The organism is Luteolibacter sp. SL250, assembly GCF_026625605.1.
In the GTDB taxonomy this organism is placed as follows: domain Bacteria; phylum Verrucomicrobiota; class Verrucomicrobiia; order Verrucomicrobiales; family Akkermansiaceae; genus Luteolibacter.
The window spans coordinates 1-56,705 of the sequence record NZ_CP113054.1 but is presented as its reverse complement, the minus strand read 5'-3'; the positions used below and the strand labels follow the sequence as shown (position 1 = coordinate 56,705).

The window sequence follows — 56,705 nt, the reverse complement described above, 5'->3', positions numbered from 1 at the left end:
AGCGGGGCACGGGCCGCCTCCCTGATCCCAGGTTCGGTCCAGCGTTCCATGGCCTCCGCCCAAGCATGGGTCGTCCGCGGGACTGGGATGACCTCACCGGAGCCATCGTGATCCCTGAGTACCTCCGCGAAGCCGTTCGCATCGGTCGTCAGCACCGGAAGGCCGAAGGCAGCGGCCTCCAGACAGGCGTTGGAAAACGGATCGTAAAGGGTGGGCAGTACGAAAACATCGGCGGCCAGATAGAGATCGGTGGGGTCCGGGACGGGGCCGGTCAGATGGATTCCAGGTTGCGCGGTGCGGCGTGCCCGTCCCTTGCCCGCGATGACCAGATGGCAGCCGGGCTTCGCCAATGACAGGAAGGCGTCGATGGCGGTCTGGGCGCCTTTCCTTTTCCAGCCGGAACCGACGAAGAGAAAGACGACATCATCCTCAGGGATTCCCAGCCCGGCCCGCTTCGCCGAACGGCGGACCGCCCGTTCTCCGGCAGGGATGTCAGGAGCGTCGTAGCCGTTGGGAATCACGGCGATCTGTTCCCGGCGGATGTGATGGTAACGGACCAGTTCGTCCGCAACCATGCCGCTGTTCGCCACGATCTTCAGGCCAGGGCCGCCGAACATGGCGGCCTCCCGCGCGAGGATTCCACGGTGCAACGGACGGCTTCTGCGGAAGATGCCGCGGACGGTTCCTTCCTCCCGGTCGAGCCGTTCCAGCCATGCGGCGTGGACGCCGTCACCCGCCCGGAAGACATCCGCCCCCGGAATCCTCTCCATGGAGAACAACACCGCCCCGGGATGACGGGAGCGGATGCCATCCAGGCAGCCGGAGGGGTCCGGTGCTCCATCGATCCTTTCGATGGGGTGGCCATTCCATGCTTCCGCGGGCCAGGTCTGGTCAGCGAGGATAACGACCCCGATGTTCTCCGACTCCAGTCCATCGGCGAATCTCCGGAGATACCTCTCCGCGCCGCCGGTGGCGGACCAGCCGCGGCGGTAGATCAACAGCTTCGGGGGTGCGGAGCAACTTCTCACGGTCTGGCGGGAAGGTGGAGCGGATCCGTGCGGCCGTGGAGCGGCGGCTGGTGCCGGTTTCTTCACACGCCGTCCGCCGGATGCCGTGGAAGGAAAAGGGAGGGGAGGGATTTCCGCGCGTGCCAACAGCAGGGAACCGCGCTTTATTCACTTCATGAGGGAAGATCTTCTCAAGAATCCGGTGTTCGCCATGGCGGCGGAGCAGTTCGACCAGGTGGCCGATTTCCTGAACCTGACCGATGACATCCGGGAACGCTGCAAGTGGCCGAAACGCCTCATCACCGTGACCGTGCCGATCAAACGGGATGATGGACGGACGGAGATGTTCTTCGGCCACCGGGTGCAGCACCACCTGACCCGCGGCCCGGTGAAGGGCGGACTGCGCTACCATCCGGCGGTCGATCTCGGGGAGGTCGCCGCGCTGGCCATGTGGATGAACTGGAAGTGCGCGCTGATGGATCTGCCGTATGGCGGCGGAAAGGGCGGCATCACCTGTGATCCTCGGACCATGTCGGAGGGGGAGCTGGAGCGGCTCACGCGGCGCTACACCATGGAGATGATCCCGTTCATCGGCCCGGAGGTGGATGTGATGGCTCCGGACATGGGGACGAATGAGAAGACCATGGGCTGGATGACGGACACCTATTCCACCCACGTCGGCCACCTGGTTCCCTCGATCGTGACCGGAAAGCCGCTGACCCTCCAGGGATCGGCGGGACGCACGCAGGCGACGGGCCATGGTGTGGCCTTCCTCGCTTCCGGCGCGCTCAACAAGCTGGGCATGGCGGTGGAGGGTGCGACGGCGGTCGTCCAGGGGTTCGGCAACGTCGGTTCGCACGCGGTTTTCACGCTCGCCTCCTACGGGGTGAAGATCCTCGGTATCTCCGACGTGAACGGCGGGATCTGGAATCCGGGGGGCATCGATGTGAAAGCTCTCCGCGCTCACTACGATGAACATCGTACGTTGTCCGGATTTGCAGGGGCGGATGCCATCGGTGGGGCGGAGATGCTGGAGCAGCCGTGCGATGTGCTGGCGCCGTGCGCGCTCGACCGCGTGATCACCGGGGAGAATGCGGCCAGGCTGAAGTGCCGCATCCTCGCGGAAGGCGCCAACGGCCCGACGACCCCGGACGCGGACCGCGTCATCGACGCGAGGAATGACATCTTCGTGATCCCGGACATCCTGTGCAACGCGGGCGGCGTGACCGTGTCCTACTTCGAGTGGGTCCAGAACCTCCAGCGGTTCCAGTGGACGGAGCGCGAGGTGATCACGAAGCTGGAGACCCTGCTGCATGCCAGCTTCGAGAAAGTGACCGGATTTGCCCGGCGGAACGGCATCTCCCACCGCATGGCCGCGCAGGCCATCGCCATCAAGACGGTGGCGGACGCGAAGGCGGCGCGTGGTCTTTTTCCGTGAGATGAAAATAATTTCCGGAGTTGGTGAATATCCGTGCGGGCGCTCCGTCAGAGATTCCGTAACCGAGATACCAACTCATGAAAACCATCGCCTCCGCCATCGCCGCCATCGCCATGATCGCGGGTTCCGCTTCCAAGTCCGAAGCCCGCGAGCATTGCCGTGAATCCTACCACGGCAGCAGTGTCTACATCAGCGGCCGTGCCTCCTGTGGCACGCCGATCTACACCGAGCGCTACGTGGTCCACATCGACCGCTACGGCCACGCCGTCTGGGGCACCCGGATCCTTCCCGTCAGCTACCACCACAGCCGCGGTGGCTACGGTGGCTACCGTACCGGTTACGGCCGCGACCGCTGCGATGACCGGGGATACCACGGCCGCGGACCTTCGCCCCGTGATTTCCATGACGCGCGCCGCGATCATGTGCGCCGGGTGATCGGCGGCATCTTCCGCTGATCCTCAGCGGTCCACCAATCCCGATATCCTGATGTCTCCTCCGAGTTGCCGGAAGGAGACATCTTTCATTTTGAGGGACGGTTCCAATCCCGCTCCTGCCAGCCCGGGTGACGGGCCACCGCAGAGCATCGGCGCGTAGTAGATGACGGCCTCGTCGATGAGGCCCTCTCCGATCATCGCGGCGGAAAACACGCCGCCGGCCTCGATCATCACGCTCAGCACGCCTTGGTCACGCACCAGGGCACGCAGGGATTCCGCGATGCCGGAACGGGGGCGGATGAGGGTGCGGTGCCGCCATTCATCGGACAGCAGCGGGGCATCCACGGGCAGGGAAGATGGGTGGTCGGTGAAGATCACGCGCCATGGCTGGGTCCGGCCTTCCAGCAGTTCCGGAACACGGATGGTGAGTGCGGGGTGGTCGCGGCGGACGGTTTCCCCGGTGGTGAGGATGGCGTCCACGGTGGAGCGGAGTTTCTGGACATCCAGCCGGGCGTCCGGACCAGTGAGCCACTGACCTTCACCCGGAGGGCGGGTGATGCGGCCGTCCAGGCTCATCGCGGTCTTCCAGATGATCCAGGGCAGGCCGGTTTCCTTCACCTTGAAAAACGGCAGCAGGATCCTGTCCGCCTTTTCCTTCAAGATGCCGGAGGCGATTTCGATTCCCGCGTCCCGCAGGATGCTGTCCGCGCGTCCGGCATGGGACGGGTTGCGGTCCACGGTGGCATAGACCACGCGGGAGATGCCGGCTTCGATGAGGCCGTCCGTGCAGGGCGGGGTGCGGCCATGGGTCGAGCAAGGCTCCAGCGTCACGTAGGCCGTGGCACCGCGTGCTCCGGCATTGCCATGGCGTATGAAAACATCCGCCAGCGCCTCGCGCTCCGCGTGCGGTCGGCCCGCCGCATGGTGGTAACCACTGCCGAGCAACACATCGTCCTTCACGATCACGGAGCCGACGGGTGGATTCGGAGCCGTCCGGCCGATGCCCTTTCGGGCTTCCGCCAGAGCTAGCTCCATCCATTCCGCGTCGGACTTCATGGGAGCGGGGCTTTCTTTGGCGGAGGAGGTTGTTCGCCGGGAGAACGGACCACATTGACGTGCAGTGGGACGTCCGACTTCAGGTGAAGATCCCTCTGCGGGAACGGAAAGTCGATGTCGCTCTCCTCGAAGCGCTTCTGGACCATGATGCGGACATCGCTCTCCACCTGCTCCGGATTGGTTTTACCGTCGAAGGCCGTCCAGAAATACAGTCTGAACAAGATCGCATTGTCCGCGAAGTCCTGGAGGATGACCATCGGAGCCGGGTCCTTGAGGATCAGGCCGTGTCTTTCCGCGCACTCCGTGAGAATCGTGATCACCTGGGAAACAGGACTTCCATAGGCGACTCCGATCATCACGGCCCGTCGGCTGGAGCGGTTTGAGAGGGTGAGATTGGTCACCGAGTTCTCCAGGAAGACCGAGTTCGGGACCAGCGTTTCCCGACCGTCCGGTCCCCGCAGTACGGATGATCTGGTATTGATCTCCGAGATCGAACCGGCAAGACCGCCGATATCGACGATATCCCCGACCCGGATCTTCCGCTCGAACAGCACGATGATGCCGCTGATGAAATTCTTGATCAGGGTCTGCGTGCCGAAACCGAGGCCGATGGCGAGGGCACCACCGAAGAACGCGAACACCGTGAGCGGGATCCGCAGGAAATGGAGCGTGGTGAGGGCCAACACCACTCCGACCACGATCATCATCCAGTTCCGAAGCGTGTTCGCCTGGGCTTCGGCGATGTGGCCGCGTCCGACGATGACCCGCTGCACCCGCCGGCTGATCCTGGAGGAAATCATGTATGCGACGACGAAGAACGCCAGTGCGCTGAGGATCACGCCCAGTGATACGGCTTGTGTTTCCTTGATCGGAACACCGGCCACATCGCGGACGTTCTCGAACTTCATCACCTCGAACGACCAGAGCCGCTTCGCCAGGGTCCACAGGGAAGTCCCGGAATCCGAAAGGTTCTCCAGCACGCCTCCGGCCTTCTGCCCGTCTTCGAATCCCTCGATCCATCTGCTGACATTCTTGCGGTGGGTGATGACGGTCTGTGCCACACGCTGCAGGAACGCCTGTTTCTCCCAGAGTACCTTGCGCTGGTCCGCCAGAGCAGGCTGCCGGGGGTCATCCGGAGGGATGGCGGAGGCATTCGAGTCCTGGGCGGAGAGGTCCGCATTCAGCGCGGAAATCTCGTTCCCGCTCACCGTTTCCCACGCTTTGAGCCGCGTCAGGAATGAACCCAGTGCCTCCCGGGCGGCCTCCCGTTCGGTGCGGTCCTTTGACTGCAGCAGAACCCGGCGGTTTTCGTAGGCGGAAGGGATGGCGGCTTCCAGCGCATCGAAGGACTCCAGATTTTCAGAGATGTATTGGAGGGTGTTCAGCCGTGTCTCTGCGGCGGAGAGCCTTGCGGAGGCGACACCCAGCTCCGGGGTGGGATTTGCCTGAGCGCTTTCGGTGTTGAGCTGGTCGAAGGCGGCCTTCGTCCTGTTCTTCGCGGTGGAAGCATCCCGGATGCGGGTGCTGAGTTCGGTGATCTCCTTGCGGATGCCGGCACGCCGTTCGTCGGATGCCTTGCGGACGGTTTCGAGATCTTCATCCGTGAATCCCACGTTCGTGCGGACGGCGGAGATCTGGCGGTCCAGCAGCGCCAGCCGTGAGGTCGAAGCGGTTGCTTGTTCCGAGAGCAGATCCAGGTTGGCGCGGATGAACAAGGCGCGCACGGAAAAGAAACGGGCTTTCGCACGGGCTGCATCCAGCCGCCACTTCGCGGCTTCGTCCGCCGGTTCTTTTTCCGTCAATGCGATGGCTTTCCGCATTTCCTCCTCCGCTGCCTTCGTCTCCGCTTCCAGCCCATCCAGGGAGCGCATGAAGGTGGACGATGATGACTTGAAAGTGAGGTCCTTTTCCTTCGCCGCCTCCCGCTGGTTCACCAGATCATCCAGCTTGAGGATTGAGTAGGGTGGAGCTTCGGGGAAGCCGGTCCACGCCAACCGCGCCGCCTCCGCCTCCTTGAGCGTGGCCTTGGCTTCCGGGATCTGCTCCAACAGGCCGGTGGTCCGCGCGATGGTCCGCACCATCTGGTCCAGGTCCCGCCTGCGGTCCGCCAGTGCGGATGCGGGGATGCCTTTGGGAAGCTGGGCCTCCGCGGCGGGATCCTCAAGGCGGGCCAGGGACGCCCTGGCTTCCTTCTGCCACTCCGCCAGCCTGTCCCGGATCTGTTCGGGGGTTTCTTCCTTGGGGGCTGCGGCGGTGCCGCCGCTCTTGGTGGGAATACCCGGGATCTGCGCCACGCCGGGCGCCACAAGCAAAAGAAAGAGAAGGCAGGCAGTTCGGAGCAGCATGGATGTCAGATGTCGCCGCGTTCGTCTTTCTCCAGTTGGATGCGGTCGGCCAGGTTGCGGGCCTTCACCCGGTTGTTGCGCTTCGCCCATCGTTCCACGGCCATCTGGCGTTTCTTCGCACGCTTCCGGAGTGCGGCGATCTCGGTTTCGAGGTTCAGGAAGCTCTCGTAGCGCCCGGCATCCAGCTCACCCTTGTCCACGGCGGCACGGATGGCACAGCCGGTGTCCTTGCGGTGGGAGCAGTCGGCGAATTTGCAGTCGTGCGTGAGGGCATCCACATCCGCGAAGCTTTCGCGCAGCGTCTGCTCGTCGGTCCACATCTGGATCTCCCGCATGCCCGGGTTGTCGATGAGCATGCCGCCGGAATCCAACGGCACCAACTCGCGGGAGGTGGTGGTGTGGCGGCCCTTGCCGGTGGTCTCGTTGACCTCGCCGGTCCACTGCCACTCTTCGCCATAGAGTTGGTTGACCAGGGTCGATTTCCCGACGCCGGACGAGCCGACGACGCACATCGTCACGCCCTTCTTGAGATACTTTTTGAGAACCTTCAGGCCCTCCCCTTTGATGGCGCTGGTGATGTGAACGTCCGCCTCATCCCACAGCGCGGAGATCTCCTCCGCGGCCCGCTTGTTCTCCTCCTTGGTGAAAAGGTCGGACTTGTTCACCAGCACCAGCGCCTTCGCGCCGCTTTTGCCGATGAGCGAGAAATACCGCTCCATCCGCCGCAGGTTGAAGTCCGGGCCGGCGTCCGTCACCACCGCGACGATGTCCACGTTCGCGCCGATGACCTGCGCCTCGGAACTGTTGCCGGGCATCTTCCGGGAAAAGCAGGTCCGGCGGGGCAGCATCGCGCGGATCACATGGTCCTGGTTCTCGTTGCCGGGTTCCACCGCCACCCAGTCACCCACGGCGGGCAGGTCGGCGTCGCACTGCGCTTCATGCCAGAGGCGGCCGCAGAGGATCACATCGATCTCATCGCCGTCCTCGAGGAAGGCCCCATAGTTGATGGGGGTCTCCCGGATCAGGCGTGCGGGCACCCAGCCTTTCGCCCGGTAGGGGGCGAAGGCCGCCTTCAGTTCATCATTCCAACCGAGGTCACGCAGGGTCATCCGTCGGGACAGGCTAGCCGGGATAAAGCTCCTGTCGATTCCCGGATTGGAAACAAAGATGAAAATCACACTTTCCAGTCTCAATAAGCATCCCTTATTGTCGCGCCTATGGATAGTTCCGTCCAAGCACGACTCGATGACTTCATCCGCCGGAAAGGCCTGCGGAGGACCAACCAGCGCGACGCCATCGTCCGCGCGGTGTTCTCCAAGGACGAGCACTTCACGGCGGAGGAACTGTTCGAGCGTGTGCGCAAGGCGGACTCCGACACCTCACGCGCCACCGTCTACCGGACGCTGGGCCTCTTGGTGGAGGCGAATCTCCTGCAGCAGATCGACCTGGGCGACAACCAGACGACCTACGACCCCAACTTCCTCGACAAGCCGTCGCACAACCACCTCGTCTGCATCGACTGCGGCCGCGTGGTGGAGTTCGAGGACATGAACCTGGATCTGCTCAATGACTGCGTGACCCGCCGGCTGGGATTCAAGCCGCTGCGCCAGTCGATCAAGATCGAGGCGAACTGTGAGCAACTGCGGTTGAAAGGCCGTTGCCCGAACCTGATCGCCAGCCGCCTTTCCGGAAAGCGGCTGCGGAAAAAACGCTGACCTCCACCGGAGGCGCGGGCACGAAAAAGCCCGGCTTGCGGGCCGGGCTTTTCGTATGATCGGAAAACGGGATGATCGGGAGGCCGATCAGCGCTTGGCGACGGCACTGAGGTTCGGACGCTGGCGGACGATGTTCGCGAGCATCTGGCTGCAGTGGCTGTATTTGGTGCGCTGGGCGAGGATTTCCGCGGAACGGGTGAAGGATCCCCACTGGACGATGGTGACTTCCACATTGCGGCGGCCCCATTGGTTCATGACATCCTTCGAAGGCTTGTAGATGTCGATGGTGCCGGTGCCGGTGAGGGCGGAGCCGTAGTCATCGATGACGTAGAGATACGGAAGGCCGGTGATCCGGAATACGGTGCCCACCGGGTAGAAAGACCAGTCGGCGGCGGCGCTGCGGACGCGGTCGGTGTAACGGAGCTGGGTGCCGGTGGCATTCTTGCTGCCGTAGACGATGTGGTCGTCCTCGCTGCAGGTGTAGGCCGTGGTGCGGACCAGGCGGCTGCGTTCGCTGAAGGCGTAGACCGGCATCTTGTGGCGGTCTTTCGGCTTGGCGGCGGCTGCAGAAACCACCCCTGCGGACGGAGCGGAGACCGGGAAGCTGTCGGACTTGCCGAAGCTGAAGACCTTGGAGGAGGAAGAAGCACCGGAGCGGATGTCGGATTTCGACAGGACGTTCGGGCCGGAAGAGCAGCTCGAGAAGAGAACTGCGGTGAAAGCGATGAGGGAAAGGGAAAGAAGCTTTGGGATCATGCAGTGTTGGTTGGAGGCTGCGGCTGATGATGGGATTTTTGTCCGTGCATCTTCTAAAGCCCATTGCGTGCCGCGGCAACCCATTAAGTCCAACTGTTAGAATGCCTTAAGTAAATCGGCGGGTATATTTTTAAAAACCAGCGACTTAGCCTCCGGACTTTTTTCGGGGAAATTTCGCCCCGGACCCATCCACAGGGGATTGCGGACCCCGGTCAGGCCCCCCGGTGCGGCGAGGGCAGCCACCCCTTGGCACCGATGCTCCGCCTGCCGCTGGCCGTGAAAAAACCCTCCAGACCCTTCCTTCCCCGCAGGTCATGGATGGCTGCCGCGGCGGTCCGCCACCTCCAGCGGAAGCCCGCGTCGCGCAGCCGCACAGGTTCCGCCCAGCGGCTTTTCAATACCAGCTCCGTTTCGGTCCTCATGAACCATGCGCCGATCTCCAGCATCCACTTCGCTGCGGGCAGGCCGAAGGGCATGCCCGCCTCCCGGCGGAAGATCCGCATCCACTCCCGGTTTTCCGGAAACTCCGGGGCGGTCACATTGACGGTGCCGTGCAGAAAAGGATCCGCGATGGCGAAGTCCACGGCGCGCAGGAAGTCATCCATGTGGATCCAACTGATCCGCTGGCGGCCGTTGCCCATGGTCCCACCGAGGCCGAGAGCGGCCAGGCGGCTGAGGACCTGGTGGACGGTGCCTTCTTCGTTCGCAAGCACCATGCCGATCCGCAGTGCCAGCTTGCGCGTGGCGGCGGGGACCAGCGCGCCGAAAAATGCCTCCTCCCAGGTGCGGGCGACATCGCACGAGAATCCCGTGCCGTGTTCCCCCAGCCAGTCGTCCTGCGGCCTGTCCTCCGCGTGGCGGTACCAGGTGGCGGTGCTGGCATTGAGCCATACCTTCGGAGGCACCTTGCACCCGGCGATGGCGCGGCCGATCGCCCGCGTGCTGTCTTCCCTCGAGCGAAGGATCTTCTCCCGGTTCTCCGGTGTGTAGCGGCAGTTCACGCTGGCACCCGCCAGATTGATGACCGCCTCCGCCCCCTCCAGGGCGAGCGTCCACGGGCCGTCATGCTTTCCGTCCCACTCCAGGAACATGCCGTCGCCGCTCCAGCCGTCACGGCTGCGGGCGATGGCCACCACCTCCCTGCCCAGGAGGGTGAAATGGCGGCACAGGTAGCGGCCGAGGAAGCCGTTGGCTCCGAAGATCACGATGCTGTTCGTTGTCATGGCAGTGGGGGTGGTGGGGTGTGGAACTTGAAAGGACTGTCGATCTGGCAGGTGCCGGTCTGGCACCGGGGCTGCGGCTGCGTGCGGATGGCCTGCGCGAGCTGTTCGTCATGGCGCAGGTGCAGCAGCCGCGAAATGGTCAGGCGGTTTTCCGCCAGCAGGTGGATCGCCCGCTTCACCAACGGCCGGAGCAGGGGGCTTTTGAAGCGGTAGCTCCACGGGCGGTACTCCCGGGTGATCCACAGGCAGGTCAGCCAGGCCGTCTCGCCCTGCCACCAGCTCCCGTCATCCGCGAGCACGACCACATCCTTTCCCGCTCCCATGTCCCACAAGCCGGGAAAGAGCCGCACGGCGGCGGGCGCGTTGTAGGGGATGAAGCGGGCCTCCACATACTTCGGCTGGCGGTTCAGCCATTCCTTGAAGGCGGCGCACAACCCGCATTGCGGATCATGGAAGATGGTGAGTGTTTTCATGGTGTCGGGGGCGTTGCAGCCATGCGGCGATGGCGGTGATGAATCCGTGGCCGGCTCCGATGAGAAGGCCTTCGGTCCCGATGGTCCTGAAGATCAAAATGAAGCCGAAACCTCCGAGGATGGTCCCCGTTGTCAGGGCGACCGCAGGGTGCCAGATCATTTCGCCGGGACGCCTGTGATAGATCAGAAAGATCGGGAGGCCGGTGATGAGGTAGGTGATGAGATGGATGCCGACGACCAAGCCGAGGATGTAGGGGACATGAATGCCGGGCTTTCCCATCGAGAGGATGAAAAACAACCAGCACAGCGCCGGAACTCCCAAGGCGAGGGGCAGACTCTTCAGCCAGGCTTTCAGGGCATTCATGAAGGTGTGGGGTCAGATGGGATCAGAGCTTCCCTCCAGCGGGGAACGGAGGCGGTGCCTGGTCCCATGCGGCGCGCTTCCTCATGCGGGTGAAGACCAGCAGGTTGAAGAAGTGCATGCCGCCCAGCACCAGCAGCACCACGCCCAGCTTCGCGCTCAGTGCCTCGAAGATCCCGCGGGCGGCGACCACTTCCTCCGCCAGCTTCAGGTAGAGCGTCACGAAGCCGAAGTTGATCAGGTAGAAGCCGACCACCAGCAGGCGGTTCACGCTGTCCGCGAGGGGTTCGTTGCCATGGAAGCAATCGACCAGGAAGACCCGGCCATTGTGGAAGAGGTTCCTCGCCACCCAGACGGTGAGCGGCAGGGCGATGGCCAGGTAGAGCGCGTAGGTGAGGACGGTGGGGTTCATGATATTCGGTAATTTTGGTTGTTTCAGGAAATAATGAAAGTTATGGGCAAATTTTTTTAGCCGAGGAGCTTGGTCGCCATCTGGATGGCGAAGCCGTGCTTCATGGAGGACACGCGGTCCGCCATCTTGGACGCGAAGCCGACGAACTCCTCCAACTGCCGCATCTGGTCATGAAAGGCCTTTCCCTCCGGGGTCTTGATGCCGCGGCTTTCCTCGGCGCACTTGTGGAGGATGTTCACCGCCGGCTCGATCTCCCGGCGCTTCCGCTCGCGGGCGATGATGATGAACATCTGCCAGACATCCTTTTCCGCTTCGAAGAATTCGCGCCGTTCGCCCTTGCGCAGGACGGTGCGGATCAGTCCCCAGGCCACCAGTTCCTTCAGGTTGGTGTGGGCATTGCCACGGCTGATCTGGAGATCCTCCATCACCTCGTCGGTCGAGAGGGGGTCCGGGGCGGTGATGAGCAGCGCATGGATCTGCGCCATGGTCCGGTTGATGCCCCACTGGGTACCGAGCGCGCCCCACTGGGCGACGAATTCGTCGCGGGCTTTCTTCAGTTTGACCAGCTCGTCGTTCATCTGTTTTCAGAAATTACTGAAAATATCGGATTGTGCAAGTCGGAATTTCAGAATGGAGGAGGATGACCACTGATTTGACTGATTTACTGATTCAGAAGGCATGGAATTCTCCGCAAGTGTCGTCCCTGAGATCATATCCGCATTTCTGAAATCAGTGAAATCAGTGGTATCAGAATTCCTCTGGCCTGGTCTGCCCCGAAAGGCGGGATCTCACGCCGTCTCCGGCATGAAGGTGGGAAAGATGAAACCGGAGTGCCGCTGGCTGCCGCCGCGTGTCTGCGCGAGGTGCAGCTCACAGTTTTTCGCGCCCCAGCCGTAGCATGTATGGACCAGCTCCGTGGCATCCGCCGGGGCCAGCCATACCGGGGTGGATCCCCGGTGCGTCCGGTCGAGCTGCGACCAGAGCAGGGCGAGTGCCGTCGCCGTGTCCCGTGAGACGCCGGGACCGAGCATCCGCGAACCGGGGTGGGCGATGGAGGTGAGAAAACCATCCAGTCCGTCCGCGCCATCAATCACCAGAGTGGTCCAGACACCCTGCCCGTTTTCGATGAAGAAGCGGTGGTCCTTTTCCCGGCGGATGCCGGAGATCTCCTCCTCGAGGGCGACGATGGCAGGGAGGTCATCCATCGTGGCAGGGCGGACGGAGGAGATGAGCGCGGGTGCGGAAGCCGGGTCCATCCCGGTCTCCGGCACGCTGAGGATCATGTCCTGATAGATCCGGACCGGCACGAAGCCCGCCTTCGAGTAGAGGGAAAAGGAATCGAGATTGCACGCGCTGGAAACCAGGCGCAGCGGAAGGCCCGCGTCATCCGCGAGCCGGGTGATTTCCCTGAGGAGGGCATTCGCCGCGCCGCGGGATTCCGGGATGGCGTTCATGATACCCAGCGACCAGTGCGTCTCCCGCGGGTGGTAGAAGCAGGAGCCGACGAGCTTCCCGGTGGCATCCTCCGCCACCAGGCAGCAGCCCGGGTCGAGCGCCTCGTAGATTTCCGGGAACACCCGGCACGCGAGGGGATCCGGCCCGAAGATCTCCCGGTTCAGGTTTATCCGGTACCAGGAATTGGTGGAATGGTGGATGAGCGCAGCGACTTCATCCCATTCGTCAGGGCGCAGCGGGCGGATGTGAAAGGGGGTGGGCATGGTTTCCGGATGGGTGGGGAAATCGGAGACCTCCATCATGGATAGGTTCGCTCCCGCCGCCAGCTTTCTGACGGCGTCTGGGAAAGAGAGGCTTTCGTATTCCATGATGAAACCGATGGCGTTGCCGTGCTTACCGCAGCCGAAGCAGTGGAAGGTCTGCCGCGTCGGACTGACGGTGAACGAAGGTGTTTTCTCATGGTGGAACGGGCACTTCGCTTTGAATGCCGCGCCCATTCGCTCCAACTGGAGGTGGGCACCGATCAGTCGGACGATGTCGGTCGAGGCCAGCACCTTCTCGATCGTTTCCTGTGGGATTTGCTGCACGGTAAGCAAAGGATATGGCGGTCTTCGGCTTGCACTGAAACCGAAAACGCCGGGCCAGCGGGATTGCCTGCGCTTCGCTCCGGCCAAGCGGGGTGCGGCTGACGCCGGTGTTTTTCTGAGGATGCTGCGAGCATCCGAAGGCTTTCGAACCGGCTCCGCTGCGCTGCGCAGGGTTCTCATCCCACTAGCCCGACTCTGGCGGATGGGGTGCCACACATGGGCGGGGATGTTCGGTGAGTGACCTTCACTTGGGTGTGATGGTCGGGCTAGCGGGATTCGAACCCACGGCCTCTTGCCCCCCAGGCAAGCGCGCTACCAGACTGCGCCATAGCCCGTCACGTGAACGGACCGGCAAGGAAGCAGGCGAATTGCGGGTTGGCAAGCCCGGAAAATCATGCGATGGCGGAAGGCATGAAACGCATCAAGACGGCGATCGTGGGGGCGAGTGGTTATACGGGCATGGAATTGCTGCGTCTGCTGCTGGGCCATCCGGCTGTCGAGTTGGTGGCGGCCACATCAAGGGCGGAGGCTGGAAAGCCGATTGGCGCGGTGTTTCCGCGGTTCCGGGGCGCTCCGGGGGCGGATCTGGCGTTCATGGCACCGGATGCGGATGAAATCGCCGCGACGGGTGCGGAGGTCGCTTTCCTGGCGCTGCCCCACGGGGTGGCGGCGGAGATCGCCCGCGCGTTGCTGGAGCGGAATGTGCGGGTGATCGACCTGAGCGCGGATTTCCGCCTCAGTGATGCGGCGGTCTATCAGGAGTTCTACGACCATGAACACCCCGCTCCGGACCTGCTGGAGCAGGCGGTGTACGGCCTGCCGGAGGTTAGGGCGGACCGGATTTCCGCGGCGAAGCTGGTCGCTTCTCCCGGTTGCTACCCTACGAGCATCATCCTGCCGCTGCTGCCGCTGTTGCGGGAAGGGCTGGTCGATCACACCACCATCGTGGCGAACTCCATGAGCGGCGTGAGCGGCGCCGGAAAGAAGGCGGACCTCACCCTGCTGTTCGTGGAGTGCAACGAAAGCGTCCGCGCCTACGGCGTGCCGAAGCACCGGCACCTGTCGGAGATCGAGCAGGAGCTTTCCATCGCCGCAGGCGAAAAGGTGGTCATTTCCTTCATCCCGCACCTTATCCCGGTGACGGCGGGGATCGCCACGACCACGACGGCGAAGCTCAAGGAAGGCGTGTCACCGGAGGTGGTCGGCGCGGCCTTGGAAAAAGCCTACGCGGGCAAGCCGTTCGTGCGCCTGCTCGGGAAGGGCGGCTGCCCGGACACGAAGAATGTCACGCGGACGAACTACGTGGACATCGGCTGGAACCACGATCCACGGACGGGCCGGGTGCTGCTGCTGAGCGCGGAGGACAACCTGGGCAAGGGCGCGGGCGGCCAGGCGGTGCAGAGCTTCAACCTCATGTTCGGCCTGGAGGAGACTGCCGGATTGCAAAATTTCTAGGATCTGTCTCGATCTGTCCCCTTTCCCATTCCCTCTGTCATGGATTTCCCATTTTCCCGCATCAAGGGCGGCGTCGGCGCGGCCCAGGGCTTTCTCACCAGCGCGGTGAGCTGTGGCATCAAGAACCCGGCGGCTGACCGTCTGGATCTGGCGCTGGTTTATTCCGAGAAGCCATGCACCTCCGCGGGCACCTTCACCACCAACCGCGTGAAAGCCGCGCCGGTGAAGGTATCCCAGTCCCACCTGCGGAAGGGTGAACTGCGTGCGATCATCGCCAATTCCGGCAACGCGAACGCCTGCACCGGCGTGCAGGGCATCACCGATGCCAACGCGATGTGCGACGCGGTGGCGAAGCCGCTGGGGCTGAAGCGTGCCGAAGTCGGCGTGGCCTCCACCGGTGTGATCGGCCTGCCGATGCCAATGGTGCGCGTGGAGCCGAAATATGACGCGCTGATCAAGGGGCTGGGCGCGAAGAACGGTGCGGATGTGGCTGCGGCCATCATCACCAGTGACACCCACGCGAAGGAGGTGGCCATTTCCTTCGACCTGGGGGAACACCGCGTGCGGATCGGCGGCTGCGTGAAGGGCGCCGGCATGATTTCCCCGAGCATGGCGACCATGCTGTGCTTCATCACCACGGATGCCAACGTGAAGAGCGAGGAGCTGCGCAAGGCGGTGCTGGAATGTGTGGAGGAGAGTTTCAACCGCATCACCATTGACGGTGACATGAGTACGAATGACACGGTCATCGTGCTGGCGAACGGTGCCTCCGGTGCGCCGGCCTTCCGCCGGAATGACGCCCGCTGCAAGCAGTTCCGCGCGGCCCTGAAGTGGGTGATGCTGGAACTGGCGAAGGCCGTGGTGCGGGATGGGGAGCGTGTGACCAAGTTCGTCACCGTGAAGGTTCAGGGTGCGCGCACTTACCTGGATGCGAAGAAGGTGGCGGAAGCCGTCTGCAAGTCCGCGCTGGTGAAATCCTCTTGGAACGGCGGTGACCCGAACTGGGGACGCATCCTGCACGCGGTGGGCTATTCCCGCGCGCGGATCCGCGAGGAGCTCATCGACATCAGCATCGGCGGGAAATTGGCCTGCGTGGGTGGCCTCCAGGCGTCCACTCCCATGGAGGAACTGCGGGCCGCAGTGGCCGAGAAGGAGTTCGAGATCGTCATTTCGTTGAACCAGGGTGATGCCGAGTACGTCATGTATTCCAGTGACTTGTCTCCGGAATACATCGATTTCAACCGGTCCGAGTACGCCTACTGGAAGCAGGCGCGGAAGGACGGATTAGTGTGATTTGCAATGCAAAAGTAATGCTTTTGTAAAGTCACTGACCGGGTGTAATGTCGCTCCCGAAAACCCTCTATGAGATCATCTTTCCGAAAGAGCTATGCCTTGGCGGCAGGCGCTGCATGTCTTGGCTTTGGTGTTTACTGGCTGACGCAGCAATCGTCCGAGCCTCCGCGTGCAGGACGTCCGGATGATACCCGGCGCAAGCTTTCCACGACCCCGATCGAGCCGATGCGGGACGACCGGCCGTTGGTGCTGCGGATGGGAGATGGCCCGGGCCTGAAGGTGGCGATGGACGAGGTGTGCGTGCGTGACGGCACCGGGATGGAAACCTTCGTCAAGCTCGACCCTCCGGCGACTCCGTCATCGATCCGCTCCCGGATGATGCTGTTGTCGGCCATGGGGGAGGTCCTGCCGGTGGCCTATCCGGAACAGGGAGAGAGGAATGAGGGCACCCGCGCCATCATCACCAGCAAACTGCGGGTGAAGCTGCCGGATGCGGAGGCGGCAAAGGTCGCTGCCGGCAACCAGCTCGAGGTGTCCGAGCGTCCCGCATATGCCCCGGGATGGACCATCATGGAGGCGGCGGATCCTTTCGCCGCGCTGGCGTCCGTCGAAAGTGTGCGGGCCTCCTCTGAGGTGGCGTCGGCGGATGTGCTGGTCGCCAGACAGCGGTTCAAGCGCACCATGCCGAACGACACGCTGATCGGGCAGCAATGGTATCTCAAAAACAGCACCACCAGCCCCAGCATCACCCACATCAACGTGGAGGGGGTCTGGAAATACGGGGAGACGGAGTTGGGTCAACGGGGGGACGGGGTCAGCATCGCCATCGTGGATGACGGCGTACAACTTGACCACCCCGATCTGATTCTCAACACGGATACCATCAACGACTACGACTGGAACGCGAATGACTTCGACGCCAGCCCTTCCCTGTCAACGGACATCCACGGAACCGCATGCGCGGGTGTCGCTGCGGCGCTGGCCAACAATAGTCTGGGGGTTGCCGGTATCGCACCCGAGGCATCCATCGTGGGCATGCGGTTGATTTCCGCGAGCACCACCGACCAGCAGGAGGCGGAGGCGATGGCCTGGAGGAACGAGATCATCCATGTGAAGAGCAACAGTTGGGGGCCGCAGGATACCGGCAGATTGCTCGAGGGGCCGGGGCCTCTGACCGTCTCTGCGATGCAGAATGCCGTGGCGGGTGGCCGGGGGGGCAAAGGCACGATTTTCGTCTGGGCCGGAGGCAATGGCCGCGCCAACGGAGACAATTCAAACTACGACGGATACGCCAACCGCATTGAGACGATTGCGGTTGGAGCGATCGACAGCAATGGAGGGCAGGCGGACTACAGCGAGTCCGGCGCGAATCTTCTGCTGGTTGCCCCGTCGGACGGGGTGGGCGGCATGGGGATCGTCACCACGGACCGGACCGGAAACGCAGGTTGGAACACCACCTCCGGGGTGAACGGCAACTACACCACGCTTTCGGGGGACAGCTCCTTCGGTGGAACTTCCTCCGCCACGCCGGTGGTTGCGGGCGTGGTGGCGCTGATGTTGCAGAAGAATCCGAATCTGGGCTGGCGGGATGTGCAGGAGATCCTGATCCGCAGTGCGACCAAGGTCCAGCCATCCGACGCCGACTGGCAGACCAACGGAACGGGACTGTCCTTCAACCACAAGTTCGGGGCGGGTCTGGTGAACGCCGGTGCCGCCGTGGAGATGGCTGGAGGCTGGGTGAATCTGGCCTCCCGCTCGAAACGGACCATCTACAGTTCGAACAGCAGCGTGATACCCGAGGGAGGCTCGGTGACCCGGACGTTCGCGGTCAGCGGGGATACCCACAAGATCGAGGCGGTGACGGTCACGGTGACCGCCACCCACAGTGCGCGTGGGGATCTTGCCCTGACGTTGACCTCTCCCAGTGGGATGACCAGCCGCTTGTCGGAGGTGCACAATGATCCGAATCCGAACTACAAGGATGACAAGCAATCCGGTTCAACCTCCTGGACTTTCAGCACCGTCCGCCACTGGGGTGAGTTCACCGGCGGTGACTGGACGCTGGAGGTGAGGGATGGAGGCAGTGCGAATGGAAACGCCGTCGGCGGCACCCTCGGTGCCGTGAACCTGGAGTTCCATGGTGTCTCCACCGGGGCGATGAATCCGGCGCCAGTCGTCCAGATCACCTCACCCACCGCCGGCCAGCCGTTTTCTCCGGGATCCGCGGTACCCGTGACGGTCAGTGCCACCGACTTGACGGTGACCGGTGCTCCGGGAACGGTCACGAAGGTCGAACTGCTGATGGATGGCCTTCCCGTCGGTGAGGATACCACCGCTCCATTTGAGTTCACCGTCTCACCGGCAGACGGCCCTCACACGCTGATTGCCAGGGCGACGGATGTGGAAGGGGAGACGGGGACCTCCCCCTCTGTCCAAATTTTCCTCCAGAACCAGCCGCCGGTGGTCCATTCCGTCACCCTTTCCAGCGTTGCGTACTCCTTTCCGGATGTGAATCTGGCAGTCACCAACGTCAATGCCAGCGATCCGGAAGGCACCGCGATTTCCTACACCTATCAATGGCAGGCCAGCACGGACGACCGTACTTATACCAACCAGGCGGGCAAGACGACGGCGGTGCTGCCGGCGGATGCTGCCAACGCAGGCAAGCTCTGGCGTTGCCTCGTCACCCCTTCGGATGGCGTCAATATCGGCACACCGTTCGAATCACCGGTGGTCAATGTGGTGAACCGGCCTCCGCTTTTCGCGAAAGTGGGTGCTGCGGTGCCGCATGACAGTGGCCTGGTGATCCGCGGTGTGGAGGAACCCGTCAATCGGAGGGTGATCGTCAATGAGGTGAGCCAGGGCGACAACGGAAGGAAGGAATGGGTTGAACTGCTGGTCCTCAAGACGGGGAGCCTGGTGGGCTTGCGGTTGGGGAATGCGGAAAAGTCGATGGTGTTCAAGGATGTTGATCCGTGGAAAAATGTTCCGGCGGGACACCTCATTGTGATCTACAAGGGAACCCAGAAGGATCCGTTGATCACGCTTCCCGACAATGCCGACGTGACGAAAGGGCCGCTGGTGATCCGGCACCTGGACAGCGGTGTGGTGACATCCCAGTACTTTGAAGACCCGAATGACGGTTTGCTCGCCGCGATCGAAGATGATGCCACGGTGCTGTTGGGCGATGCAGGCGGGGACATCCACAGGATCACCTTTGGAAGTGGGACCACTTCGGGCTCCACGGTTCCCGCGGGAGCCCCCGCGTTGGGGCAACTGCTCAACTTGAAGTCCGCCTGCTATCTGGGAGGCTCCGAATCCGGGGCCAATCTCCCCGGGGAATGGGAGATACGTGCCGTCACCAGCGCCTCAGCCGGTTACCCGAATGACGACAACGGCCCGAATGCCAAGTTCATCAACCGCTTGGTCACCCAGAATCTGGTTGAGATTCCGAAATACCGGTTGGGGGCGAACACCGTTCTTCCTGCCGGGCTCATTTGGAATGGTGAAAGTGAGGTGTCCGGCCGTTGGAGCGGAACCATCTCGCCCACCGCCACGGTGGGGGACTATCCCATCGTCATCGAGCGCTATAACCAGGATGGGGAATCCGTGGCACAGGCCTTCACCCTGCGGGTCTTCGCGAACAACTACAGCCAGTGGACGGGTTCCTTCCCGGGCATTGCGTCGGGAGTGGGTGGGGATGGGGATGGAGATGGTGTACCGAACCTGGTTGAATATGCCCTCGACCGGAATCCCATCGCTGCGGAGGCGGGCGGCGGCTACACGATGACCACGGAAAATGGTATGATCTCGGTGATCTACCGGCAGTCGAAGGTGCCGGTGGATGTCACCTTGCGGGCGGAGTGGTCCACGGCGCTGGATGCCTCCGCCACCTGGCTGACGGACGGGATCCAGGACGAGACCCTCCAGGAGGATACGATGACGCGGGTGGTGAAATCCTCCCTGCCGATCATCCCGGGAGATCCCAAGCGCTTCCTCCGTCTCAGGGCGACCTTGGCCCCTCCTTGAGCCAGTCCGGCACGGTTGCCGCGGCAGGCCCAGCGCACGTTGCAGTGCGCTGCGACCCGCCGCGGACCATCCGCTAACCACGGGAGATGTAAGGGACGGTGTCTTTGTGCCCACCGTCCGGGTTGCAAAAACTCGGTCCGGAACGACTCCGGATACCTCCAGCCGCAGCGGTTGGCGTGCCAAAACCGGCAAATGAACGGTGGCCATCCACAACCCACTTGCTTGGAAAGAGAAGTTTTTCGGCTCCTTGATATTTCATGCCGCTTTCCCAAATACCTTGGCGGAAAAAGCGGGTGAAATGCATGTGGGCCGCCGTCCGGAAGGAGGAGCCGGGCGCTCTCCCCGGGTCAGCCGCGGGCCGGCCGTCTGCGGCGTGCCGACAGGCCGGCGGCACCGGCCAGCAACAGGGTTGTCAGATGCGGCTCGGGAACCTGGTCCACCACGAGATTGTCGATGCGTGTGGATACCGTCCCGCTGGCGACATAGTAGAAGCCGATGGCGGTGATGGGGGAATTCCCAAGATCCGTGACACGGGCGCTGGGACTGATGGAAAGTTCGTCACCAGGGGCGATGTTCACGTCAAACCATGAGCTGGCCAGCGTCGTGTAGGCGAAGGAACGGGTGAAAGCCCCCGCGTTGTTGACGTTGTTGAAGTCGGTCAGCATTCCGGTGGCCACGGGAGTGAAGACCTGGGTCGTCGCCACCCATTGGCTGCCCACGCGGAGGAGGAGGCGGGTTTCCGCGTTCCCGGTAACGTTGGCATGGTGCTGCCAACTGATGTTGAGCGCACCATTCGCCGGGTTGATGTTCAGGCCGCCTTCGAAGGTGGCGTAGGCTCCGTTGGACAGCGCGTTGAGCGCGAGGAAGCCGGGGACCTGCGGATTGCCATTTCCGGCTCCTCCTGGGATGTAGATGGTGCCCGTTCCTGAGCCCGTCATGGCGGTGGCGGTTGTTCCCCTGTAGGCGACCCAGCCCGCGGTGCTGATCGGGTCATCGGTCGAATCCGCATTGGTGAAGGACTCGCCGTAGACCACTGCCGCCTGGAGCGGGCTGGTGAGGGCCGCCGGGATGAGTGCCAGTGCGACGAAGGAGGACAACAGATGGGTTTTGCCGGAATGGGTCATGAACACTAATGTCGGTCCGGCCGGAGGAGTTAGCAGTGAAACTTCGGACACATGCCGGGTTTTCCGGAATGGGTCTGCTAACTAACGCCGCCGCCGGATCATTTGCCTATGGCCCACCCGATGAAGGAAGAACCCACACCGCCAACCGATCCGGCAGCCCAGTTGGAGCTGGTGCAGGTCCTGTTCGTGAAACACCAACCGCTGGTCCGGGTGGCGGCGCTCGCCATCCTGCCGGATTTCGACAAGGTGGATGATGTGGTGCAGGAGACGTTCCTCACCATGCTGCGCAAGGCGGGCGACTTCGTTCCGGGCAGCAACTTCACCGCCTGGATCTGTTCCATCGCCCGTTTCAAGGCGATGGAGATGCGGAGGAAATCCATCCTGCCCTTTGAGACGCTGTCGGACTCCGTGCTGGAGACGCTCCACGCCGTGGAGCCGGAGACGGATGATTTCGAGCACAAGGTGAGGTATTTCGAGGAATGTCTCGGCCGGCTCGCCCCCCAGGCGCGGAAGGTCATGGGGCTGCGCTACGAGCAGGCGCTGCTCCCCGCGGCGATCTCCAGGCAGATGGACTGGTCCGTGGGAGCCGTGAAGGTCGCCCTTTCCCGCGCCCGCAACCTGCTGCGGGATTGCGTCCACCTGAAACTCGCCGCGGAGGGCCATCTCCCTGACACCGAATCCGCCTGATCATGTTTGACGAAGCACGCCTCAAGCAATTGGTCGATGCCTACATCGACCAGACCCTGGAACCTGCGGAGCGGGAGGAACTGGAGCTGGTCCTGATGTCTTCGGAACAGGCCCGCCAGGATTTCTGGGAGAGGGTCCACCTCCATGCCGCCGCACGCGAATGGGCGCTCGGCCGCGTCGCCACAAGCATGGTCGATGCGACGGTCAACCGCTCCATTTCCGTGAGGAGGAGTTGGATCAGGACCTGGGGAGTGGGCATCGCCGCCGCAGCCGCTTCGGTCACCGCCGCCCTGTGGCTGGGGAACAGGCCGGATCCCGCGGTCCCCATCGGAGCCAGCCAATCTGCCCTGCCGGAAGTCGCGGACGAACCCCAATCCATGTCCCTTCCCGTCGCAGTGCTGGCCCTGTCCGCGGATGCCGGGTGGGTCGGCAGCACTCCGGCCCCGGGGGCACCGTTGTCTCCCGGCCTGTTGAGGTTGGTCAGGGGAAATGTGCGGATCGACTTTCTCAGCGGTGCCCAGATGACCATCCGCGCACCGTCCGAGGTCGAACTGGTCACGGAAATGCGCGCGAGGCTGCGTAGCGGCAACATCCACGTGTTCGCCCCGCCCGCGGCGGAAGGATTCACCGTCGAGTCCGGGGAGCTGATCGCCGTGGACCGTGGGACCGAATTCGGAATGACCGGTGCGGCTGGCCGTGCTCCCACCCTCCACGTGCTCGATGGCAAGGTGGATGTGGCGAAGAGTGATGCCCCCTCCGAGTTCAAGGAGATCCGCGGCGGCAGTGCCGTCAGCCTGAGCGGGCGTGACTGGAGTTTCTTCCCGGCGGAACCGGCGCTTTTCCAAGGAACGCGTGACTTGGCCGGTGAGTCGGATGACGAGCAGGCACGCAGGCTCAGGGAGTGGGAGGTCGCCGCACAGGAACTTTCCGCCCGGCCGGACGCCGTCATCCATTTCCCGTTCCTGAAGCCGGACCCCGGCAGGAGTACGGCGGTGGCAAACACCGCTGCCCACGCCGTTGCGGGGACGGAAGGAACCATCGTCGGGGCGGAACGGGTGGGTGGCCGCTGGGTGGGGAAAGGAGCCTGCAATTTCTCTCGCTCCACGGACCGGGTGCGGTTCGTGGCTCCGGGGGAGTACCAATCACTCACCCTCATGGCGTGGGTGAGGGTGGACCGGTTGCCGAACGGCTTCAACGTCCTGCTGCGGGCCGACCGCGTGGTGGTGGGAACCCCCCACTGGCAGTTCGACTCCCTGGGGCGCCTGAGGTTCGGCTTCAACACGGCCAGCAGCGACTTCCTCAGGCCGGACACGACGGAGAAAACCTCATGGGATGTCGCCGTGTCGCCTCCGTTGCTCGACGGCCGTCTGGGGGAGTGGATCCATGTGGCGACTGTCTATGACTCCCGGCGCGCCGTGCTGGAGCATTTCATGAACGGCGAAAAGGTGGCCAGCCATCCCTTGCTCCATCCCATTCCCATCATCATCGGCGCCGCACAGATCGGCAACTCCGTCGTGGAGTCGAACGACCCCGGGCAAGGGAGGGTGAACCTGGTGGGACGGGTCGATGAATTCGCCCTGTTGAAGGAAGCGCTGCCGGAGGAGGACATCCGGAGGTACTACGAAAAAGGCCGTCCTTGATCCAAGGACGGCCTGAAGTCGGGCTGGAAGGGCAGGGGTATCACTCCGCATCGAGGACGATGTCCTTGAACTCGACCTGCATCGGCGGGCCGGCGTGGAGCTGGAGGGCGAGGACGCCTTTTTTCGCGCCTTCGGCGGTCTCATCCGTGACATCCACGGTCAGCTTGCCGTTGATGTGGTGCTGGAGGTGGCCGCCCTTCGCGATGATCTTGTATTCGTTCCAGCCGTCCTTGTTGATCGCCGCCTGGATCTCATCACTTTTTCCGGTTTCTCCGGTCACGGTGATGGTCGGCTTCTTTGCATCCGCGCCTTGGGTGAGGGTGACTTTCTGGCCGCGCTGGGCCAGGATGCCGCGGCCCTTCTCCTCATAGAGGATGCCGCTGTATTTGTCGCCGTATTCGAAGTCCGCCTGGTAGCCCGCGACCACGAAGTTCGCCTCATCGGCGACCTTGCTACGGTACTGGATGCCGCTGTTGACGGTCTTCTTCCCGTCACCCGGGGTCATCTTGTATTTGAGAGTCAGGGTGAAGTCGGAAACCTCGCCGTCCTTCCAGATGAGGAAGGTATTTCCCTTGATGGGGGCATCCGCACTGGTTTTGCCGACGATGACACCGTCTTTCACTGACCAGAGAGCGGGATTACCGGACCAGCCGGTGAGGTCCTTGCCGTTGAAAAGTTGCTTTTCGGCGGCGGTGGCGGCGGTCGCCGCGAGGGCGAGGAGGAGGAAAGGTTTCATGGATGGGATGGTCTTGGGGAAAACGCTGGATTTTCCTGAGGTTTTTCAGAGTCCCTGTTTTTTGAGGAAGGGAACCAGCTCGTCCACTCCGAAATCGGCCAGCACCTCGCCATGCCAGTCCATTGTCGGTGCCTTGGTCTGGCCGGAGAGGTTCACCATCTCCTGCATCGCCTCGCGGTTGCCGGAGACGACGATCGTTTCGACGTCGATTTTCTTGCGGTCCAGGTAGTCCACGACTTCGTCGCACCATGGGCAGCCGGGCTTGATGTAGAGTTTAGGGAGCATGAAAGGGTCGTCGGGTAAGTTGTCTGGGTGAGTTTTGTGTCGTGATCGTGTGGAAACAAGGCGGCATTTTCCAACGATCATCCGGTTGCGCGGAGCCTGCTTGTCCCTAAAATGGGAGGCATATGAGTTCAGATGTCAATTTCCTCGCGCAAGTGGCCCCCATGGGCATTTCGATGACCTATTGGGTCATCATCGGCGCGACCTTTCTCGTGAGCCTGCTGGTGAGCAGCACGCTGAAGCGCCGTTTCAACCAGCACTCGCAGGTTCCGATCCGTTATACCGGCGCCCAGATCGCGGAAGCGATGCTCCGCCAGCATGGCATCAATGACGTGCGGGTGATCAGCACCCCCGGCCAGCTCACGGACCACTACGATCCGACGAACAAAACGGTGAACCTGAGTGAATCGGTCTACGCGCAGAACAACGTCGCCGCCGCCGCCGTCGCCGCCCACGAAGTGGGTCACGCCGTGCAGCACCAGCAGGCTTACAAGTGGCTCACTTTCCGGTCGAAGATGGTCCCCGCGGTCGGCTTCGCCTCGCAGATGCTCAACTGGCTGATGATCCTCAGTGTTTTCGGTGCCTTCGCGCTCGGTCCGACGACCATCTGGATCTGGGTGGGCTTGTTTTCCGTGACGACCCTGTTCGCCGTGGTCACCTTGCCGGTGGAGTTCGATGCCAGCCGCCGGGCCTTGGTCTGGTTGGAAAGCAGCGGCCTGGCCGCCAGCATGGAGCATGAAAAGGCGAAGAACGCGCTGTTCTGGGCCGCAATGACCTACGTCGCCGCCGCAGTGGGCTCGCTTGCCCAGCTCGCGTACTTCCTCATGATGGCCCTCGGGGGCCGTCGGGAGGAATGACCTGAAAGTCCCGTAGCCGCCAGCAGCCGGGGGGCTGCCAGGATCTCGGTTCCGGCTTGACGGCAGGGGGGCTTTCTGCTTGCCTCCGGCTGTCGGCGTCTGACCTTCAGGCGTTTCGATGTTTTTGAAACGATCCGTGATCCAGTCCCGTATGGGTTCGGCCCGTTTCCGAGACAACAGCCATCCTTCTTCCCATCCATGGACCTTTCCTCTCCGCTCTGGTATATTTCCTACATTCTGGTGCTGGTCGGCCTCGCCGGTTTCGGCTCCCACCGCCTTGCCATTGTCTTCCTTTATCTGAAGCACAACCGCAAGCGCCCGCAACCGAAGGAGATGTTCACGGAGCTGCCGCTGGTGACCATCCAGCTTCCGGTTTTCAACGAGATGCACGTGGTGGACCGTCTGCTCGACTCCGTCGCGGCGCTGGACTACCCGCAGGACAAGATGCAGATCCAGTTGCTGGATGACTCCACCGACAGCACCGTGGAGATCTGCCGGGCTGGCATCGAGCGCCTGAAGGCCAAAGGCTTCGACGCGGAGCACATCCACCGCACGGACCGCACCGGCTTCAAGGCGGGTGCTCTCGAGAACGGCACCAAATTCGCGAAAGGTGAGTATCTTTTCATCCTGGACGCGGACTTCGTGCCGAACCCGGATGTGCTGATGCGGACCATCCACTTCTTCACCGATGACAATATCGGCATGATCCAGACCCGCTGGGGCCACCTGAACCGCACCTACAACGTGTTGACCCGCATCCAGGCGATGTTCCTGGACGGCCACCTGGAGCTGGAGCAGACCGCCCGCAACCGCAGCGGCCGTTTCTTCACTTTCAACGGCACCGGCGGCATCTGGCGCAAATCCTGCATCGCGGATGCCGGCGGCTGGGAGCATGACACCCTCACCGAGGACATGGACCTCAGCTACCGTGCCCAACTGAAGGGCTGGCGCTTCATTTTCCTCAACGATGTGGAGACCCCTGCGGAGCTTCCCGTCGATATGGACGGCTTCAAGAGCCAGCAGCACCGCTGGACGAAGGGTTCCATCCAGGTTTGCAAAAAGGTCCTGCCTGCCATCTGGAAGAGCAAGGTTCCGCTGTTCATCAAGATGGAGGCGACGGCGCACCTCACCTCGAACTTCGCCTACCTGCTGCTCATCATCCTCTGCTTCCTCATCTACCCGAACCAGCACCAACCGGACTTCGGCGCCTACACGAAGTGGATCGTCAACGTCCCGATTTTCTTCTTCGCCTCCGTTTCGGTCATCGTGTTCTACATCACCGCACAACGGGCGCTCCGCCCCGGCACCTGGTGGAAGGAGCTTCCTTATCTCCCGCTGCTGCTCGCTCTGGGCATCGGCATGTCGATCAACAACGCCAAGGCCGTGATCGAGGCCTTGTTCAACCACGAGACCGCTTTCGTCCGCACGCCGAAGTACGGCATCGGCGAAACCGCCCAGCGCAAGGCGGACTGGAAGAAGAGCAGCTACAAGGCGATCAAGACCCTCACTCCGTTCGTGGAGTTCCTGTTCGGTTCCTTCTTCCTGTTCGTGGTGGTGGATGCCGTCCTCGGCCAGCGCTACGTCTCCGCGGTCCTGCTCCTGCCGTTCCCGGTCGGATTCTTCTACACCTCCTTCGCTTCCTTCGCCCGCATGCTGCCGTCCCCGTCGGCACGCTCCGCTCCTGAGGTTGTCACCCGCAAAGATCCCTGACCCACCCATGGCCCTGAGTCTTTCCCGCAAGTTCCTCCTCTCCATGGCCTGTCTTGCCGCCGCGGTTGGTTTCACCAGCTGTGGATCGGTCAAAAAGGACAACCGCAACAAGATGATCGTCAGCGTGCGCGATCAGAAGCTGCTGCTGGTGAGGGATGGAAAGCCGGTGAAGTCCTACAGGATCTCCACGTCGAAGTTCGGCATCGGTGACAAGCCGGGCAGCAACTGCACTCCGCTGGGTACCATGCGGATCGCCAAGAAGATTGGCGGCAACGCCGTGGCTGGTACAGTTTTCAAGAGCCGCCGGCCGACCGGTGAGGTGCTCCGGCCGAATGCACCGGGCCGGGATCCCATTGTCAGCCGCATCCTCTGGCTCCACGGTACGGAAATCGGGAATTTCAATGCCTACCGGCGCTACATCTACATCCACGGCACTCCGGAGGAAAGCCGCTTGGGAACTCCTGCCTCGTACGGTTGCATCCGGATGGGTGGCAGGGATGTCATCGATCTCTACAACCGTGTGGGTGCGGGGGCTGAGGTCCGCGTGATCCGCGGCACCCTGGGAGCCACCAAGGAGCAGCAGGGATACGTTGCCCGTGGCGGCAGCATCGACGATGGTGTCTGAGGAATCCTCCGCAGATCGAAAAACACAAGCTTGACACCATCCTAAAAATTTATAATTTCCCCGCCCCGCCGTTTCCGGCCCACCACTTTTTGACAAACGACCATGGCCAACCACAAATCTTCCATCAAGCGCGCACGTCAGACCATCGTGCGCACCGAGCGCAACCGTGCTGAAAAGAGCCGCTTCAAGACCGCCCGCAAGGCCGTGCTTGCTGCTGTTGCCGCTGGTGACAAGGAAGGTGCCGCCAAGGCCAGCACCGTTCTCTCCTCCTACGTGGACAAGGCAGCCAAGCGCAACCTGATCCACCCGAACAAGGCCGCCAACATCAAGAGCAAGACCTCCAAGGCGATCGCTGCGATTGCCTGATCCGTTCGGTCCCCGGAAACACGAAAATCAAGCGGACCGGCTCCCCGGTGCCGCTTTTTTCATAGAATGGCTTCTCCCCAACCACCTCCTTCGCGCGCGGAAACCGCCGCCAAGATCGCCGCCAACCCCGCCGCCTACAAGGTGTGCGAGGGGTGTGACTCCATCGTGGGGGCCGGTGCGGCCCTTTGCCCGAATTGCCACAGTTTCCGGTTTGATACGACCGCGGAGCAGGTCATCCGGCAGGCCCGCATCCTGGGTGCCCGGGAACAGACCTCCGTCACCGCGGAGGACCTGGGTTGATGAACGCAGAGCGGACTTCAGTCCGCCTGGCTTCGCTGGCGGGATTCCCCCGGGGCGGACTGAAGTCCGCGCTCCATCCGATTCTTTCCCATCATGAACGACATCATCAGCTTCAAGGAATGGCAGGTCGTCTGTGACGCGCTTGCCAGGGGCCGGCAGTCCATCCTGCTGCGCAAGGGTGGCATCCATGAAGGCCGCGCGGGATTTTCCTTCGCCCATGGATCGTTCTTCCTTTTTCCCACGCGCTTCCACGCCATCGGGGATCATGTCCGCGAGGGCCATGTCGAGGTCGCGCCGGAATGGCAGCCTGGGGACGTCATCCGCATCACGCACCACGCGGAAGCGGAATGGGCCGTCACGCTCACGGATTGGGAGAAGGTGAAGGCGCTGGAGCCGTTCCATGTTTACTCCGAAAAGACCGTCCGCGACCGCTTCGACTGGGAGGGGAAGGGCATGGCCTCCGGCAGCATCCATGTGGCACTGGTGCGTGTGCGGGAGCTGGCGCAGCCGTGGGAATTCGTCTATGAGCCGAAGTATGGCGGCTGCCGGAGCTGGGTGAAGCTGCCCGAACCGCCCGCAGGCTGGAGGGAATCGGCGAAGCCGGTGCTCGATGAGACGGCATTCGCGGAGCTTTCCGCTGCATTGGCCTGAACGGCGTATGGTCCGGCGGGTCCACCCTTCGGGTGGACCTGGAACCCCATCACCGCTCCAGCCAGGCGGCCTTCATCGCCTCCGCGCGTTCCAGCGCATCCGGTCCGAGGAAATTCGCGTGACCCATTTTCCGGCGGCCGATCGCCCGGCGCTTGCCATAGAGGTGGAGGAAAGCTTCTCCGTCCTGGAAGAGTGGCTGCCAGTCAGGAGGGGTGGTTTCGTCCGGCCAGAAGTCACCGAGCAGGTTCAGCATCACCACGGGTGAGAGCAGCCGCGGGGAGCCCAGGGGCAAGCCCAGCACGGCACGCAGTTGCTGCTCGAACTGGGAGGTGGCGCAGGCGTCCAGCGTGTGGTGGCCGGAGTTGTGCGGTCGCGGGGCCATCTCGTTCACCAGCAGGGATCCGTCTTCCTTGAGGAAAAACTCCACGCCGAGGATGCCCCGGTAGTCGAGCGCGCCAGCGATGCGGCGGGCGATGGCGGATGCCTCCAGCGCCACTGCGGGAGTGGTCCGTGCGGGGACGATGGAAACGTCCAGGATATGGTGGCGGTGGCGGTTCTCCGCAGGATCGTAGGTGACCACCTGGCCATCCGCCCCGCGGGCGACCATTACGGAAAGCTCCCGCTCGAAGGGGACGAATGCCTCAAGGACGGCGCGCGGCGCGTCGAACTCCGCCCAGACCGCTTCCGGATCCTCCGTGCCGTCGAGCTTGATCTGTCCTTTTCCGTCATAGCCGAAGTCCGCGGTTTTCAGCACGCCGGGGCCGCCCAGATCCTTCATGGCCTCAGCCAGTTCCGCGGCGCTGCCCACCACCGCGAACCAAGTGCAGGGGATCTCATGCTGGCGCAGGAAGTTTTTCTCACGCTCCCGGTTCTGGCAGGTGGAGATGGCGGCGGGGGACGGATGCAGGGGGATGCCTGCGGCGACCGTCTCCAGGGTGGTGCGGGGGATGTTCTCGAACTCGACCGTGGCGACCGTGGCGGTCTGGCAGAAGCGTTCCAGTGCGGCGGCGTCATCGAACGGGGCGTCGATCACCTCGTCGGCCACTTCCACGGCGGGGGCCTCCAGGCCGCCGGTCCAGATCAGGGTGCGCACGCCCATCCGGCGGGCGGCCAGTGCCAGCATGCGGCCGAGCTGGCCGCCGCCGATGACGCCGACAATGCAGCCGGGAGGATGAATGGGAAGGGATGGCATGGAGAGGAATGGCAGAGGGCTCAGTCGAGAGCGGGGAGGGTGGCGGCTTTCACCGTGTCACTCTGGTTCTTGCGGAAAGCGGCCAGTTTTTCCGCCAGCGCGGCGTCTTCATTCGCCAGGATCGCCACGGCGAACAGCGCGGCGTTGATGGAGCCCGCCTTGCCGATGGCAAAGGTGGCGGTCGGGATGCCGGCGGGCATCTGGACGATGGAAAGGAGGGAGTCGACGCCATGGAGCGTCTTCGACTCCACCGGCACTCCGAGCACGGGGAGGTCCGTGATGGCGGCGGTCATTCCCGGCAGATGGGCGGCGCCGCCCGCTCCGGCGATGATGCATTTCAGGCCGCGCCCGCGGGCTGTCTCCGCATAGGAGACCAGCTTGTCCGGTGTCCGGTGCGCGCTCACGACCTCCGCCTCCCATGCCACGCCAAAGTCCCGCAACGTGCGTGCGGCGTGTTCCAGGGTGGGCCAGTCCGAAGTGCTGCCCATGATGATTCCGACGACCGGTGTTCCGCTCATAGAGCGCGAGCGTGGCGGGGCAGGGGGCGGGCGTCAATCCACGCCTTTGGGCGAAGTCTGCATGGAATTCTTGAGATTTTCGGAAGCAGCGGCATGGTCCGGGCATCTTCCGCTGTACCGCATGAAAAATTTCTCTTCCCTGGCCACGCCAGTTGTCTGTTTGGCAGCCCTTCTTGTGTTGTTTGCGTGCAAGGGAAAGGACAAGGCGGTGCCGGAGGCGGCGGCAACCATGTCGACGAGTGGCAATCTGAAGCTCGTCGCCCGTCACCACATCGATGTGGAGGAGCCATCCGATCTCGATCTCTCCGAGGACCGGAAGACGCTCTGGACCGTCAGCGACGAAGGTGGGATCGTCTATCAGATGGACCTGAACGGTCACATCCTCGGCTCGTTCGGGAGTGGTTTGGAGGATCTGGAGGGTGTCACTACCGTAGGGCACAAGGGATTGGCGGTCGTTTCGGAAAAATCCCGGGAGATCGTGCTGATGACTTCGGTGGGGAAGCATTCTTCCCGTTCCAAGCTGGATATGCCCGGCGAGAGGAACAAGGGGCCGGAATCCCTCACCTATGATCCGGTCGAATCGGTTTACTATGCGCTGAAGGAAAAAACCCCCGGCACCCTGATCACACTGGATGCCTCTCTGCGGGAAACCTCCCGCGCCGAGTTGAACTTCGCCAAGGACTATTCCTCAATGTCTTACGACCCGGTGCGCGGTCACCTGTGGGTGATGAGCGATGAGTCGGACGCCGTCTACGTCCTCGACCGGGATCTCAGGATCCAGACCATCTTTTCCTTTGATATCGAGCAGCCTGAGGGGCTGGCCGTGGACTATGAGGCGCGGAAAATGTGGGTGGTCTGCGACAAGAGTTCCATTCTCTACACCTTCACCTTCTCAGATTATTGAAAAAAGACCCTTGGATGGCGGCGCTTTTTTCATGGGGATCCCGGTGGAACGCCGCCCGAAAAAAACTTTTGTGACATTTCCGGAAAATTCCCTAAGAAAAGCTGGTGCCCCGCGTTCCAACTTCTGACAATCCCTAAAAACCCCTCACCAACATGGAACAGCCTCCGACCACCGAGCCGATCCTCATCAAACCCAAACTCTCCTACTGGCGCCGCCTGGGTGGGGGATCTTTGACGATTTCGATCGTCGTGCACGCGATCTTCCTTGTGATCGCACTTTACTGGATTTTCGCGGTGATCCCGCCGCCGCCTGAGAAGGTGGTGGATTTCAAGCCGAGTGGTGGTGGCGGCAACCCGAACGCCAACAAGAGCCAGCAGAAGAAGCAGTCCCAGATGGTGAAGACGAACGTCTCCCGCGTGGCTGCCAAGGATGCCGTCAGCAACTTCACCCTGCCTGATCCGGAGATGAACTCCAGCATGAGCAAGCTGGGCGCCCTCGGTGCCGGTGGCATGCAGGGTCTTGGTGGCAGTGGTTCCGGCGGTGGCCAGGGCAGCGGCATCGGCACGGGCTTCGGCTCCGGCATGGGCGACGGCATGGCCAAGGGTGCTCCTCCCGTGTTCTTCGGTCTGGAGATGCGCGCTCAGCGTGTCGCCTACGTCATCGACCTTTCCATCTCCATGCGCGCGGATGGCCGGGATATCCTGATGAAGGAGGAACTCACCCGTTCCGTGAAGGCTCTTCCTGACAAAACCAAGTTTGCCGTCATCTTCTTCTCAGGTCCGGCCTGGGTTCCCGGTGACGAGGTGGTCAACAACGTGGTCAAGCACAAGGGCAAGGAGTACAAGTGGAGTTCCAAGAGTTCCTGGGAATGGACCACCGAAAAGCCTTATATGAAAGTGGACTGGCTGGACGCCGGTGACACGGAGAAGAAGAAGATGGTGAGCCTGATCAAGAACCAGGAACTCATCGGTGGCACCGACTGGGAGGCACCGCTTGAGATCGCCATGGAAATGCAACCGCCGCCGGAGCAGATCTTCTTCATGACCGACGGTGCGATGGAAAACCGTGATATGGATCGCCTTGTCCGCGGTCTGGTCGCCAAGGCAAAAAGCAAGAACATCAAGATCAACACCGTCAACATGATGGTGCCGCAGAAAGAAGCGATCGATGCGATGGATGACCTGGCTTCCAAGACCGGAGGCAAGTTCACCATCGTGGAAAAAGGTGGCAAGGTCCGCAAGGGATCGAAGTCGGCGAACTGACCGAAAAAACCGTTTGCGCCACAGGCTTGCCGCAGGAGGCTTTGGCCCCTGCGGGGTCTCTGATGCTTCACTCCCCCGCAGTGGGGTATCCATGGTTGGGGTGCTGCTCCAACCTTTGTTGGCGGAGGTCACTGCCTTCCAGCCAATCCTGAAAACCCCCGGCGGGGTCCGCTCCGCCCCAGCAAAAATCCCCAATGAATTTTCACCGTCTTCACCTTGACAAGCATTGTTCCCCCGGGAAGAAACTTGCGGCGACCCGTATGGATTCGAAAAACCTGAGATTCACAAAGCACGCCTTGTGCGCACTGCTTGCCACACTGCCGCTCTGCGAAATCCAGGCCCAGCCTGCGGAGCCGGCGGCGCCTGCCGAACAACCGGCCGGTGAGCTGGAAACCCTTTTCGCGGACGCGGAGAAGGCCTTCGGTGCGAAGGACTACACCACGGCAGTTGGAAAACTGGAAACGCTTCTCAAGGCCATCGCCGAAAACAAGGCGGTTCCTGCCGCCACCCTGGAGATGATCCGTTTCAACATCGGTCTGGGTTACCTGCTGATGAACGACGCGGCGAACGCCGCGAAGGCGGAGGTGGCGTTCACCGAATGCCTCACCAAGCATCCGAAGGGTGAATACACCAGCCGCTGCTATCTGGGCGTGGGCAAGGCCTGCATGATCCAGGGCACCCCGGAGAAAAAGGAAAAGGCCATCAACGCCCTGCGTCAGGCCGCCGCGGATCCGAAGTACCGTTCGGAGGCGGGTCTCGCCCTTGGTCAGGTCTACAACGAACTCAACCGCCAGGAGGAGGCTTTCCAGGTCTTCAGGACACTCATGGGTTCGGACGTCCGCACCCCGCAGCAGACGGGTGCCGCCGTGGAGGTCATCGGCCTGCTGGCCGACAGCGAGAAGCTCGACGACCTCACCGCCTATCTCGACCGCGTGATCAACCAGCCTGGTATCCGCGATGCCATCGCGTGGTACACCAACCAGATCGTGGTCCGCGCGAATGATCTTTCCCAGCGTGGCTCCCATGAGATCGCGCTTGCCCTCTACCGTTCCATCCCTCCGCGCCGCCAGGTTCTCGAAACCCAGCGCGCCTCGCTGGAGGAGCAGAAGCGTGACGTCGCCGAGATCGAGAAGAAAATCGCTGATGAAGTCGCGAAGAAGATCCCGATTTCCCGGCGCTCCACCGCAGGTGAAACGATCGGTGTGCTGAAGTCCGCCCTCGAGCTGAACACCCAGGCGCTGGCAGCCATCGAAACGGCGGTTGATCTTGATGCGGATCTCCTGCTCGGCCGTGGCCGCAGCCTTTATTATCTGGAACGTTACGAGGAGGCGCTGGTCTGCTTCCGTACGATCCGGAACGTTTATCCGACGGCGAAGAACCTCGAAACCGCCGCCTACTCGGAAATCGTCACCTACAACCAGCTCAAGGACACCGATGAGCTCCAGAAGCGCGCCGCCGAGTTCCTCACCAAGCACCCGGGATCGACCAATCTGGAACAGATCGCCATGATCGCCGGCCAGGGCCTGGCGGATGCGGGCAAGTGGGAAGAGATGATCGCCTTCTACAAGGATCTGGCGGCGAAGTTCTCCGACTCGAAGTCGAAGGACCAGTATCTCTTCTTCCAGGCCTACGGATTGTTCCGCTCCGGCAAGTTCGCGGAAGCGGGGGAGGCTTATTCCAACTTCGTCCAGACATTCCCGGAGAGCGACCGCTATGAGGACGCCCTCTACCAGGTGGCCCTCTGCAATTTCATCCAGGGCAAGTTCAAGGAAACCCTCACATCCATCCAGGACTACCTGAAGAAGTTCCCGCGCGGCCGTTATTCCGGTGACCTCCGCTATCGTCTCGCCTACATCGACTTCCGCGATGAGGAGGATCAATCAGAGAAGCTGGTGAAGGAGATCAACGCCTTCGTTTCCGAGAACATCGACGATCCTTCCGCCGGAGCGATGCTCAACCTGCTGGGTGACACCTACAGCCAGAAGAAGAAGATCCAGGAGAAGCTCAAGGAGCAGAAGGTCGATCCGCAGGACAAGGCCCTCGAGTCCTACATGAAGGCCGCGAACTCCGAGAGCAATGCGGATGTCATCCGCTATGCCGTCGAGCAGGCGACCATCATCCTGCAGGCCAAGAAGGATTGGACGGGGCTGGTGAACCTGCACCAGGGCATGATGAAGCGCTTCCCGGGCTCCGACCTCGCGCTCATCTCCACCACCTGGGTGGTCAAGATGATGGTGCGTGAGAACAAGGGCATGGAAGCCGCGGAACTGCTCGCGGAAACCCTCAAGGACAGCATCGCGGATCCCGCCAACGAGCAGGTGGAATCCCTCATCGACGAAATGGTCCGCACCTTGGTTCCCGCCCGGCGCGCCAAAGGCACCGAGGTCAACCCCGACGCACTTTTCGAACAACTCAACAAGGTCTTCGACAAGGCTGCGGCAGGCCAGGAGAATCCGACGACCTTTGCCCGCAAGAACTACGCCGGCGCCCGTCTTTTCGACATGCTTCGCCTGCCGGAACGGTCCGACCAGTTGTTGAAGGCCATCGCCCTCAACACGCCGCCGGAAGCGCTGAGCCCCATGCTTCTTTCCGCCTGCGGTGAGATCCTCCTCAAGGATGGGCAGGTGGACAAAGCGGAAGGGATGTTCCTTCGCATCGTGGACCGCTACCAGGAGTCTCCGTTCGCGGATTCCGGTCCGGTGGGCCTCGGCCAGATCGCCCTCAACAAGAAGGAATACCAGAAAGCGCTGGAGCAGTTCACCTTCGCGATCGAAGAAAGCCAGGGCAGCTCCAAGTTCCGTGAGGCGAACATCGGCCGCGTTGACGCTCTGGCAAAACTCGGGAAACTGGACGAGGCGGAGAAAGCCGGCATCGCGCTTCTGAGTGACCGGAACTTCAAGGGTGAACCCGGAGGCCAGGTTTATCTCCTCGTCGGGGACATCTTCAAAGCCCGTGCCGCCGCCAAAGGCGGGGCGGAAAAGGAAGAAGAGCTGAAAAAGGCCAACGGCTACTATCAGAACGCCTTCGCCCGCTTCAAAGCTTATCCGGACATCGCGGCGGAAGGTCTGTGGAGATCCTACGAGACCCTCAAGGAAATGGGTCTCAACGAAGAGGCAGAGACCACCCTCAAGATCCTGCGCGAGAACGATAAATTCAAAAATACCCCCGCCTTCAAGAAAGCCCAATGAGCGCGAAACCCCATCCATTCTCCCGTCTCCTGCGTGGTTCGGCCATCCTCGCGCTGGCTTTCTCCTCCTTTGCCTCAGCACAGGATGGCGCCACCAAGGACGCGATCAGCATCGTTTTCACCCTCAATGGTGTCAGCAAGTCGATCCCCATCGACAATCTGGGCTTCCAGGCGGACAAGTTCACGGTGAAGACCCCGGCGGAAGGCCTGCCGACCATTCCGTTGAACCTCGAGTGGGCGAGCCACGTTTCCGGATCGGAACCTCCTCAGATTTCGGAAGCGGTCGGACTGCTGCTGATGAACAAGCCGTCGGACGCGCTCGCGTTGCTCGATCCGGTGATGGAGGACCACAAGATCACGGCCAAGGTTCCGGGCAACTACTGGATCAAGGCGGCCCGTGCGGCCCTGGTCGCCCATTCCATCAACCGTGCGACCAGCAAGTGTGCGGAGATCGGCAAGGAGATCTCCGACGCGACCCCGACCGCCGGGGATGACCCATCCGTCTCCCTCAGCAACGTCATGCTCACTCCGCTGAGTGTGAGCATCAACGACCGGATCAAGGCATACGCGGACATCGCCAACGACAGTTCTCCTCCGTCGATCAGCGCTTACGCATCCTATTTCAGGGGGAACCTGCTCAAAACCGCGAAGCGGAACAAGGAAGCCCTTGAAGCCTACCTGACCATTCCGGCGGTCTACCCCACCTGCGGCCGCGTGATCGTCGCCGCCGCGGAACTCAATGCCGGCGAACTGATTGCCGCCATGAACCGGCGTGACGAAGCGATTCTCTATCTGGAAGACGCCAAACGCGAAGGCAAAGGCACCGTCATCGGCGCCGAAGCGGAAAAGCGGATTCCGCTGGTCAAGTGATCCAAGAAACCCTCTCATAAAAATCCCTCGAAACCGTGACTATGAAATCGACCCTCAGCAAGGCGGTGTGTGCCGCACTCTTCCTCCTTCCAACGATCGCCGCAGCCGCAGAGGTGAAGGGCGCCAAAAAGCAAACCCTCATCGACGTTTACAAGGAGGGCGGCTGGGTCATGCACGTTCTTCTGATCTGTTCGATTGCCATGGTCTGGCTGATCATCGACGTTTCCCTCCGCACCACCCGCAAGAGGATGACACCTCCTTCGGATGTCGCCACCGCCCGCCAGGCATTCCTCGCCGGTGACTATGTTGCGGCCTATCAGGCGATGAAGGCTGGAACCAGCCCGTTCTGCGAGGTTGTCCGCGGTGCGCTCGGCTCCGTCGGCCACGGCAAGGATGCCACGGAAGAGGCGATCTACGTCACTGTTGAGAAGATCAACTCCACTCTCCAGACCCGGATCAACTACCTTTCGGTTATCGGTGTTTGCGCTCCGATGATCGGTCTGCTCGGAACCGTCGGTGGTATGAAAGGCGCCTTCGGTGCCCTTGGTACTTCCGGTGCGGATGTGGGTGGCCTTGCCGCTCACATCGGTGAGGTGCTTGTCGCCACGGCGACCGGCCTCCTTGTCGCGATTCCGGCGTTCGGCGCCTTCTACTTCCTCCGCAACAAGCTCCAGGGAGCCATCCACAATCTCCAGGACGAGTCCGAGCGTCTCTTCCGCAACGCTCCTTACGAGTATCTCCAGAACGCCGACGTGGGCCAGGAGGAAACCTTCGCCGCGCTGCCAAACTGGATCGAGTCCCCCGAGGGCTGATCTTCCGCAGAACCATCAACAAAAACCCAAACCACTAGCACCAAATGGGCGGAGGAGGAGGAGGAGGAGACGGGGAACCGGAATTCCAGATTGCACCGATGATCGACGTGCTGCTGGTGTTGCTGGTGTTCTTCGTGGTGATCACTTCGGCCGAGGTGCTGAAGGTTGACAAAGGCTTGACCCTGCCCGTTTCTCCGAACGCGAAGGAGCGGGATCCGGAGATGGCCAAGAGCGAAATGGCCATCAACGTCCGCTGGGACCAAGGCACCAACAAGGGAGTGCTGGTCGTGGATGACAAGGTCTATGACAACTGGGAGGAACTCGTTCCCTACCTGGAAGCCCGCAACAAATCCAACCAGGAAACACGCGGCACATCCGTGCGGGTGGTTGTCCGTGGTGACAAGGGTCTTCCCGCAGGGGAGATCCAGCGCATCATGAACGTCATCGGTATGGCGGGTATCGCCGACATCGCTTTCTCCGCATCCAACCGCTGAAGTCATGAGTAGCAAGCGAAAGCACAAGAAGGCTTCCGCCGAGGTCAACCTCGGCTTCCAGATCGCGCCGATGATCGACGTGGTGTTCGTGATTCTGCTCTACTTCATGGTTGCCGCCGGCAGCCAGCAGAAGGAGAACGCCCACAACACCAAGCTCCCCGGAACCGTCCCGCCGGAGGGTGCTTCGGAGATGCCGGACGAGGTGACGATCATGATCGAGGATGACGGACAGGTTTATCTGAATGATGATCCTCTCGACAGTGCGGAAGCGAAGGATCTCAGGGAACTTGCCGGAAGCCTGGTCCAGCTCAAGCAGGCCAGCGAGAACGCGAATTCCAAAATCCTGGTAACCGTCTATGCCAACGAACTCGCCAAGTATGAGCGGGTGGTGGATGTTCTGGACGCCCTCACCCGTGCCAAAATCGTGGATGTGACCTTCCAGGCGGGTGCCCCCGAGTAATTTCAGGATTCCATTTCAAAGGAGAACGGCGGTGGTTCCATGACCTCCGCCGTTTTTCATTTGTGGCTCGACCGTTTGCAGGAATTCGATAGGGTGGGTCTTGGTCAAATCCCAAGACCCATGAAATCCAGAATCCGCCGCCGTTTTCCGAGGAAAGAAAGCCAGCTTGGTTTCCAGATCGCGCCGATGATCGATGTGGTGTTCGTCATCCTCCTGTTCTTCATGGTGGCTGCGGGCAACGCGCGGATGGAGAACGCCCTCAACACCCAGCTCCCGGGTGGAGCTACGGAGATCAATCTTCCGGATGATGTGGTCATCCGGATCGCGGAGGATGGGCAGGTGTATCTGAATGATGAACCCCAGGATCATCCGGAGCGGAAGGACCTGAAGGAACTGGCGGATGGCGTGCTTCAGTTGAAGCAAGCGTCCGATTCCGCGGGAACGAGCCTTCTGGTCACCATTGAGGCGGAGGAGCAGGCGAAATACGAACGCGTGGTGGATGTGCTCGATGCGCTCACGCGGGCAAAGGTCCGGGACGTGACGTTCATGGCGGGTGCGTTCGAGTGAGTGGAGCCGGGGTCACAGGGATCGGGGTCACGAAGGATCATTCATTTCCTGAGCTACCCTGACCGGAGCTGCGGAAATCATTCCGCTTTGCTCCGCTGTTCCAGATTCTCCGGGGCGGAATGAAGTCCAATGCCGTCAAGGATCGGAGCGAGCATCAGGACGGTCCGGCATTTCCAATCCTGCAATCCGTGTTCAGAGAAAGCCTCGCGACCGATTGATAGTCGAATGCTCGGATGACTCCATCCGGGTGACAACCCAATTTGGGAAGCGAATCCTCAACGGCATTGGAATGAATTCCGCGGTTCCGGTTGGCCGGAGGAGCCATATCGGGCTGGAGCCGGGTGAGGGAATTCAGGCCTCCACCCTCGCGCGGATGTAGCGGAGGATCTCCATCCGTCCTTCACGGTCCTTGGTGGAGCTGGTGAATACGCCGGGGCGGTCGGGGAGAAATGCATCCGTCGCCTGGAGGAAGGTTTCGATGCTGGCCTTCGTTTTGCCGGTGGATTGCTTGTCGGTCTTGGTGAAGATCAGGGAGAAGGGAACGCTGCAGCCGCCCAGCCAGTGGAGGAAATCCAGATCGATGCGCTGCGGGGGCAGGCGGGAGTCGATGAGGACAAAGACGGTCATCAGGTTGTCACGCCCGGAAAGGTAGTCGCCGACGGCCTCGTTGAAATCGATTTTCTGATCCTTGGCGACCTTGGCGAATCCGTAGCCGGGCAGGTCCACCAGCGCCCACTGTTCGTCGATGACGAAGAAGTTGAGGAGCTGCGTCTTTCCGGGCGTCGCGGAGACCTTCGCCAGATTCTCCTTTGAGGTCAGGAGGTTGATGAGGGTGGATTTGCCGACGTTCGACCTGCCGATGAGGGCGATCTCCGGCATCTCCCATTCCGGGCAGGCGGCGGCGTTTTTCGCGCTGAGGGCGAACCTGACGGACTTGAACTTCATGGTGCGACGGGCCGGGCTTTCAACCGGTAGGCGATGACGGGGACGATGAAGATGAGCAGGGTGAGCGCGGACGTCCCGAGGTCGAAGTACTTGCTCGCCAGGAAATCGTGGAACGGATCGGCGAAGGAGTGGGTGAAGCCCGGGTGGTGGGACTCCAGGTAGGTGTGGGCGGAGGTGTGTTTCTCGAAGAAGTGGCGCGGTACGCTCAGCACCAGCTTCACGCCGAGGATGCCGATGACGATGTAGGCGCACTTCTCGAGGAACGGATACTTGTGCATCAGTTTCACGAATCCCTGGGCGGCGAAGCGCATGGCGAGGATACCGATGAAGACGCCGATGCAGACCAGGATCATGTCCGAGGGCGGCGGATAGAGTTGCTTGTTCTTGGTGAAGGCGACGGCGGCGAAGACGTTGTCCAAGGAGAACGCGAGGTCCATCACCTCCACGGCGACAACGGTCGCCCAGAAGGGGCCGAGACGGGCGATGGTGTGGCGGTAGAGCCAGTTGCCTTCCTTCGCGGCGTGCGCGGCTCCTTCCTTCTCCACGGATTCATGGTGCGCGAAATGTTTCCAGCAAAGGTAGAGGAGGTAGATGCCGCCGATCGGTTCAAGCCACCAGATGCTCATGAGCCAGCCGACGAGGACGAGGCAGATGCCGCGGAAGACGTAAGCGCCGATGATGCCGTATTTGAGGGCCTTGCCGCGCTGGTGTTCCGGCAGGCGCATGACCATGGTCGCCAGCACCGCCGCGTTGTCCACGGAGAGCACGCCCTCGATGAGGACGAGGATGAGGATGACCATCAACCCCGCGGCGGGGTCGGTTCCGAGAATGTGGGACCAGTCCATAGTGCGTGGCGGCAAGCTGCGGGACGGCGGCGGCGGTGGCAACGGGGAAATTGGGCGGCGGTGGATTTCCCGGTCTGACCGAAAGCCGGGCGTGACGCTTGCTTGACGGGGGAGCCGGTTGTCGGGAACACTCGTCCGCATGGCATGGAGGATCGATGAAGCGGTCACCCGTGGTGAGATCGACAACACCGTCGAAGGCCGCACCACGGGCCGGATCTGGCTGGCAGGCCGTGACAGCCCCCTGGTGCTTTCGCTGGACGGTGATTGCTGGAGGGATCTCGCGGGAACCCGGTTGCTTTTCGAGAATCCGGAGCCGAAGCAAGGTAATGACGGGGATTCCCTGGACCTGAACCAATCCGGCGTGATCGGGGACATGACCGCGTCACGGAAGAGCAAGGTCCGCATCGGCGGAGAGGATGGTGCGCTTTACGACGATGACGGGAAGGACGCCGCCTGTGAGTGGCGGAACGTGCTCTACCTGGAGTGGTTCAGCGAAATCAACGGCCGGGTGGTGCTGGAATCCTGGAACTACCATCTGACCATTTTCCCGCATGAGTGGCAGATGGACGAGGACGCGGAGGAGGCCCAGAAACTGGCGAACCTCAATGCCATGCGGGATTTCATGAGCCAGGTGATCCAGCGCCGGACGCCGGATGACGAGGAGCCGGAGGATATCGGCGAGCTCGACGAATATGCCTGGGAGGAACGGTTGAAGGAGTCCGACCGGCTGACCGACGCCTACCAGGAGGTCCTTGAAAAATACATGGAGGACGCCGACAGCGAGCGGAAGGAAGCGTTCGTCATGGGCTGGGACGGTTTGCTCGATGCGTTGGCGGAACGTGAGGAGGCGGGGGAGCAGGAGCCGCCGTATGGAGAGGATGGCCGGAAGTTCGAAGAACGGCACCTGTTTCAGGAGGATGAGCAGGATGACGATGGCTTTGATCCGCTGGAATCGGACGATGAGGACGATACCCATCCCCTGCAGGCCCGCGCCCAGGAGCTGGCCCTCCGGGCCATGGATTTGGTCCGTCGCGACGAGGGGCCGGGGACTCCATCCTACAAGCTGATTTCGAGCCTGTTGCAGGTCAGCGGAAAGCTGGCCGGTGCCCTGAATGGCCGTGGCAGTGGCTATGAACCTGAGACGGGTTTCGTCCTGGCGGTCCTGAAGCGCTGCCTGAACTGGTTGAACGATGCCGTTGGTGCCTGTCAGGAACTCATCGCCTTGGAGAAGGACCCGGATCACCGTGCCGCACTGGAGCATCTCCGCTCCTCCGCCTTCGAGATCCGTGATTCGGTGGTGGAGCTGCGGCGTGAACTTAAGTAAAGTTAAGTATTGCGGAGCAGCCGGAATGGGTTATGGAAACCGGAGTATGAAAACAATTTTTCTGGCATCCATCGCCGCGTTGATCTGCGGCCTGAACCTCTCCTGCAACACCACCATCGGCGTTGGCAGGGACATGCGGATCCTCGGTGAGAACATGGAGCATGCCGCCAACAAGAAGCAGCAGCAGAGCGGCGGCGGCGGTGGCGGCGGCGGGGCCGAATACCAGGACACGGGCGGAGCGCCCGTCTATTGATCAGTAGCCGCGCCAGAAGGCGAAGGCACAGACCAAGGTGGCGACGCCGTAGGCCAGTCCTGCGGTGGACGCCACCTTCCAGCGTTTCTGATCTGCGGTGATCCAGGTGACCGCATCACGGAAAAGGTAAGGCATCCCCACCCAGAAGAGGGAGGCGGTGAGCAGGGCGTAAGCGTAAATGGGGATCAGCAGCCGGGAGGCGGGGTCGCGCAGGAAGGCGGACTCCAGCAAGGGGGAGGCGGCCATCAGTCCCACGACGCCGAGCGCCCGCACCGCAAGGAAGTCCCGCACGCTGTAGGAGACCAGGAAGATCGCCACCGGCACCGCGATCCCGAGGAAAGGCTTCACGTTGTTGAACTCACCCAGCTCCATCGAGAGCGCGCTGAGCTTGCCCATGCCGGGAGGGGCGATCAACAGCCAGAACCAGCAGAGGCCGATGCCGAGCAGGATCTGGCCGAGGAACGGGTTGCGGGGGAACTGCTTCAGGAAACTCTGGGCTGCGGCGGGCTTGAGAAGCATCCAGGAATGCACGGCGATGAGCCAGAAGGCGAGAACCAGGCCGGTGCCGAAAAGGGGCAGGTTTTCATAAGGATGCATGCGTGCACCGGGAGTACGAGCGCGGGCCGGAACATACAAGCGGAACTTTCGGTTGGAATTCATCGGGTTTTCGCGGGACGGTCGCCGCAATTTCACAGATCCCTGGTCCGCTCGATGGATGACCTTCTCCATCCTGCGGCTGGCATCCCCTCCACCTGAGCCTGTATGGTGGCGGGACTGGGCCTTTGTTCACATGCTCTTTTTATTATACCTGATGAAGGTGAAGGAGGATGAAGAGTTTCAGGAGTGGAGGGATGAATTGCTATGACATCCCCCGTTCAGGGGAGGGATCCGGGCCGGTTGATATGGTAGGATGGTGGACATGGCATGGATCGGAACCCGACGCCAAATGAACCTTCCGTCCTGCTGGTGCTGGCTCAAGTGATTGAAACGAAGCGATTCGGGGATTCCCTCCGCCCCCCTCGAATCCAAACTCCAAAGGCTGTCCCTGCGATGCAAACGACCATGAATGATCCCGTAGATGCAGGTGATGATTTATTTAACCATGCCGCAATCGATTTCAAAGATACGCACTCGGAAGTGCTTGTTAATCATTGGAGTAAGTATTTACAAACTCCATCCGAACCGGATAGATTCCTTTCCGGGAAGATGGCGAAGAGGACGACGTTTCACATAGGGTTGATGATTGATGCCCTAAATGGATATGGGCACAAGATCCTGGACGGCATCAGCCGGTATGCCCAGCAGAAGCCGGAATGGAGGATGGCGTTCTTTGATCGCGAGAACCATGAGCTGGCGGATCTGGTCAAAACCTGGAAAGGGGACGCGATCATCTGTACGGCGATCGACGACCGGTTCAGTGACGCGGCGAAGCACCGCGATATTCCCGTCATCAATGTGACAGGGAGGGTTGAGAGCTCGAGCCTGATCGACGTGATCGGTGATGCGGGGGCGACCGGGGAGATGGCCGCGAAGTTCCTGCTGGGGCGTGGATTCAGGAATCTCGCCTTTGTGGCGAACAGGAAGGCGACCTTGTCCGAAGGGCGCTGCAGCGGTTTCGTTGCGAAGGCGAAGGAAGCCGGCATCGAGACGTCGGTCTTCCAAAGTTCAACCCGGGAAGAGGGGAAGCTGGATGCGTGGCTGGAAAGTCTGCCGAAGCCGTTGGGGCTGGCGGCAACGGGTGATCGTGAGGCATCGATGGTGATCGAAGCCTGCTGGCGGCTGGGTATCCGTGTGCCGGGAGAGGTTTCCGTGCTGGGAATCGGCAACTACGAGCAGCTCTGCGAGCTGTCCTCGCCGACGCTTTCCAGCCTGGAGGTGGATATGGAGCGCCGGGGCTATGAGGCGGCCAGGCTGCTCAACCATATTTTCAGCGGTGGTCCGGTTCCGGAGGATCCGATCCTGATCCCGCCCGCCCATGTGGTGGAGCGGCAGTCGACGAATGTCTTCGCTTTCGAGGATGAGGCGGTGGTATCCGCGCTCCAGTTCATCCGGGAGAACGCGTTCAGGACCATCAATGTGAAAGACGTGGTGGCGGCGACCACCATATCCCGGCGGTCGTTGGAAGGACGTTTCAGCAAGCTGACAGGGCGGACGCTGCATGAGGAAATCTGGCAGGCCCACTTTGACCTGGCGACCAGGCTCCTGGCGTCTTCCGACCTTTCCCTCCAGGAAATCGCCGAGCGCTCCGGATTCAGGACGGCGAGCGCGCTGGTGAATCTCTTCAGGCAGCGGTTCGGGGTGACGCCGAAGGAATACCGCATTGCCAACCGGCGGTGATGGGATTTTCCCTTGGCTCCCGGCGGGCGAACGCTTAAGAGAACGCCGCCATGACCCGCAGCTCCATCGAAACCGCCACGAAGATCTTCCTCGTCGCGCTGATCCTGACCTTCATCTACACCGTGTACAAGGTGTTCCAGATGATCGGCTGGGCCTGAGAGGCGTCTATGCCCAGTCCACGGCGATCTCACTGATGCCGCCGTTCCGGTCGTCGTATTTGAGCATCCCGTGCTGGAGGGCGTATTCGTGGACGAGCCGGGTCACCTTCACGTCGAAGGCGCAGTACTCGGCGATTTTCCGGAGCGGCTCGTAGTTGCCGGTCTTTTTGTGTTCCTGCCACCATTTGAGGGCGTCCAGGCCGTCGGCGCTCTTGCCCGCGCCCAGTGACGCGGAGGCGACGGAGTCGAGCTTCAGCCGGAAGCCGAGCTTTGTTTCCAGGTCCGCCATCATGTCCAGATTGATGGTTTGCTCCGCGAGCGTGTGGAAGATGTAGGGCTGGAGAACGGGGTAGTCGAAGTAGATGTGGTTCCATCCCACCACCAGGTCCGCACGGACGAGTTCCTCACCCAGCTTGTCCATCTCGCTCTCCGGGTAGATTTCGTAGGTTCCGCGGGCGGTGCTGTAAGTCACGGCGACGGAAACCCCCATCTTGTTCTTGTTGGCGAAGCCGCCGACGTCATTGCCGCTGCGCTGTGTTTCGAGATCGAAATAGACGATGTTTTTTCCGGCCACGGAAGATGTGGTAGAGGGCGGAGGACCGCGCGGCAAGTCCTGGCAACGCACTTGGGGGAAATCCCGGTCTGGCGGACCCCCACAAGGCCCTTGGCGGAGGCGCGGGGATGGGGCTAGAATGACGGGAGGATATGATGGAAAGCGCGCGTGCGGACAAGTGGCTGTGGGCCACCCGGTTTTTCAAGACAAGGTCACAGGCGGCGAACACCTGCGAGCTGGAGAAAATCCACCGCGCGGGGCACCTGGTGAAGCCGGCCACGGGTTTGCGCCCCGGCGATGTGATCGAGCTTCCTTTCCCGGATGGGCCGGGACAGCGGGTGATCCGCGTGCTGGGCCTGATCGAGAAACGCGTGGGCGCGCCGTTGGCCCAGGCCTGCTACGAAGAATTGACAGATCCCTCCGTGGTGGTGGCCAACAAACAGGCCCTTCAGGACAGGCGCGATGCAGGCGGCCGCCCCACGAAAAAGGAGCGCCGCCAGATCGGGAGGATCCGCGGTTTTTGGGACTAGGAGCCTTTTTTAGCCGTGACGGCCATCGGAGTGGCGTTCACGGGGTCTCCGTCGCGAAGCAGGGAGTTCGGGCTGATGATGACCTGGCCATCCGCAGTGAGTCCGGAGAGGATCTCGATCCTCGGTCCCATGGTGCGGCCCGGTTTGATGGCCTGGAACTTCACCTTGCCGTTCTCCACCAGGGCGACATTCGGGATGCCGTCGCGGTTGGCGACGGCGTTCGACGGAATCATGAGCACCGCATTTGCGGCCTGGGATTTGATCTTCGCGATGCCGGAAAGTCCCGCAGGGAGTACGAAATCGGCGTTCGGCAGGGTGAGCTCGACCTGCATGGTGCCGGAGGTGCTGTCGATCATGCCGCTGGAGCGGCTGACCTTTCCGGCGAACTCGCGGCTCGGCAGGTCGCTGAAATGGACGCTCGCTTCCTCGCCGTTCTGGATCCGCAGGGCGGTTGCCGGCGGCACGAAGAGCACCATGCGGAGTTCCTTCAACTGGGCGATGTCGAAGAGCCAGGCATTTTCCGAGGCCTGATCCCCGATCACGTGGTCGCCGATGTCCACACGGCGCGCGGTGATGGTTCCGTCAAAAGGCGCGCGGATGACCAGGAAGCGCTGCATTTCCTCGAGCGAGCGCAGGTCCGCCTCCGCGGCGAGGAGGTCCGCTTCCGCGGTTTTGGTGGTGGAGCGCCGTTCATCCAGGGTTTCCTTGGAGAAGGCATTGCTGGCGGCGAGGGATTCGCCCCGGGAAAGGAGGGCTGCGGCGAGCTCCTTGCGTGCCTTCATTTGTTCAACCTTCGCTTTCGCGGCGTCGATCCCGTGGTGGATCTCAGGGGCGGCGATGACGGCGAGGACGTCCCCTTCCTTCACCCGGTCGCCGATGTCGACGCGGCGCTCATTGATGATGCCGGTGGCGCGGGAGAAGAGGCGGGCCTGCTTTGCCGGGGCGGTGCGTCCGGTTGCCTGGAGCACGATCTCACCTTCCGGAGCGGAGGGGTTGGCGGTGCGGACTTCGGCCGGTTGCTGGGCGGTCGCGCCGGGGATCGCGGACAGGGCGAGAAACAGGGAGGCGGCGGTGGATTTCATGGAATGCGGAAAAGTGAAGGGCTGGAGTGTAGTTCAGGAACGGTTGATTTCAATGGGCGGATGGCCCTGCGGTGACGGTGTCGGCCGGATGCGGCTTGTCCGAGTGGATACGGCGTTTCATCCAGGCGAAGACGGTGGGCACGAGGAAAAGGGAGGCCATGGTGCCGAAGACGAGGCCGCCGATGACCGCGCGGCCCAGCGGGGCGTTCTGCTCCCCGCCTTCCCCGTGGCCGATGGCCATGGGAATGACGCCCAGAATCATGGCCATGGCGGTCATCATCACAGGCCGGAGACGTGTGGTGGCCGCTTCCAGGGCGGCGGCGGCGCCGGTCAGTCCGTCCGCCCACCGGTCGCGGGCGAAACTGGTGACGAGCACGCTGTTGGCCGTGGAGACCCCCACCACCATGATGATGCCCATGAGCGCGGGCACGCTCAATGGGGTGCCGGTGAGCCACAGCGCGAATGCAGCGCCGGATACGGCGACAGGAAGTCCGCTGATGGCGATGAACGGCATGGACCACGACTGGAAGTTCACCACCATCACCAGGAAGACCAGCACCGCGGAAAGCACCAGGCCGGTCAGGAGCTCGCTGTAGGCGGAGCGCATCAGCGCGGCCTGTCCGGCCAGCTCGATGCGGTTGCTCGGCTTGAGATGCTTCCGGAGATCCGTGAGGATTTTTTCCAGGTCCGTTGTCACGGCTCCCAGGTCCCGGTCCTGGATGTTCGCCACCACGGTGTAGGTGGGGAGCATGGTGGAGCGGGAGACGCTCGCAGGGTTCTTCCGTTCGCTGAGTTTGGCGAACGCACCCAACAGGACCGGCTCTCCTCCAGTGGATGACCGGATGGGAAGCTGGAGCAGCATTTCCGAGGAGTCGACCTTCGCCGGAGGTGCGATCACCTGCACCTCATACGATGATCCATTGACGGGGTCCGACCAGAAGCTGGAGGAAACACTGCCGCCGGATCCGAGGAAGGTGAGCAGGGAGGAAACCGCATCCTGCTGCGTGATGCCGAGCTGCGCGGCTTTGATACGGTCGATCTCCAGGTAGAATTCCGGAAGCCCCAGCACCTCGCGGAGGGTGACATCCACCGCACCCGGCACATTCTTGAAGCGCTCCACAAGGTCCTTCGCCAGCTTCACATTTCCCGGCACATCGCGCCCGACGAAGCGCACCTCGAAGGTGGTGGGCGAGCCGGAGGCGAGTGTCTGGCTGGTCGCGTCCGCAGGACGGAAGAAGGACTGGAGGGTGGGGAACCTTTCCTTCAGCATGGTCCTCACCTCCGCCATGTAGCGGGCGGTCGGTTGGTGACCCTCCTTCAACTGCACGAGGATCTCACCGTCATAGGAGCCCACCGCAGTCGTGGGAACCCATGCTTGGTTCACGGAATAAGGCGCGCCGATGTTTTCCGCGACGAACTCGAGCTCTGCCGCGGGGATGATCCGCCGGATTTCACGGTGGACCTCGGCGAATACGCGGCCGGTGTCCTCGATCCGGGTGCCTTCCGGCACGCGCAGGAAAAGACTCATCAACCCGGCGTCCGTGACGGGGAAGAATTCGCGCTTCAGGTGCTTTGCGGAGAACAAGCCGGTGGCGAACACGCCGAGCAAGATGAGGGCGATGAGGATCCACCGGCGCAGGAAAAGGCCGAGGATCATTCCCTGGAAGGCGGCGAGGCGATCCACGGTGGACTCGATCCCGTGGTGGAGCTTCCGCAGGATGCCCGGCGGCTTTTTCTCCGCTTCCACTTCGGAAGGCAGCATCATGAACGCCAGGGTGGGGACCAGCGTGCGGGAGAGCAGGTAGCTGGCCGCCATGGCGAAGATGACCGCCAGCGCGAGGGGTTTGAACACGAAGGCGGCCGTGCCCGTCAGCATGAAGATGGGCATGAAAACGATGCAGATGCCCAGCGTTGAGACGAACTCCGGGAACGCGACCTGCGCCGCTCCGTCGAGGATCGCCTGGCGAACGGTTTTACCCAGGGAGATCTGCCGCTTGATGTTTTCGATCTCCACCAGCGCGTTGTCCACCAGGATGCCGATGACCAGGGAAAGGCCGCCGAGCGTCATGAGGTTGAACGTCGCGCCCGCCAGGTTGAGGCCCATGATGGAACACAGCAGGGCCAGCGGGATGGAGGTGAGGACGATCATGGTCGAGCGGTAGGAGCCGAGGAACAGCATCACCACCAGAGCGACCAGGGAGCCGACGAGGACGATCTCCTTCAGCACGGAGGCGGTGGCCGCCTTCACGAACACGGACTGGTCGAAGATCGGTTCCACCCGCACGCCTTCCGGGGCGGCCTTCCGGATCTCATCCATCCTGGCGAGGATGCCATCTACGATATCCACCGTAGATGAGCTCCCCAGCTTCATCACGGATACCATCACCGCGTTCTGGCCGTTGAGCCGGGCGACGTTGGTGGAGAGCGCCTCGCCATCGCGGACATTCGCCACATCCCGCAGGAGGACGATGCGGCCGCCGACCGTTTTTATCGGCAGGTCGAGGAACGCCCCCACGGACTCCGGACTCGCATTGATGGCCACGGGCAGCTCGCGGTCGTTCTCGCGGAGGACCCCGGATGGCAAGGTGAGGTTCTGGCTGCCGACGGCGCGGTTCACATCCGCCGGGGAAAGGTCGAAAGCATTGAGGGCCTCGGGATTCAGATCGATGGTGACCTGGCGGGCGGCTCCACCATAGGGCAGGGAGATCCGCATGCCGGGGATGCTCTGGATCTGCGCGCGCAGCGCCAGACGCGCATAGTCATAGAGCTGGCCGTCTGTCATGGAGTCCGAGGAAACGACAAGCTGCAGGATCGGAACACTGGACGGACTGGTCTGGACGATGAGCGGAGGGGTCGTGCCGCTGGGCATCCGCCTCAGGATCGTCTGCGAAACCGCGGTGGCCTGCGTGAGCGCCATCTCGATCTTCACGTAGGGCTGGAACTTCAGCTTCACCAGACCGACGCCGTTGGTCGTGTCGGAGCGGACCTCCAGCAGGTCATCCACATTGTTGAGCGTGGCAATCTCTGAGAACGAGGTGAGCTTGGACGCCATTTCCTTCGCGTTGAGACCACTGTAGGTCCAGACCAGCGTGATCTCCGGGCTCTCAACCACGGGAAGGATGTCAGTCGACATCCTGCGGGCGGATATCACCCCGAAGAGGAGGATCAGAATGGCGAAAACCCCGATGGTGTAACGGAAACGAAGTGCGAAGCGGACGATCCACATGAGAAGGAGATTGGCTGTCGAATTGGAAACCAAGGGCCCGTAGGCCGTTTGAAAGTTCGAACGGAATGAAACTAACGAAGTTACCGAGCCTGGAACACTCGTTTTATTCCCGAATATTGAACGCAATTGTCGATCTGAGCCCCGAATCCCGGGAGGGAATGCCCTTGTGATCAACCCTGCTGAATAGCCTTCACATGATTCGCCGGGCGCGTCTTCCACGATGAATGTTCCGTCATGCTCCTGTATGGATACCATAACAAATTCACCATCAATAAATTGATGGTGAATAATTGAATGCAATGATCTCCATGTGGAGGCGCGTTCACCAATGCTCCGACGACCAGTTTTTGTATTTCGCCGGGGCAATCTTGAGTGATTCCGAGCATCTGGGGCGAATTTCTGAAGAAAAAATGAAATTCGTAATTAGCTCTTTTTTAATGGGTTATTAAAAGCATCCGAACAATTTCCAAAAAACTATTCAAAAAGACATTGACCCGCGGGGGTCGTGTCTGGTAGGGTCTCCCCGTCGCCACGACAGCGGGCGACGCGAGAGACTCTCAGTCGATCGGTGCGAGGTTTAACACCTCCCAACACTGATCGGCTTTTTAGTCCCCTCGAAACAAGCTCTTTGACAGTATGGCTCAGCAGGCCGCGTGCCAGTGGCGGGGATTCTCCTCGGGAAACCGAAGAAAAGAAACCGTTCTTCACTGGATAACAAGTGGGTCTGTTGGGAAGAGGAAAAAGATTGAATTGTGCGCCGCGCGGTCGGTTAAGCCCCGACGCGCGGGAGTAAGGTGAGATAGCCTTACAGGTCCGGACGAAAGTCCGAACGTCGCCATGATCTAAGTGGTTTTTAAAAAACTAACAGTCATGGCATTTTTACGGAGAGTTTGATTCTGGCTCAGAACGAACGCTGGCGGCGTGTTTAAGACATGCAAGTCGCACGGAACCAAATTGGTAGTAATACTCGTTTGGTTCAGTGGCGCACGGGTGAGTAACACGTGAATTACATGCCCTTCAGTGGGGAATAGCCCAGGGAAACTTGGATTAATACCCCATGGTATCGCAAGATTAAAGGTGGCCGCAAGGCTGTCGCTGAAGGATTGGTTCGCGCCCTATCAGCTTGTTGGTGAGGTAACGGCTCACCAAGGCTACGACGGGGCACCTGGTCTGAGAGGACGATCAGGCACACTGGAACTGAGACACGGTCCAGACACCTACGGGTGGCAGCAGTCGAGAATAATTCACAATGGACGAAAGTCTGATGGTGCAACGCCGCGTGGAGGATGACGGTCTTCGGATTGTAAACTCCTGTCATCCGGGAGTAAGACCTGGCTGTGAATAGCAGACAGGGTTGATAATACCGGAAGAGGAAGGGACGGCTAACTTCGTGCCAGCAGCCGCGGTAATACGAAGGTCCCGAGCGTTGTTCGGAATCACTGGGCGTAAAGGGAGCGTAGGCGGCGTGGTAAGTCAGATGTGAAATCCCGGGGCTCAACCCCGGAACTGCATCCGATACTGCCGTGCTAGAGGATTGGAGAGGTAGCTGGAATTCTTGGTGTAGCAGTGAAATGCGTGGAGATCAAGAGGAACACTCGTGGCGAAAGCGAGCTACTGGACAATATCTGACGCTGAGGCTCGAAGGCCAGGGTAGCGAAAGGGATTAGATACCCCTGTAGTCCTGGCAGTAAACGGTGTGCGCTTGGTGTGAGGGGAATCGACCCCCCTTGTGCCGGAGCTAACGCGTTAAGCGCACCGCCTGGAAGTACGGTCGCAAGACTAAAACTCAAAGAAATTGACGGGGACCCGCACAAGCGGTGGAGTATGTGGCTTAATTCGATGCAACGCGAAGAACCTTACCTAGGCTTGACATGCATCTCTAAGCACGTGAAAGCGTGTGACCCTTCGGGGGATTTGCACAGGTGCTGCATGGCCGTCGTCAGCTCGTGTCGTGAGATGTTGGGTTAAGTCCCGCAACGAGCGCAACCCTTGTGACTAGTTGCCAGCACGTTATGGTGGGAACTCTAGTCAGACTGCCCAGATCAACTGGGAGGAAGGTGGGGACGACGTCAGGTCAGTATGGCCCTTACGCCTAGGGCTGCACACGTACTACAATGCCCAGCACAATGAGAACCGAGACCGCGAGGTGGAGGAAATCTAAAAAACTGGGCCCAGTTCGGATTGGAGGCTGCAACTCGCCTCCATGAAGTTGGAATCGCTAGTAATGGCGCATCATCTACGGCGCCGTGAATACGTTCCCGGGTCTTGTACACACCGCCCGTCACATCATGGAAGCCGGTCGCACCCGAAGTGCCTGCGCCAACCGCAAGGGGGCAGGGTCCTAAGGTGTAGCTGGTAACTGGGATGAAGTCGTAACAAGGTAGCCGTAGGGGAACCTGCGGCTGGATCACCTCCTTTCTACGGAGAAATTCGCAAACCGTTCTCACGGTCCCTGCGAAAGGTCGAAGCCCCGCTAGCCATCGGCAACGATGGAAAGACGTTGGCTTAGGGTAACCAGCAATGGTTCCCAACTTGAACACTTAAATAGAATCCCGTCCGCGTCTTTAATCAGGTCACGCGGCGCTCAATTCAGTCTTTCTTCCTCTTTTGAAGTCAGAAGAAACAAATTTCCGACCTCCGGTAAAAGGGGGTTTAGCTCAGTTGGTAGAGCGTCTGCTTTGCAAGCAGAATGTCAACGGTTCGAATCCGTTAACCTCCACCATCTTTCACGGTTCGTCTCGAGCTCCGGTCAAACGGGGAACACGAGTCATGGAATCCAAAGGGGCCTGTAGCTCAGTTGGTTAGAGCACACGCTTGATAAGCGTGGGGTCACTGGTTCGAGTCCAGTCAGGCCCACCATCCACGGAACGGAAACAAGGATCTTCTGAACGAAGCGATACTGTCGGACGAAGTCCGCTCTTTGACATCCACATGGAGAAATGACATTTTTTAAGAGACTGCAAAGTTAAGATTGTTCAAAAAAGAGCCATTCTTACAACGGTCCTTGGAAATATTCTAATTCCCAAATATACATCAAATTTTTACGGCAAGTCAGTGGAAACACTGACCGTTAAATAGAAGATCAGAACAGAACTGCTTCGCGAGAAGCAAGCTGGAGACTTCATTAACAGCTGATTTCAAAATATGGAATCAAGCTTTAAAGGGCACACAGTGAATGCCTTGGTGCTAACAGGCGATGAAGGACGTGATAAGCTGCGATAAGCTTCGGGGAGCGGCAAATACGCTTTGATCCGGAGATTTCCGAATGGGGTAACCTGATGCTGGTAATTCGGCATCGTCTTTTCCTGAACAAAGATAGGGAAAAGCACGCGATACCCGGTGAAGTGAAACATCTCAGTAACCGGAGGAAAAGAAAGAGAATCGATTCCGTAAGTAGTGGCGAGCGAAAGCGGAAGAGCCCAAACCGGGGACTTGTCCCCGGGGTTGTAGGACCCCGCCGTGGGACCTCGACGAATAGGAGAAGTGCTTGGAAAAGCACGACACAGAGGGTGAGATCCCCGTATCCGAAATTCCGAGAGGCCCTAGGGTGTTCCTGAGTAATGCAGCACACGTGAAACGTTGCATGAATCTGCGGAGACCACTCCGTAAGGCTAAATACTAGTTAGCGACCGATAGTGAACCAGTAACGTGAGGGAAAGGTGAAAAGAACCGCTGCGAGCGGAGTGAAATAGAACCTGAAACCGTGTGCCTACAAGGTGTCAGAGCCCTTCGGGGTGATGGCGTGCCTTTTGCTTAATGAGTCTGCGAGTTAGTATGTGTGGCAAGCTTAAGTCCTTAGGGGACGCAGGCGAAGCGAAAGCGAGTCCGAACAGGGCGACATCAGTTGCACGTGCTAGACCCGAAGCGGAGGTGATCTACCCTTGGCCAGGTTGAAGCGTCGGTGATACGACGTGAAGGACCGAACCGGTGAATGTTGAAAAATTCTCGGATGAGCTGAGGGTAGGAGTGAAAGGCTAATCAAACCCCGTGATAGCTGGTTCTCCTCGAAATGCATTGAGGTGCAGCGTCGTGTGTTTATGAATGGGGGTAGAGCACTGAAAGGGCTAGGGGGCATACCCGTCTACCAACCCCTATCAAACTCCGAATACCATTCAATATAACACGGCAGTGAGACGGCGGGGGATAAGCTTCGTCGTCAAAAGGGAAACAACCCTGATCAGCAGCTAAGGTGCCTAAATTGCGCTAAGTGGAAAGGATGTGGGATTTCTTAGACAGTGAGGATGTTGGCTTAGAAGCAGCCACCATTTAAAAAGTGCGTAATAGCTTACTCATCGAGAGATCCCGCGCCGAAAATGATTGGCGATAAGCGCAATACCGAAGCTCTGGGTGGCAGGTCCTGGGACCTGTCGCGGTAGAGGAGCATTCCCAACACGTTGAAGCGCGATGGCGACTGACCGTGGAGAGTTGGGAAGTGAGGATGCAGACATGAGTAACGATAAGACGGGTGAAATCCCCGTCCGCCGTAAACCCAAGGTTTCCCGGGCTACGTTTTTCGTCCCGGGGTTAGTCGGGACCTAAGCCGAGGCAGATATGCGTAGGCGATGGACAGCTGGTTAATATTCCAGCACTTCCGCCCCTTAAACCGGAGGGACGCATCGATGGAGATGAACAAGTGATTGAATTCTTAGGTGAGGCCACGGCCGATCCGCATCATCAAAGTCGGTGCCAAGAAAAGCTCCGGTGTATGCTAAGGAACCCGTACCGCAAACCGACACAGGTGGGTGGGTAGAATATACCAAGGCGTAAGAGTGAACCCTGGTTAAGGAACTCGGCAAATTGGCCCCGTAACTTCGGGATAAGGGGTGCCTAGTTTACTAGGCCGCAGTGAAACGGCCCAACCGACTGTTTAGCAAAAACACAGCATTCTGCCAAGACGCAAGTCCAAGTATAGGATGTGACACGTGACCAATGCGGAAAGATTAAGATGAGATGTTAGCAGCAATGCGAAGCTTCGAGTCCAAGTCCCCGTGAATGTCGGCCGTAACTATAACGGTCCTAAGGTAGCGAAATTCCTTGTCGGGTAAGTTCCGACCTGCACGAATCGTGTAACGAGTTGGGCGCTGTCTCAACCAGGTGCTCAGTGAAATTGTAATGGCGGTGAAGATGCCGCCTACCCGCAGAAGGACGGAAAGACCCTATAGACCTTAACTGTAAGCTGTCATTGGTTTTTCGACATTCATGCTCAGCATAAGTGGGAGACGTTGATGTGGTCCTTTAGGGGGCCATGGAGTCGCCAGTGAGATACCACCCTTGGGTGTTGGAAGATCTAACCTTGAACCCGTGGATCCGGGCAGGGAACAGTGTCAGCCGGTCAGTTTTACTGGGGCGGTATCCTCCCAAAGAGTAACGGAGGAGCGCGAAGGTGGGTTCAGCACGGTTGGTAACCGTGTGTCGAGTGCATAGGCATAAACCCGCCTAACTGTGAGACCCACAAGTCGAGCAGATACGAAAGTAGGCCTAAGTGATCCGGCGGTAGAATGTGGAATTGCCGTCGCTCAACGGATAAAAGGTACCTTAGGGATAACAGGCTGATTTCATCCAAGAGTTCATATCGACGATGAAGTTTGGCACCTCGATGTCGGCTCGTCGCATCCTGGGGCTGGAGAAGGTCCCAAGGGTCCGGCTGTTCGCCGGTTAAAGCGGCACGCGAGCTGGGTTCAGAACGTCGCGAGACAGTTCGGTCCTCTATCCTCTGTGGGCGCAGGAAAACTGCGGGGTTCGGTTGCTAGTACGAGAGGACCGGAATCGACGCACCTCTGGTGCACCGGTTGTTCTGTCAAGAGCATGGCCGGGTAGCTAAGTGCGGAAGAGATAAGCGCTGAAAGCATCTAAGCGCCAAGCTCCTCCCAAGATGAGTTTTCCCCGAAGGATCGTCGGAGACTACGACGTTGATAGGCTGGAAGTGGAAGTGTGGCAACATATGCAGCTTACCAGTACTAATCATCCGTTCGGCTTGATTCCTATTTTTTGGAATTGGAAGTTACAAGTGACCGTGAATGGCCTGAAACAATCGAGGCCGCAGTTGAATGAAGAATGCACTCTCCGTGTGGATGTCAGCGAGCGGGCTGGCTCCAGAAAGCTTGCAGTTGTCACCCCGAGCTCATGCTCATCAGAGACCCAGTTTTGAAGTCAAAGAGACATCAGGATT

The 56,705-nt window shown here is 61.1% G+C and carries 48 protein-coding genes, 3 tRNA genes and 2 rRNA genes (1 of these 53 running past the window's edge); 30 read left to right on the top strand and 23 right to left on the bottom strand.

What is annotated here, in order from left to right:
* Window positions 1-1,028, bottom strand: the 5' portion of a protein-coding gene (locus OVA24_RS00265; RefSeq protein WP_267672341.1) for a glycosyltransferase family 4 protein. It extends 94 nt beyond the left edge of the window; only the first 1,028 of its 1,122 coding nucleotides appear in the window; it begins with the start codon at window positions 1,026-1,028; the stop codon falls past the left edge of the window.
* Window positions 1,029-1,182: 154 nt separating this feature from the next.
* On the opposite strand from OVA24_RS00265, the gene OVA24_RS00260 reads away from it, so the two are divergent.
* Complete coding sequence (locus OVA24_RS00260; protein WP_267672339.1) at window positions 1,183-2,445, top strand: Glu/Leu/Phe/Val family dehydrogenase; 1,263 nt, start codon at window positions 1,183-1,185, stop codon at window positions 2,443-2,445.
* Between the two features lie 77 nt (window positions 2,446-2,522).
* Window positions 2,523-2,900, top strand: coding sequence for a hypothetical protein (locus tag OVA24_RS00255; protein WP_267672337.1), 378 nt, complete (start codon window positions 2,523-2,525; stop codon window positions 2,898-2,900).
* A 3-nt stretch (window positions 2,901-2,903) separates the two neighbouring features.
* On the opposite strand, the gene ribD is transcribed toward OVA24_RS00255, so the two are convergent.
* The 3 genes from ribD to rsgA are packed head-to-tail and all read right to left on the bottom strand — an operon-like array spanning window position 2,904 to window position 7,389.
* Window positions 2,904-3,935, bottom strand: a complete 1,032-nt coding sequence (gene ribD / locus OVA24_RS00250) for a bifunctional diaminohydroxyphosphoribosylaminopyrimidine deaminase/5-amino-6-(5-phosphoribosylamino)uracil reductase RibD (protein ID WP_267672335.1) — start codon at window positions 3,933-3,935, stop codon at window positions 2,904-2,906.
* The gene (locus OVA24_RS00245) at window positions 3,932-6,280 is read right to left on the bottom strand and encodes a mechanosensitive ion channel domain-containing protein (RefSeq protein WP_267672333.1); all 2,349 of its coding nucleotides are present in this window, start codon (window positions 6,278-6,280) and stop codon (window positions 3,932-3,934) included. Before OVA24_RS00245 ends, ribD begins: the two co-directional genes overlap by 4 nt.
* 5 nt (window positions 6,281-6,285) lie before the next feature.
* Window positions 6,286-7,389, bottom strand: a complete 1,104-nt coding sequence (rsgA, locus tag OVA24_RS00240; protein WP_267672331.1) for a ribosome small subunit-dependent GTPase A — start codon at window positions 7,387-7,389, stop codon at window positions 6,286-6,288.
* A gap of 108 nt (window positions 7,390-7,497) precedes the next feature.
* Between rsgA and OVA24_RS00235 the strand changes: the two genes are divergently transcribed.
* Window positions 7,498-7,995, top strand: coding sequence for a Fur family transcriptional regulator (locus tag OVA24_RS00235; RefSeq protein WP_267672329.1), 498 nt, complete (start codon window positions 7,498-7,500; stop codon window positions 7,993-7,995).
* An 87-nt stretch (window positions 7,996-8,082) separates the two neighbouring features.
* On the opposite strand, the gene OVA24_RS00230 is transcribed toward OVA24_RS00235, so the two are convergent.
* The 8 genes from OVA24_RS00230 to OVA24_RS00195 all read right to left on the bottom strand — a co-directional run bounded on the left by OVA24_RS00230 (window position 8,083) and on the right by OVA24_RS00195 (window position 13,597).
* Window positions 8,083-8,751, bottom strand: a complete 669-nt coding sequence (locus tag OVA24_RS00230; protein WP_267672327.1) for a 3D domain-containing protein — start codon at window positions 8,749-8,751, stop codon at window positions 8,083-8,085.
* A gap of 212 nt (window positions 8,752-8,963) precedes the next feature.
* Window positions 8,964-9,974: a TIGR01777 family oxidoreductase gene (locus tag OVA24_RS00225; RefSeq protein WP_267672325.1), complete on the bottom strand. Its 1,011-nt coding sequence runs from the start codon at window positions 9,972-9,974 to the stop codon at window positions 8,964-8,966.
* Window positions 9,971-10,447, bottom strand: a complete 477-nt coding sequence (locus OVA24_RS00220; RefSeq protein WP_267672323.1) for a DCC1-like thiol-disulfide oxidoreductase family protein — start codon at window positions 10,445-10,447, stop codon at window positions 9,971-9,973. Before OVA24_RS00220 ends, OVA24_RS00225 begins: the two co-directional genes overlap by 4 nt.
* Entirely contained in the window at window positions 10,422-10,811 is a 390-nt protein-coding gene (locus OVA24_RS00215) for a hypothetical protein (RefSeq protein WP_267672321.1), read from the bottom strand. The genes OVA24_RS00220 and OVA24_RS00215 overlap by 26 nt, the downstream gene beginning before the upstream one ends.
* Before the next feature lie 22 nt (window positions 10,812-10,833).
* Complete coding sequence (locus OVA24_RS00210; RefSeq protein ID WP_267672320.1) at window positions 10,834-11,220, bottom strand: hypothetical protein; 387 nt, start codon at window positions 11,218-11,220, stop codon at window positions 10,834-10,836.
* A gap of 56 nt (window positions 11,221-11,276) precedes the next feature.
* On the bottom strand, window positions 11,277-11,798 hold the full coding sequence (locus OVA24_RS00205; RefSeq protein WP_267672319.1) for a GbsR/MarR family transcriptional regulator: 522 nt from the start codon (window positions 11,796-11,798) through the stop codon (window positions 11,277-11,279).
* 210 nt (window positions 11,799-12,008) lie between these two features.
* On the bottom strand, window positions 12,009-13,262 hold the full coding sequence (locus OVA24_RS00200) for a GNAT family N-acetyltransferase (protein WP_267672317.1): 1,254 nt from the start codon (window positions 13,260-13,262) through the stop codon (window positions 12,009-12,011).
* 258 nt (window positions 13,263-13,520) lie between these two features.
* Window positions 13,521-13,597 (bottom strand) — tRNA-Pro (locus OVA24_RS00195).
* A gap of 76 nt (window positions 13,598-13,673) precedes the next feature.
* Between OVA24_RS00195 and argC the strand changes: the two genes are divergently transcribed.
* From argC to OVA24_RS00180, 3 genes are all read left to right on the top strand, one after another.
* Window positions 13,674-14,717: an N-acetyl-gamma-glutamyl-phosphate reductase gene (argC, locus tag OVA24_RS00190; RefSeq protein WP_267672315.1), complete on the top strand. Its 1,044-nt coding sequence runs from the start codon at window positions 13,674-13,676 to the stop codon at window positions 14,715-14,717.
* A 39-nt stretch (window positions 14,718-14,756) separates the two neighbouring features.
* Window positions 14,757-16,010, top strand: coding sequence for a bifunctional glutamate N-acetyltransferase/amino-acid acetyltransferase ArgJ (argJ, locus tag OVA24_RS00185; RefSeq protein WP_267672313.1), 1,254 nt, complete (start codon window positions 14,757-14,759; stop codon window positions 16,008-16,010).
* Between the two features lie 225 nt (window positions 16,011-16,235).
* Window positions 16,236-20,039 (top strand): S8 family serine peptidase, encoded by a 3,804-nt coding sequence (locus OVA24_RS00180; RefSeq protein ID WP_267672311.1) that lies wholly within the window; start codon window positions 16,236-16,238, stop codon window positions 20,037-20,039.
* A 347-nt stretch (window positions 20,040-20,386) separates the two neighbouring features.
* Here OVA24_RS00180 and OVA24_RS00175 read toward each other — a convergent pair whose 3' ends face one another.
* Window positions 20,387-21,163 (bottom strand): hypothetical protein, encoded by a 777-nt coding sequence (locus OVA24_RS00175; RefSeq protein WP_267672309.1) that lies wholly within the window; start codon window positions 21,161-21,163, stop codon window positions 20,387-20,389.
* Window positions 21,164-21,283: 120 nt separating this feature from the next.
* On the opposite strand from OVA24_RS00175, the gene OVA24_RS00170 reads away from it, so the two are divergent.
* Both OVA24_RS00170 and OVA24_RS00165 read left to right on the top strand, forming a co-directional pair.
* Window positions 21,284-21,850 (top strand): sigma-70 family RNA polymerase sigma factor, encoded by a 567-nt coding sequence (locus tag OVA24_RS00170; protein ID WP_267672307.1) that lies wholly within the window; start codon window positions 21,284-21,286, stop codon window positions 21,848-21,850.
* Window positions 21,851-21,852: 2 nt separating this feature from the next.
* On the top strand, window positions 21,853-23,490 hold the full coding sequence (locus OVA24_RS00165; protein WP_267672305.1) for a LamG domain-containing protein: 1,638 nt from the start codon (window positions 21,853-21,855) through the stop codon (window positions 23,488-23,490).
* Window positions 23,491-23,530: 40 nt separating this feature from the next.
* Here OVA24_RS00165 and OVA24_RS00160 read toward each other — a convergent pair whose 3' ends face one another.
* A complete protein-coding gene (locus OVA24_RS00160) occupies window positions 23,531-24,226 on the bottom strand; it encodes a 3-keto-disaccharide hydrolase (protein ID WP_267672304.1) in 696 nt (231 codons plus the stop codon).
* Window positions 24,227-24,271: 45 nt separating this feature from the next.
* A complete protein-coding gene (locus tag OVA24_RS00155; protein WP_267672302.1) occupies window positions 24,272-24,511 on the bottom strand; it encodes a glutaredoxin family protein in 240 nt (79 codons plus the stop codon).
* 122 nt (window positions 24,512-24,633) lie between these two features.
* Between OVA24_RS00155 and OVA24_RS00150 the strand changes: the two genes are divergently transcribed.
* From OVA24_RS00150 to OVA24_RS00125, 6 genes are all read left to right on the top strand, one after another.
* Window positions 24,634-25,365 (top strand): zinc metallopeptidase, encoded by a 732-nt coding sequence (locus OVA24_RS00150; protein WP_267672300.1) that lies wholly within the window; start codon window positions 24,634-24,636, stop codon window positions 25,363-25,365.
* 198 nt (window positions 25,366-25,563) lie between these two features.
* Window positions 25,564-27,075: a cellulose synthase family protein gene (locus tag OVA24_RS00145; protein WP_267672298.1), complete on the top strand. Its 1,512-nt coding sequence runs from the start codon at window positions 25,564-25,566 to the stop codon at window positions 27,073-27,075.
* A gap of 7 nt (window positions 27,076-27,082) precedes the next feature.
* On the top strand, window positions 27,083-27,700 hold the full coding sequence (locus OVA24_RS00140) for a L,D-transpeptidase (protein WP_267672297.1): 618 nt from the start codon (window positions 27,083-27,085) through the stop codon (window positions 27,698-27,700).
* 102 nt (window positions 27,701-27,802) lie between these two features.
* Entirely contained in the window at window positions 27,803-28,066 is a 264-nt protein-coding gene (rpsT, locus tag OVA24_RS00135; protein WP_267672296.1) for a 30S ribosomal protein S20, read from the top strand.
* A gap of 66 nt (window positions 28,067-28,132) precedes the next feature.
* Window positions 28,133-28,366: a hypothetical protein gene (locus OVA24_RS00130; RefSeq protein WP_267672294.1), complete on the top strand. Its 234-nt coding sequence runs from the start codon at window positions 28,133-28,135 to the stop codon at window positions 28,364-28,366.
* Between the two features lie 93 nt (window positions 28,367-28,459).
* Window positions 28,460-29,017 (top strand): DUF1802 family protein, encoded by a 558-nt coding sequence (locus OVA24_RS00125; protein ID WP_267672292.1) that lies wholly within the window; start codon window positions 28,460-28,462, stop codon window positions 29,015-29,017.
* A 49-nt stretch (window positions 29,018-29,066) separates the two neighbouring features.
* Here OVA24_RS00125 and OVA24_RS00120 read toward each other — a convergent pair whose 3' ends face one another.
* Together OVA24_RS00120 and purE are read right to left on the bottom strand one after the other, a co-directional pair.
* Window positions 29,067-30,209 (bottom strand): 5-(carboxyamino)imidazole ribonucleotide synthase, encoded by a 1,143-nt coding sequence (locus tag OVA24_RS00120; protein WP_267672290.1) that lies wholly within the window; start codon window positions 30,207-30,209, stop codon window positions 29,067-29,069.
* 20 nt (window positions 30,210-30,229) lie between these two features.
* Window positions 30,230-30,727 carry a 5-(carboxyamino)imidazole ribonucleotide mutase gene (gene purE, locus OVA24_RS00115; RefSeq protein WP_267672288.1) on the bottom strand — a complete coding sequence of 166 codons (498 nt, stop codon included), beginning with the start codon at window positions 30,725-30,727 and terminating at the stop codon, window positions 30,230-30,232.
* A 121-nt stretch (window positions 30,728-30,848) separates the two neighbouring features.
* Between purE and OVA24_RS00110 the strand changes: the two genes are divergently transcribed.
* From OVA24_RS00110 to OVA24_RS00075, 8 genes are all read left to right on the top strand, one after another.
* Window positions 30,849-31,631 (top strand): SdiA-regulated domain-containing protein, encoded by a 783-nt coding sequence (locus OVA24_RS00110; protein ID WP_267672287.1) that lies wholly within the window; start codon window positions 30,849-30,851, stop codon window positions 31,629-31,631.
* A 152-nt stretch (window positions 31,632-31,783) separates the two neighbouring features.
* A complete protein-coding gene (locus OVA24_RS00105) occupies window positions 31,784-32,893 on the top strand; it encodes a vWA domain-containing protein (protein WP_267672285.1) in 1,110 nt (369 codons plus the stop codon).
* A 296-nt stretch (window positions 32,894-33,189) separates the two neighbouring features.
* Window positions 33,190-36,081 (top strand): tetratricopeptide repeat protein, encoded by a 2,892-nt coding sequence (locus OVA24_RS00100; protein ID WP_267672284.1) that lies wholly within the window; start codon window positions 33,190-33,192, stop codon window positions 36,079-36,081.
* Complete coding sequence (locus OVA24_RS00095) at window positions 36,078-36,950, top strand: tetratricopeptide repeat protein (RefSeq protein ID WP_267672282.1); 873 nt, start codon at window positions 36,078-36,080, stop codon at window positions 36,948-36,950. Before OVA24_RS00100 ends, OVA24_RS00095 begins: the two co-directional genes overlap by 4 nt.
* Window positions 36,951-36,991: 41 nt before the next feature.
* Window positions 36,992-37,762: a MotA/TolQ/ExbB proton channel family protein gene (locus OVA24_RS00090; protein WP_267672281.1), complete on the top strand. Its 771-nt coding sequence runs from the start codon at window positions 36,992-36,994 to the stop codon at window positions 37,760-37,762.
* Window positions 37,763-37,806: 44 nt separating this feature from the next.
* Entirely contained in the window at window positions 37,807-38,256 is a 450-nt protein-coding gene (locus OVA24_RS00085; RefSeq protein WP_267672280.1) for an ExbD/TolR family protein, read from the top strand.
* Between the two features lie 4 nt (window positions 38,257-38,260).
* The gene (locus tag OVA24_RS00080) at window positions 38,261-38,716 is read left to right on the top strand and encodes an ExbD/TolR family protein (RefSeq protein WP_267672279.1); all 456 of its coding nucleotides are present in this window, start codon (window positions 38,261-38,263) and stop codon (window positions 38,714-38,716) included.
* Window positions 38,717-38,836: 120 nt separating this feature from the next.
* Window positions 38,837-39,283: an ExbD/TolR family protein gene (locus OVA24_RS00075; RefSeq protein WP_267672278.1), complete on the top strand. Its 447-nt coding sequence runs from the start codon at window positions 38,837-38,839 to the stop codon at window positions 39,281-39,283.
* Between the two features lie 351 nt (window positions 39,284-39,634).
* Here the strand turns inward: OVA24_RS00075 and yihA are convergent, their stop codons facing one another.
* Window positions 39,635-40,228, bottom strand: a complete 594-nt coding sequence (gene yihA, locus OVA24_RS00070) for a ribosome biogenesis GTP-binding protein YihA/YsxC (RefSeq protein WP_267672276.1) — start codon at window positions 40,226-40,228, stop codon at window positions 39,635-39,637.
* Window positions 40,225-41,073, bottom strand: coding sequence for a MeeY/MeeF family manganese export membrane protein (locus tag OVA24_RS00065; protein WP_267672274.1), 849 nt, complete (start codon window positions 41,071-41,073; stop codon window positions 40,225-40,227). The genes yihA and OVA24_RS00065 overlap by 4 nt, the downstream gene beginning before the upstream one ends.
* A gap of 139 nt (window positions 41,074-41,212) precedes the next feature.
* Here OVA24_RS00065 and OVA24_RS00060 point away from each other — a divergent pair, with 139 nt between their 5' ends.
* Complete coding sequence (locus OVA24_RS00060; RefSeq protein ID WP_267672272.1) at window positions 41,213-42,397, top strand: hypothetical protein; 1,185 nt, start codon at window positions 41,213-41,215, stop codon at window positions 42,395-42,397.
* Window positions 42,398-42,443: 46 nt separating this feature from the next.
* Window positions 42,444-42,650 (top strand): hypothetical protein, encoded by a 207-nt coding sequence (locus tag OVA24_RS00055; protein ID WP_267672270.1) that lies wholly within the window; start codon window positions 42,444-42,446, stop codon window positions 42,648-42,650.
* On the opposite strand, the gene OVA24_RS00050 is transcribed toward OVA24_RS00055, so the two are convergent.
* Window positions 42,651-43,247 carry a hypothetical protein gene (locus OVA24_RS00050; RefSeq protein ID WP_267672268.1) on the bottom strand — a complete coding sequence of 199 codons (597 nt, stop codon included), beginning with the start codon at window positions 43,245-43,247 and terminating at the stop codon, window positions 42,651-42,653.
* Between the two features lie 642 nt (window positions 43,248-43,889).
* Between OVA24_RS00050 and OVA24_RS00045 the strand changes: the two genes are divergently transcribed.
* A complete protein-coding gene (locus OVA24_RS00045; protein ID WP_267672267.1) occupies window positions 43,890-44,987 on the top strand; it encodes an AraC family transcriptional regulator in 1,098 nt (365 codons plus the stop codon).
* A 165-nt stretch (window positions 44,988-45,152) separates the two neighbouring features.
* Here OVA24_RS00045 and OVA24_RS00040 read toward each other — a convergent pair whose 3' ends face one another.
* The gene (locus OVA24_RS00040; RefSeq protein ID WP_267672265.1) at window positions 45,153-45,719 is read right to left on the bottom strand and encodes a ribonuclease H-like domain-containing protein; all 567 of its coding nucleotides are present in this window, start codon (window positions 45,717-45,719) and stop codon (window positions 45,153-45,155) included.
* Between the two features lie 131 nt (window positions 45,720-45,850).
* Here OVA24_RS00040 and OVA24_RS00035 point away from each other — a divergent pair, with 131 nt between their 5' ends.
* Entirely contained in the window at window positions 45,851-46,228 is a 378-nt protein-coding gene (locus OVA24_RS00035) for an Hsp15 family ribosome-associated heat shock protein (protein ID WP_267672263.1), read from the top strand.
* On the opposite strand, the gene OVA24_RS00030 is transcribed toward OVA24_RS00035, so the two are convergent.
* Both OVA24_RS00030 and OVA24_RS00025 read right to left on the bottom strand, forming a co-directional pair.
* Window positions 46,225-47,310: an efflux RND transporter periplasmic adaptor subunit gene (locus OVA24_RS00030; protein WP_267672262.1), complete on the bottom strand. Its 1,086-nt coding sequence runs from the start codon at window positions 47,308-47,310 to the stop codon at window positions 46,225-46,227. The genes OVA24_RS00035 and OVA24_RS00030 overlap by 4 nt on opposite strands.
* Window positions 47,311-47,359: 49 nt before the next feature.
* Window positions 47,360-50,536, bottom strand: coding sequence for an efflux RND transporter permease subunit (locus tag OVA24_RS00025; protein WP_267672261.1), 3,177 nt, complete (start codon window positions 50,534-50,536; stop codon window positions 47,360-47,362).
* Between the two features lie 878 nt (window positions 50,537-51,414).
* On the opposite strand from OVA24_RS00025, the gene OVA24_RS00020 reads away from it, so the two are divergent.
* The 4 genes from OVA24_RS00020 to OVA24_RS00005 all read left to right on the top strand — a co-directional run bounded on the left by OVA24_RS00020 (window position 51,415) and on the right by OVA24_RS00005 (window position 56,518).
* Window positions 51,415-52,954 (top strand): 16S ribosomal RNA (locus OVA24_RS00020).
* A 228-nt stretch (window positions 52,955-53,182) separates the two neighbouring features.
* A tRNA-Ala gene (locus OVA24_RS00015) sits at window positions 53,183-53,258 on the top strand.
* 60 nt (window positions 53,259-53,318) lie between these two features.
* Window positions 53,319-53,395 (top strand) — tRNA-Ile (locus tag OVA24_RS00010).
* Window positions 53,396-53,684: 289 nt separating this feature from the next.
* Window positions 53,685-56,518: ribosomal RNA gene (locus tag OVA24_RS00005) — 23S ribosomal RNA — on the top strand.
* The 16S and 23S rRNA genes sit together here with 2 tRNA genes alongside, the layout of an rRNA operon.
* Window positions 56,519-56,705: the final 187 nt, after the last annotated feature.

Excerpts from the sequence above, each read along its gene's own strand:
- OVA24_RS00260 (WP_267672339.1), top strand. The coding sequence starts at position 1,183 with ATGAGGGAAGATCTTCTCAAGAATCCGGTGTTCGCCATGGCGGCGGAG.
- OVA24_RS00255 (WP_267672337.1), top strand. The coding sequence starts at position 2,523 with ATGAAAACCATCGCCTCCGCCATCGCCGCCATCGCCATGATCGCGGGT.
- ribD (WP_267672335.1), bottom strand. The coding sequence starts at position 3,935 with ATGAAGTCCGACGCGGAATGGATGGAGCTAGCTCTGGCGGAAGCCCGA.
- OVA24_RS00245 (WP_267672333.1), bottom strand. The coding sequence starts at position 6,280 with ATGCTGCTCCGAACTGCCTGCCTTCTCTTTCTTTTGCTTGTGGCGCCC.
- rsgA (WP_267672331.1), bottom strand. The coding sequence starts at position 7,389 with ATGACCCTGCGTGACCTCGGTTGGAATGATGAACTGAAGGCGGCCTTC.
- OVA24_RS00235 (WP_267672329.1), top strand. The coding sequence starts at position 7,498 with ATGGATAGTTCCGTCCAAGCACGACTCGATGACTTCATCCGCCGGAAA.
- OVA24_RS00230 (WP_267672327.1), bottom strand. The coding sequence starts at position 8,751 with ATGATCCCAAAGCTTCTTTCCCTTTCCCTCATCGCTTTCACCGCAGTT.
- OVA24_RS00225 (WP_267672325.1), bottom strand. The coding sequence starts at position 9,974 with ATGACAACGAACAGCATCGTGATCTTCGGAGCCAACGGCTTCCTCGGC.
- OVA24_RS00220 (WP_267672323.1), bottom strand. The coding sequence starts at position 10,447 with ATGAAAACACTCACCATCTTCCATGATCCGCAATGCGGGTTGTGCGCC.
- OVA24_RS00215 (WP_267672321.1), bottom strand. The coding sequence starts at position 10,811 with ATGAATGCCCTGAAAGCCTGGCTGAAGAGTCTGCCCCTCGCCTTGGGA.
- OVA24_RS00210 (WP_267672320.1), bottom strand. The coding sequence starts at position 11,220 with ATGAACCCCACCGTCCTCACCTACGCGCTCTACCTGGCCATCGCCCTG.
- OVA24_RS00205 (WP_267672319.1), bottom strand. The coding sequence starts at position 11,798 with ATGAACGACGAGCTGGTCAAACTGAAGAAAGCCCGCGACGAATTCGTC.
- argC (WP_267672315.1), top strand. The coding sequence starts at position 13,674 with ATGAAACGCATCAAGACGGCGATCGTGGGGGCGAGTGGTTATACGGGC.
- argJ (WP_267672313.1), top strand. The coding sequence starts at position 14,757 with ATGGATTTCCCATTTTCCCGCATCAAGGGCGGCGTCGGCGCGGCCCAG.
- OVA24_RS00180 (WP_267672311.1), top strand. The coding sequence starts at position 16,236 with ATGCGGGACGACCGGCCGTTGGTGCTGCGGATGGGAGATGGCCCGGGC.
- OVA24_RS00175 (WP_267672309.1), bottom strand. The coding sequence starts at position 21,163 with ATGACCCATTCCGGCAAAACCCATCTGTTGTCCTCCTTCGTCGCACTG.
- OVA24_RS00170 (WP_267672307.1), top strand. The coding sequence starts at position 21,284 with ATGAAGGAAGAACCCACACCGCCAACCGATCCGGCAGCCCAGTTGGAG.
- OVA24_RS00165 (WP_267672305.1), top strand. The coding sequence starts at position 21,853 with ATGTTTGACGAAGCACGCCTCAAGCAATTGGTCGATGCCTACATCGAC.
- OVA24_RS00160 (WP_267672304.1), bottom strand. The coding sequence starts at position 24,226 with ATGAAACCTTTCCTCCTCCTCGCCCTCGCGGCGACCGCCGCCACCGCC.
- OVA24_RS00155 (WP_267672302.1), bottom strand. The coding sequence starts at position 24,511 with ATGCTCCCTAAACTCTACATCAAGCCCGGCTGCCCATGGTGCGACGAA.
- OVA24_RS00150 (WP_267672300.1), top strand. The coding sequence starts at position 24,634 with ATGAGTTCAGATGTCAATTTCCTCGCGCAAGTGGCCCCCATGGGCATT.
- OVA24_RS00145 (WP_267672298.1), top strand. The coding sequence starts at position 25,564 with ATGGACCTTTCCTCTCCGCTCTGGTATATTTCCTACATTCTGGTGCTG.
- OVA24_RS00140 (WP_267672297.1), top strand. The coding sequence starts at position 27,083 with ATGGCCCTGAGTCTTTCCCGCAAGTTCCTCCTCTCCATGGCCTGTCTT.
- rpsT (WP_267672296.1), top strand. The coding sequence starts at position 27,803 with ATGGCCAACCACAAATCTTCCATCAAGCGCGCACGTCAGACCATCGTG.
- OVA24_RS00130 (WP_267672294.1), top strand. The coding sequence starts at position 28,133 with ATGGCTTCTCCCCAACCACCTCCTTCGCGCGCGGAAACCGCCGCCAAG.
- OVA24_RS00125 (WP_267672292.1), top strand. The coding sequence starts at position 28,460 with ATGAACGACATCATCAGCTTCAAGGAATGGCAGGTCGTCTGTGACGCG.
- OVA24_RS00120 (WP_267672290.1), bottom strand. The coding sequence starts at position 30,209 with ATGCCATCCCTTCCCATTCATCCTCCCGGCTGCATTGTCGGCGTCATC.
- purE (WP_267672288.1), bottom strand. The coding sequence starts at position 30,727 with ATGAGCGGAACACCGGTCGTCGGAATCATCATGGGCAGCACTTCGGAC.
- OVA24_RS00110 (WP_267672287.1), top strand. The coding sequence starts at position 30,849 with ATGAAAAATTTCTCTTCCCTGGCCACGCCAGTTGTCTGTTTGGCAGCC.
- OVA24_RS00105 (WP_267672285.1), top strand. The coding sequence starts at position 31,784 with ATGGAACAGCCTCCGACCACCGAGCCGATCCTCATCAAACCCAAACTC.
- OVA24_RS00095 (WP_267672282.1), top strand. The coding sequence starts at position 36,078 with ATGAGCGCGAAACCCCATCCATTCTCCCGTCTCCTGCGTGGTTCGGCC.
- OVA24_RS00090 (WP_267672281.1), top strand. The coding sequence starts at position 36,992 with ATGAAATCGACCCTCAGCAAGGCGGTGTGTGCCGCACTCTTCCTCCTT.
- OVA24_RS00085 (WP_267672280.1), top strand. The coding sequence starts at position 37,807 with ATGGGCGGAGGAGGAGGAGGAGGAGACGGGGAACCGGAATTCCAGATT.
- OVA24_RS00080 (WP_267672279.1), top strand. The coding sequence starts at position 38,261 with ATGAGTAGCAAGCGAAAGCACAAGAAGGCTTCCGCCGAGGTCAACCTC.
- OVA24_RS00075 (WP_267672278.1), top strand. The coding sequence starts at position 38,837 with ATGAAATCCAGAATCCGCCGCCGTTTTCCGAGGAAAGAAAGCCAGCTT.
- yihA (WP_267672276.1), bottom strand. The coding sequence starts at position 40,228 with ATGAAGTTCAAGTCCGTCAGGTTCGCCCTCAGCGCGAAAAACGCCGCC.
- OVA24_RS00065 (WP_267672274.1), bottom strand. The coding sequence starts at position 41,073 with ATGGACTGGTCCCACATTCTCGGAACCGACCCCGCCGCGGGGTTGATG.
- OVA24_RS00060 (WP_267672272.1), top strand. The coding sequence starts at position 41,213 with ATGGCATGGAGGATCGATGAAGCGGTCACCCGTGGTGAGATCGACAAC.
- OVA24_RS00055 (WP_267672270.1), top strand. The coding sequence starts at position 42,444 with ATGAAAACAATTTTTCTGGCATCCATCGCCGCGTTGATCTGCGGCCTG.
- OVA24_RS00050 (WP_267672268.1), bottom strand. The coding sequence starts at position 43,247 with ATGCATCCTTATGAAAACCTGCCCCTTTTCGGCACCGGCCTGGTTCTC.
- OVA24_RS00045 (WP_267672267.1), top strand. The coding sequence starts at position 43,890 with ATGATTGATGCCCTAAATGGATATGGGCACAAGATCCTGGACGGCATC.
- OVA24_RS00035 (WP_267672263.1), top strand. The coding sequence starts at position 45,851 with ATGATGGAAAGCGCGCGTGCGGACAAGTGGCTGTGGGCCACCCGGTTT.
- OVA24_RS00030 (WP_267672262.1), bottom strand. The coding sequence starts at position 47,310 with ATGAAATCCACCGCCGCCTCCCTGTTTCTCGCCCTGTCCGCGATCCCC.
- OVA24_RS00025 (WP_267672261.1), bottom strand. The coding sequence starts at position 50,536 with ATGTGGATCGTCCGCTTCGCACTTCGTTTCCGTTACACCATCGGGGTT.